Consider the following 44408-nt stretch of genomic DNA (forward strand, 5'->3'; position numbering starts at 1 on the left):
GCCGAAGTCCTTCAGCTCTGTTATGGTTTAAGACTTTGTTTAAATCAAAATCAAATGCTCCGGCTGTAAATTTTCCGAAATAAACATTTTGACCCAGGTTTAATGCTTTTTGAATGATTAGTGGATTTAATCCGTTTAAAAAATAATTGTAAGTATTTTTGTCTTCAATTGTTGCTGGTTCCATCCGAATTTGGTTCCAATAATTGGTATCCTTTTCTATGGATTTTTCTTGGTAGGATAGAATACGTTCGTCAAAATCTTCTTTTACAAAATGTTTATTTGTTTGATAATAATGATACCACGTATTTGATTGAATAATAGGGGACAAACCGCCAATTTTTTCAGTACCTCTTAAATAAATGGTTTGTCTTTCGGGAAACAATTCGTCTTCAATTGTTTTATATTGCACCGCAACTTCTGTAAGTCCTTTTCGAGCAAATGCAGGCGATACCAATACATAACGAACAGAAAAATCGTTGGCGTGTATGAGCATAATTCCTTTTAGCGCACTGAAATTTTTTCGCGCTTTTGGAACAAATGCGATGGAATAATATTTTCCATCAGACAAGTAAAGCGTGTCAATTATTTGATAGTTATAGCGGTTAATGCTATGGCTTTGCGCAAGTGGACTGATATATTTTTTGCTTGAAATATCAATAAAATTATCATAAATGTTAACATGCTGAAGATGTGTTCCTAGTAAAGCAACACCCGGGATACGCACACCAGAAGTCATTAACGCATCAATTTTTTCAAGTTGATTTTGTGTGTTTAAAATTTTTCGAGTGGCACTACTTTCTAAGATATATAAATGTTGTTCTCCGGAGATATTCTCATCTCTGAGCAATCCATTTTTGTCAATTTTTTTAAGAATTTCAGATACTTTGTTGTAGTTACCAACGTCAATAGTAAGTTTATTATAGGTTTGATATTGAATCTGATTTCGCTTATTGATATTATTTTCGCTAGCTAAATTTATAGTGTTTTTAATGATCGTTAATACGTCTGCGTCTGAATCCGGCAAATTCGGGAACAATAAATATCTATTTAGCTTCACTAAAAGAGAATCACCTGGTACTTTCAATTCTGTAATTTCAATTGAAACAGGGCGATGTAAAAACCGATTAAAAGTTATTATACTTCCAGCTGCAGGATAGGGTATACTAAATGATCCATCTATACCACTGATGAATTCACTCCCTGAAGGATGTATGGTAATATGTACAAATGGAAGCGATTGATTGCTAAATGTTTCACGGATTTTTCCGTGCAAGGTATCCATTTGCGCAAAACAAGTTGTATTACATACAAGGAGCATTATTAAAAATACTCCTATAGATTTGATATGTAATGAAACGATTCGATGCACAACCAAAAATACAAGAATTATTGGCTCAATAAAAATTGTAGTCGTTTAATTGACTTTTGATTGTTTGGTTCAAATATAGTACTATAAAGACTTTCCTTTTCTCTCAGTGTTAAGTGCCAACTTAATGCAGCCCGTTCACTAAAAGGTTTCTTATTTGATTTTTTTTCCTCATTCGATAAAAACGTATTCGATCTTGGAATATATTCAAACTCAACTACATCTAAAGGTGCATTTAACCAAGAGGAAGCATATTCTAGTAAGTTGTCGTTATTGAAATCTTGATATTCACTCCAGTTATTATATAAGCTTCCGATAGGGGAAACGATATTTTGAAATACGGATCCTGTGTTTCCTTTTTCGATTTCTTGATTTTTTTGAGAATCTCGAATGTTAACGAAAATTACTCCACTTGTATTCATGCTAATCCATTCCTTGAAAACGTATAAAAAAGTCGTAGCATCTTTCACTCCAAAATTATCAGACAAACCAGCATCCATTATTTCCATTGCAGGCTCACTTGGCAAATCAACATTGGGTGTAATATAAGGGAAGGTAGCACTCATTCTAAGTGCACTCATAAAGTGTAAATCATTCGCTTCTTGTGATTCAAAAAACTTTTTAAACTCAACACCTTTTATTTTTTCACTGAAAATGGAATCTGTTGAGCCTACACCTTTTGTAGTCATATAGGCTACATTTATTGGAGAAATATATAATTTTCGACCATCATTAATAATTGTTGGCGAAAGCATTAACATGGGTATTTTCGCATCTTCTTCCGGCTTTTTATAGTCAGAAATACGCTTATACATTACATATTCTGTATTTTCGTGCATTTTTTGTTCAAATGCATAGCCTCTGTCTTTATAATATTCATGGTTGCCGTCAGTAAATTTTTGAAACCTAAAAAATAGGTCATTTACCACCATACTAAATACAACAGGGTTTAGTACATCTTTAGATATATTATTTAAATATTTAAAGTTATTGGCACTTTTAATTTTGCCTTCGGATTCCATTAATTTTAATTCTCTAAAATAACTTGCACCAATAATACCACCCGATGCGCCTGTTATTAAACGCGTCTGTTTCATTAATGCTCCGTTTGTAACACTATCTGTATACTGTAAGGTACGTAGGGTCCATACTGCTGCACGCTGTCCGCCACCACTAGTACAAATAAAAATCATTTTTGGTTTTATACTATCTGGAAATTGGCTTCTCCAATTATCTAAAATTTTAAGTGTTTGTTTTTTGTCTGCTTTATAGGTTTGTGCATTACTCAATGCTTTCAAGCGTTCTAAGGAAAACACTGCTGATTTTTTATTATAATTAATTCCAAATACTTGATAGGTGGATTGTATAAATTCTTCCTTTATTAAGAAATTTAAAACGACCAAAATGATAACAATGGAAGTAATTGCCCAGCCTCTTAACCAATAAGAGAATGCTCCAGTAAACATAACGATGATTGAAAAAAACAAAATTCCACTTGCTGCTGCGGGTATTTGAAATAAAGGGTTGTCTCTAAATAAACCTAGACTGATGATAACAGTTATAAGACAAATTTCAACAATAACAGCATTTAAATGGTTTTGATCAAAAATCATCATCATCATGGATCTATCTAAATGATCATGATCTGGCGTTTTGGCCACTTTTAGCCCCATTGTAAAAAAAGAGGTGATGTGATATTTATTTTTAAGTTTTTTTGAGTGGAAATCCTTTAACACATTTACACGATTGATGGGATTTCTCTTCAATGTTTTATCTACCGATTGAGCAAGTTCTTTGAATATATCTTTGTTGGTTCTGCTGAAATACAAAAACATAATCAATATAGTAGTAAGTTGTCCTGTAAGTAATCCTGCAACTTGACAAAAGACCTCCCAAATGGTTTTTATATTGTAATTATTTTGAAAGTAAATAATGTTAATTACATATACACCCGTAAATAAAATAGGGATGATGCTATTATTTAAACAAAAAGTTGAAAAAGGTTTTGGGGTAGCTCCTAAAAAAGGGAATTTATAACTATCCAATATGTAAATTGTTATATGGAATGACGTGATAAATATCCCTAAAGCAATTCCAATAATGAAAAAGCTCTTGAAATTTGTTACATAAAGATATTCAGGGTCTAAAAATAAATAAGGTATGCCTATTAAATCTCCAAATGTTCGAGTGACACAACCTAGTAGTATCAACCAAATTAAAAGAAGAATTTGATTTTTTTTAATATTATTTAAAACAAGCTGAACCGCAAAAGAGTAGTACACTTTTTGTATCCAATCCCCAGATGGGTTCTTAGGCAAATTCATTTACGAATATAGGTTTTATCGTTGGTAAGATATTATTTCAATATTACGGATTTGTTTTAATCTATTCTAACGTCATTTAGCTTGGATAAGATACACGGTTTTCTCCGTTTAAATGATTAAATTTGTAAAAGAAGAAATTAGTAGATGGAAAACATTCGGAATTTTTGCATCATTGCACATATTGACCATGGTAAAAGTACCTTGGCAGACAGATTATTAGAGTTTACAAGTACGGTTGGTAACCGCAAAATGCAAGCTCAGGTTTTGGATGATATGGACTTAGAACGTGAACGCGGTATCACGATTAAAAGTCATGCCATTCAAATGAATTATACTTTTGAAGGTCAAAAATATATATTAAATTTAATTGATACACCTGGTCACGTAGATTTTTCTTACGAAGTTTCTAGATCCATTGCTGCTTGTGAAGGAGCATTATTGATTGTTGATGCTGCACAAGGTATTGAAGCGCAAACTATTTCAAATCTGTATTTAGCATTAGAGAATGATCTTACAATCATTCCGGTAATGAATAAGATTGATTTGCCAGGTGCTATGCCTGAGGAAGTTAAAGATCAGGTTGTAGAATTATTAGGATGCGATCGCGACGAAATTATTCCTGCAAGTGGTAAAGAAGGTATCGGTATATTTGAAATTCTTGCGGCTATTATTCAGCGCATTCCGCCACCAAAAGGTGATCCTAAAGCTCCATTACAAGCATTAATATTTGACTCTCAATTCAATTCGTTTAGAGGAATTGAAGTTATGTTCCGTATTTTCAACGGTACAATTAAAAAAGGTGATAAAGTTAAATTTATAAATATTGGCAAAGAATATCATGCCGATGAAATTGGTGTATTAAAACTTCAGCAAGAACCGCAGCTAGAATTAGGTGCAGGGAATGTTGGTTACATCATCTCTGGTATTAAAGAAGCCAAAGATGTTAAAGTAGGCGATACCATTACACATGTTGTAAATCCAGGTAAAGCAATTCAAGGCTTTGCAGAGGTAAAACCAATGGTTTTTGCTGGTATTTATCCAGTTGAGACAAGTGAGTTTGAAGAGTTGCGTGCAGCCATGGAAAAGCTTCAGTTAAACGATGCATCTTTGGTTTGGGAACCAGAAACTTCAGTGGCTCTTGGTTTTGGATTTCGCTGCGGTTTCTTAGGCATGCTCCACATGGAAATTGTGCAAGAGCGATTGGAACGCGAATTTGATATGACTGTTATTACAACGGTACCTTCTGTTCAGTTTAAAGCATACTTAACAAAAGATCAGGAGATGGTTGTTGTGAATGCACCTTCTGACATGCCAGAACCAACTACTTTAGATTATATTGAAGAGCCATTTATAAAAGCACAAATTATTACGAAGGCCGATTATGTTGGTCCAGTTATTTCTTTGTGTATGGATAAACGTGGACTGATTACCAATCAAACATATTTAACATCCGACCGTGTTGAATTGACATTTGAATTGCCCTTGGCGGAGATTGTATTTGATTTCTTTGATAAATTGAAAACAATTTCCAAAGGATATGCATCTTTGGACTATGAATTGATTGGTTTTAGAGAATCCAATGTTATAAAATTAGATATCATGTTGAATGGAGAGAAGGTTGATGCCTTGTCTGCTATTGTTCACCGTGATAAAGCATATGATTGGGGCAAACGTTTGTGTGAGAAATTAAAAGAACTCATACCCATGCAAATGTTTGAGATTGCGGTACAAGCGGCAATCGGACAGAAAATTATTGCTCGTGAGACTGTGAAAGCAATGCGTAAAAACGTATTGGCGAAATGTTATGGTGGTGATATCTCCCGTAAAAGAAAGTTATTAGATAAACAGAAAAAAGGTAAGAAACGCATGCGCCAAGTAGGTAATGTGGAGATTCCTCAGTCTGCATTTATGGCGATTTTGAAATTAGATCAATAGAGAAAAGACGAAGGCTTAACGCGAAAAGCTTAATGCTTTTTCGCTGTTACGTTTCTTTTTAAAACGCTGATTTGAATAAAAAAATAATTAAAAATATGAGCTATTCGCCTTAGGCCTTTAGCTTTAAGCCTTAAGCTTTAAATATGCAATTATTAGACGGTAAAATTACTTCAGATCAGATAAAAAATGAGCTGAAGAACAAAGTTGAAACAATAAAAAACAAAGGTGGTAAAATCCCTCATTTAGCGGCTGTATTAGTAGGTGATAGCGGTGCTGCTGTTACGTATGTAAATGCAAAAGTAAAGGCATGCGAGTTTGTCGGTTTTAAATCTACCTTGGTCAAACTTCCTGAAACAATAAGTGAAGCGGACTTGCTAGCTAAAGTTGCTGAACTAAATGCAGATAAAGACATCGATGGTTATATTGTTCAATTACCATTACCAAAGCATATCGATGAACAAAAAGTTACTGAAGCTATTTCTCCAGATAAAGATGTAGATGGTTTTCATCCAACAAGTTTGGGTAAAATGGTATTAAATTTACCAACATATTTGCCCGCAACACCTTACGGTATTATGCAATTATTAGAACGTAATGGCATTGAAACAGCTGGCAAGCATTGTGTGGTAATGGGTAGAAGTCATATTGTTGGTTCACCAATGAGTATTTTAATGGCGCGCAATACCAACCCGGGCAATGCAACCGTTACGATGGTACATTCGCGTACAAAGAATTTAAAAGAATTAACGCTTCAAGCGGATATATTAATTGTTGCTATCGGTAAACCAGAGTTTGTGACTGCAGATATGGTAAAAGAAGGAGCAGTAGTTGTAGATGTTGGGATACACCGTATTGAGGATGCAACTAAAAAATCGGGTTATCGATTGTTGGGTGATGTAAAATTTGATGAGGTTGCACCCAAAACTTCTTATATCTCTCCGGTTCCAGGTGGCGTGGGTCCAATGACGATCGCATCCTTATTAATGAATACATTACAAGCAGCAGCTTTAAAATAATACCTTGCAAACTTCTACAAACATAGTATCGTTGCCAGTCATGGAGTCTTTCTATACCATTCAAGGGGAAGGACATTATCAGGGTAGGGCGGCCTATTTCATCAGACTTGCTGGCTGTGACGTTGGTTGTCATTGGTGTGACGTGAAAGAATCATGGGATGCAACGTTACATCCTTTACAAACGATTGAACATATTGTTGCAGAGGCGGCAGTATTTGTTGCACGTATTGCTGTAGTTACGGGTGGCGAGCCCTTGATGCACGATTTGACCAACCTTACGGCTCAATTAAAACAAGAAGGTTTTAGAAATCATATTGAAACCAGTGGCGCGCATCCCTTATCTGGAGATTGGGATTGGATTTGTTTGTCACCTAAAAAGTTTAAAGCACCCTTAGATTCTGTGATTGAGGTATGTGATGAGTTGAAAATTATTGTTTTTCATCCAAGCGATTTCGCATTTGCAAAAACATTTTTATCTAAGGTAAAAAAAGAATGTAAGTTGTTTTTGCAACCCGAATGGTCGCGACAAGAAGAAATGTTGCCACAGATTATATCTTTTGTGAAGGAAAATCCTGAATGGGAAATTTCCTTACAGATACATAAGTTTATGAATATACCTTAGAGGTTAGATTCTATTTTTAGATTTATTTTTACACTTTTAGTTATGGCATACGTTGTCCATATAAGTATTAGGGGTACCATAACATTAAATTGTCTTGGGTAGGCACTTACCAAAGAGCTCAGGCCTAAATATATCATTGAAAAAGCTACCAGCAACGTAATTTCAAACGGTAGTTTTCTCCAATTCCAAACCATAACAAATAAGGAATATACCATTGCTAATAAAAGTATTGAGTTTACATAGATTCTTACTAAGGTTGTAGGTGCCTGAAAATAGTAAGAAGCAGGGAATCCAAATAACAATCGACCAATGTTCGAAAACCAATTTTTGGCATATTTTACAGGGCTCCGTTTAATGTTTGCTATTGCCATTGCTTTAAATAACGAATCTGCTTCAATAACCGTTTTCGTTTTATTGATTTTGTCAAAGTCATCTTGGTGATTTTTAGCAATAAACGAAGCATTGCAGAAAGACTTATTGTAGCAATTCGCATCAAAATTATTGTTGTTCCAATCACCAAATTCATCTTCACTTAAAGAAGTCATCCAATACAAAACTTTGCCACCCTCAGTACTTAAATAGAATACTTTGCCCGTTATCGAATAGGTATAAAGTAGATAAGGAGTGATGGTAGAAAACGAAATTAATAAAACGAATAACGTTTTTAAAATAATAGGTTTACGCTTGTTTAAAAAATAATAGATGGTACAAATGACTAATAATAGAACTAATACATATGCAAATATTACTTTTGTTAAAATCAGCAAACCAAAACTTAAGCCTGCAGCTACTATAAATCTATTTGAGACACCTCTTTTATGTTGAATATGTATAATCAGATAACTAAAAATAGATATTAAAAATAGCGTAAGACTCTCCGTTAATATGCAAGGCATCTCTTGAAACGCTAAAAAGTATGCACCCCAACAAATCCCAATTAATAAACTCGTTTTAAATGATTCTGTTATTAGCTGAATGGATTTAAAAACAAATATGATAGATAGATAATGCAATAAAGCATTTAAAAGGGTTATTGAAATTAGAGGTAATTTTAATAAGACAAATGGCATTAAAATTATTGGATATCCTGGTCCATTTATTAGATCAATTTTAGGATAGGCTGGAGAATAAAATCCATTTAATAGATTCTGTGCAAAATTTAAATAACGGGCTTCATCACCAAACATTTCATCTGTATGGAAGTGAATGACAAAAATTATATATAAAAAAAGAAAGGGTATGAAAAGTAAAAAAGGAGACGTTGACTTTAATGTTTGAATACGCATGCTTCAATAAAATTTAACTTATTGACCAATATAGCTACTATTTTCAATATTTTGAAATACTTAAATTTAGCGAGAAGTCAATTTCAATAAGTTTAACTATATTAGATATTCGTTTTAGAAACCTACATATGAATAACTTTAAAATAGTAGCAATCTTATTTTTTATGTATTCAGGAGCGTATTCCTATTCACAAACGCCAACTGCAAACCTGCATACAAAAAATAAAAAATCCATTTCTTCCTTTCACGAAGCTGAGTTATTGCAACAACAACGTAAATGGAATGAAGCCATTTCACTATTGGATGCAGTTATTCAAAAGGATACAGCATTTGTAGAGGCATATTTGAAAGTGGGTACCTTGTACATGACAATGGGAAATAAGACTGCAGCAAGAAGATATTTTAGTAAGGCTTCCGATTTATACCCATCTGTTAAGTCATTTGCAGGAGCTTATTATACAGCGGGTGAACTTAATTATAACGAAGGAGCATATGAAAAAGCAAAACGTTATTTTCAACTTGCAATAAACGTACAATCAACCGATAAAAAAATTGTTGAATTCGCACCACGCTTTATCGAACGTTGTGATTTTGCAATTAATTTAATAAATCATCCTGTTGATTTTAAACCAGTGTTGTTAGGGCCTCCAATTAATACACTATTTTCTCAATCGCATCCGGTACTAACTGCAGATCGTAAAACGATGTATTTTACAACACTTACGGGAATGGCACGTCAAGATAACGAAGATATTGTGATGACAACCAATGTAAATGGTGTTTGGTCTGAACCTAAATCCATTTCTTCCAATATCAATACAACAGCAAATGAAGGTACTTGTTCGATCTCTATGGATGGAAACTCCTTGGTATTTGTTGGATGTGGTAAACCAGATGGTTTAGGTTCTTGCGATATTTATATCTCTAATAAATTAAATGGAGTGTGGTCTACACCTGTTAATCTCGGGCCTGCAATTAATAGTTCTACTTGGGATTCTCACCCAAGTCTTTCAGCCGATGGCAGAACATTGTATTTTGTTTCCGCACGTAAAGGAGGCTTTGGTAAAGAAGATATTTATATTTCACATCTAAATGACAAAGACGAATGGATGCCTGCATTCAATGCTGGTCCATCTATAAATACTCCGGGTACGGAATTTTCCCCCTTTATTCATGCTGATGGAACTACGCTTTATTTTTCATCTAATGGATGGATGGGCTTAGGCGGTTTGGATATTTTTTATACTTCAGGAGCTGATACGAGTTGGGCTATCCCCAAAAATTTAGGGTATCCCTTAAATACGAATTTAAACGATGAGACATTATTTATCACAGTAGACGGCAAGAAAGGGTATTATTCAAGATTTAAAGGGGAATCAATTAATTACAACAGCGGAATATTGATGTATGAATTCGATGTGCCTGATTCTTTCAAACCAGAAAAGACAAGTACGTTTGCACAAGGGCATATCTATGATAAGGTTACTAAAAAAGCGTTGGGAGCTCGTGTAGAGTTGATTGATATTTCCTCTGGCGTTGTAAGTCAATCCATTTTATCTGATAGCATTACAGGTGAGTATACGATTGTAATTACCGAAGGCAAAGAGTATGCTTTATATGTAAACAGAAAACAATACTTATTTGAATCGCTAAATTTTGATTATAAAAAGGAGAAGAGTTTTAATCCGCTAACATTAGATGTTTATCTAACACCAATAAAAGCGGGCTCTCGAGTAACATTAAATAATATTTTCTTTGCGACCAACTCCTACGAATTAGAAGAAAAATCACTCGTTGAATTGAATAAATTAATCAATTTTATAAATATTAATCCCAAGCAACCCATTGAATTATCCGGATATACGGACAATATTGGCTCTACGGAATCTAATATGAAATTATCGATGATGCGAGCAAAAGCAGTGTATGATTATTTAATATCTAAAGGTGTAAAATCAACTTTCATATCTTACAAAGGATATGGCGCAACAAATCCTGTTGCAGATAATACTTCGGAAGAGGGTAGACAAAAAAATAGAAGATTGGAGATTAAAGTTTTATAATAAATAAATTTTCTATAAGATATAAACTATATCGTTTTAAATTATTGACATGTAAAGTCGGTTATAAGGTATTTTTAATATTAGCTGATATAAAACAAAAAAAACAGGACACTTTCACATCCTGTTTTTTTGTTTTATATCTATATAAATATTAATGTTGGAAATCGTACATGTATTTTGATTTCTTTTTCTTTGTTGATTTGCTACTCTTATGTTTTCCAGCAGGCTTACCTGGTGCTGCAGAAGCTGCAATTGCAGACATTGCAAAAACAATAGTTACTATAAATACAATCTTTTTCATAGTTCAATAGGGTTAAGTATTATAAAAATAGAAATATTTTATTATTAAACATAATTTAACCTATTTTATATGTATAATTTATTATAAAATCATCTAATAATGCTATTTATATGTGATTTGTACTATATGTTCAATCACATTATAAGCTATTTTTATATAAAAATATATTTTATAAAACGAACAAGTGGCTTTATATATAATCAATTTTTTGTATTGTTATCCTATATAATGTATATACTCAATTGTACTATCTATGAGCATTTTAATAAGGGGGAACATTATTAATGGGTGCTTTTTTTTTGTGTGTTTTTTATATTAACTTGGACTTATATTAGTGAATAAGATGAAAAAATATTTAATAATCGCCTTACTTTCTGTTTTTATTGGAAACCTATCGGCTCAAGTAATACCAGATAATTACGATAAAAATATAAAAAAAGGGAAAGAACACGTCTCTTTAGAGGAGTATAGACAAGCACTTCCGTATTTTTTAGAAGCATGGAAAGTAGATACAACCGATTATAAATTGGCTTTTAATATTGTTACCTGCTACTTCAATATTAAAAATGAATTAGCTGCATTCCCATACATGGACAATGCAAAGGTGGGCATCAAAGATCCAATTATGCTTTTTTATTATGCACGAATTTTTCACTTACAACATAAATTTGAACTAGCAATTACACTCTATATAGAATACCAACAAACCTTAGATCCTGCAGAACCTGAATACTTTGAAATGCATCAATACATTGCAAATTGTAAAACAGGGATGACCTTAATAAAAAATCCTGTAAAGGTTAAAATCACAAATCTTGGCCCAAAAATAAATTCCGTTTATCCAGATTATGCACCCGTTATTTCAGCAGATGAAACAGAATTGTTTTTTACTTCTCGCAGACCAAATACTACGGGTGGAGGTAAGGATTTAGAAGATGGTATGTATTTCGAAGATATTTATCATTCAGAAAAAATTAAATCAGATGAATGGTCTCAAGCTACAGACATCGGAAATGGCATCAATACAGATTCTCACGATGCCTGTGTTGCATTAGCACCAGATGGTATGGAATTGATATTGTATCGACATTCGGGTACAGATGGAGGCGATTTATATTCAAGTAAACAAAAAGGTGAAACTTGGGAAAAGCCAAAAAGGTTAGGTAGTACTATAAATACCCCTTATTGGGAACCAAGCGCTTCAATTTCTGCGGATGAGCAATCCATCTTTTTTACCAGTAACCGCAAAGGTGGTATCGGTGGAACGGATATTTATATGGTTCGCAGAAAAGATAATGGAGATTATGGTTCTGCTATTTTATTAGGCCCGACCATTAATACTACTAAAGATGAAGATGCACCTTTCATACATGCGGATGGTAAAACGCTCTATTTTAGTTCTAAGGGATTGAAATCTATGGGTGGATATGATATATTTTATTGTACCATTGATTTAGAAACAGGAGAGGTGTTGACTCCACCACAAAATATTGGCTATCCGATTAACACTGCAGATGATGATGTATTCTTTGTATGGTCTGCAGATGGAACTAGAGCCTATTTCTCTTCTATTAGAGAGGGCGGGTATGGTGATAAAGATATTTACATGCTTGAAAGGGATGCTGTGAAAAAAGCACCTACTGTATTGTTTAAAGGACAAATTGTTGCTTGTGAAGATAAACATCCTGTTACTGCTACAATATTTGTTACAGACCTATCTACTCAAAAAATTGTTGGTGTATTTAACTCCAATAGCTTTACCGGAAAATATACGGTTTCTTTGCCTGCAGGTAAAAATTATGGAATTTCAGTAGAAGCTTCTGGATATTTGTTCGAATCTAAAAACATTAATTTTCCACTAGATAATGGGTATATAGAATTGGTAGATACCATTTGTATGAATAAATTAAAAATTAATACTTCTATAATCCTTAGAAACGTATTTTTTGATGTAGATAAAGCGACTTTAAGACCCGAATCTGTTCAAGAATTAGATAAGCTATTTGATATTATGCGTAATAACCCGAATCTGAAGATTGAACTTTCAGGACATACAGATTCAGATGGCAACGATGACCATAACATGACCTTATCTGACAATAGAGCAAAAGCTGTAGTTGATTATTTAATCAATAAAAGCATTAATCCTAAGAGACTTACTTGGAAAGGATATGGTGAAACAAAGCCTGTAGAGCTAAACGATACGCCAGAACATAAGCAAATGAATCGTAGAACGGAAGTAAAGATATTAAGTAACGAATAGGCAATAAGGTGGTCAGTGGAAAGTGAATACTGATTAGTGATATAAAAAAAGGATAGAGTTAATCTCTATCCTTTTTTTATATGTCTTTTACTATTTTCTACCAGACTGGTGTCCACTATTAATAATATGTTTTTGGAGGTTTTACTTTCTTATTCTTCCTTTCAAATTCCAAATTACTGTTTCTTCTTGAAGGTTGAAATTTCTCTAACTCCTCACGTTTGCTTTTATTGGTTTTGAATTGCTCTTTCAACGCTTCATCGCTGTCTGCATTATAAAATATATCACTGTTTTCGAGTGTTGTATTTTGGTTCTTATGTTTTATAACCTTTAGTTTCTTTTCTGATTGTGATGACATCAGTTTTTCCCTACGAGATTTACAAGAAGGAGCTAAAAGAAGTATTATAAAAATCAAACTGCTGAATCTTAACATTTTACTAGTTTTTTGAAAATGGGCTAAGAATATTTAATTTGGATTAAATGTCTCAAATGTATTATCAGAATAAAAGAAGACAATTTTAAGCACTTTTTTATCATTTTGAGCAGATTTTTCTTGTTTTTTTGTGGTATCCGACGATTTTTCAATCTTTTCTTGCTCCATACTTTGTTCCATGTGCGCTGCGGGGATTTTTTCAGTATCTATGGTTGCCACCTTTTTGGCTATTGGAGATATTTCACTTTCAGGTACTTGCACATTAGATTGTTTATAGGGCACTTTTAAGGGATCATCTGCAATTGAATCTGTAACAATGGGTGTTTCCTTTAGCACTGTATTAACCCTCTGAGGAATAATTATAGCGGGTATTTCAGCTGTTATAGGCTTTTGATTCAATTCTTCTATTGAATCAATCGTAGTCGACTGATTACGAGTACTGTATTGTTCTGATGTGAAAGGTTGAATAGGAGCTACATCTCCTTTTATATCGAAAAGATCTAATTGCTTCATTGGTCCAGTTCCCATAATAAGCCAAGTAGGGTTGATGTCTGAAAAATTATTTAATATTTTTTGTATAAAGTCTAGGCTGGGTTTATTCCTGCCAGAAACCAAATGCGACATACTGGAGCGCTGTACGTCTATTTTATCCGCAAATTCTGATGCTGTGAGCTCAAATTCCTTCATAAGGATGAGGACGCGCTCTACTATTGATTCTTCCATATGTAAACTGTAGTTACAAATGTAATACTTTTATTGATGACTTATGTAACTTAATGTGAAATTATTTAATAGTCTGAATATGAAATATTTGTATATGCAGTTTACAATTGTAATTACATATGTAAACTGCATATACAATTGTAAATTACATGTGTAAATAGTTGTTTAATTAACAATAGATAGACTTTATTGAAAGTGTGCTTATAAGGTTTAACTTTAAGGTGTATATATATATTAATTAAAAATCAGTTATTTACGTATAATAACGTTATAATTTAAAAATAAATGGTTTTAAAAAAGGAGTTTACAGAACGCAATCAATATTTAAAGCTAAATTTTTGAAGTATTTACAATTGTTGGATTTAAAATTTGTTAGCCTTTTGCCATCTGAGCCTAAAATGTAGTTTTGGATTCATTGTGTTACTTATATTTCAAACGAATAAGATTTAGACTAAAGGTGTGCAGTTACTCTACATTATTATTTATAATTAACTGTTGCTAAGCTATTTAATTAATTTCTAAAGATTGCATACTTATAATTTGAATATAATTTGTCTTATAATCTCGGTTTAATTAAAGTATAATTGTTTTTATATTTTAAAATCAATCAATTGAAGGTTTATTACTTAAATAGAGCTGCTTTTAAGCAATAATCATTTATGTTTGTCTAATATTTCCTTGATTTATGGCTATAGATAGAGAAAACAACTTTGATTTTTTGAGATTAGTATTTTCATGTGCAGTAATTGTCTCACATTCATTCCCTTTAACGAATAATAATGAGATCTTGTCAGTACTTTCAAATAATCAAATTGACTTTGGTGCACTAGCGGTTGATATTTTTTTTATTATAAGTGGTTATCTGATTTTCAATAGCTTAAAATACAGTCATTCATATGTAAATTATATTTGGAAACGATGTTTACGTATTTTTCCAGCCTTATTTGTGATGCTTATTATTTCATTAGGTATTATACTGATTGTAAGTACAAACCAAAAAACATTTATGCAACGGGATTTTCTTACCTATCTTCCTAATAATTTATCTCTTTACAGAGCTCAATTTGTTGTTAATGGTGTATTTAAAAATAATCCATATCCCAATGCTATAAATGGGAGTTTATGGACCTTATGTTATGAATTTAGTATGTATATTTTCTTGTTATTCTTTTTCCCAATTCGGAATAGAAAAAAGGTATGTTTGATATTGTTAACTGTTTTTTTTATCCTTTTTTACACAGGTAATTTTGTTCATATGAAACTATTGAATCGATGGATTTCTATGCTTGGCCTTGGATCGACAGATATGTATAAATTAGCGCCGTTTTTTATTGCGGGTTCTATATTAAGTTTATTCAATTTGAAAGTGATTAATACTCAATTAGTAAAAATAGTATTGTTTTGTTTATTGATTTTGGCCTTGATTTTTAATGTATATGTTTATGTGGCACACCTGTTAATGCCGCTCTTGATCGTTTTAATCGGGATTTCTTTTGATAAATACACAAACTCTGTAACTCATACACTTGGAGATTTATCGTATGGTATTTACATCTATGGATTTATTATTCAACAAACGTTAATGAATTATTTTATTCTGAATACTTATGAATTAATGCTTTATAGCTTAATTAGCACCTTGATTATTGCCTATTTTTCATGGCATTATGTTGAAAAAACAAGCTTGAAATTTAAAAATCAATTCTAACTGAATCGAAATACTTTCAAATTCCATACGCAGTTCATAATAGAGGCAAATGATACTTACCATAAAAACCGGTATAGAGTTGAATATTGTTGTTTGAAAAAATGCTGATGTTAGGTTGTGAGCGATTACGTTCAGAGTAGAAAAGGAGTAAAAGCATAAAAAAAGTCGTTTAGGATTTTCCCAAACGACTTTTTTATTTCTTTTAAAACCTATTTATCGAACAAGATTTATATATCCTTCTTCTTTTATTTCAATATTTTTCCATGTTAAGGCTTTTACCTTGTAGACATAAATATCGGAACTTTGTAAAGCGCCATTAAAAGTGCCATCCCAGCCTTCGTGCATATTTGAGGTAGTAAATATTAACTGGCCCCAACGATTGAATATCTGGTATTCTAACAGCGTTTTAACACCCCAGCCATTTACGAACACTACATCATTATTCCCATCACCATTAGGTGTAAACATGGTTGGCATTTTTATAAATGTTTCCGGTTTTATTTTAATGTTATATTGATAATTTTGGTCATAACATCCACGTACATCTGTAACATTCAGATTATATTTTATATCATCTAATGGTTGCACAGTAGGATTATTACACGTTAAGCAACTCAAGCCAGTAGGAGGAGTCCAAGTATATTTATAATACGATTGTCCATTAACGGGTAGCGTTATGATATCACCAATCACAATACTTGTATCCAAACCTCTAAGTCCAATGGATTCAATTATAATCGCAGGAACGGTTGTTTTATCAGTACAGCCATTTTTATCCGTTTCTATTACTTGATATTGAACACTGTGCTGTATAGTTGCGATTGGGTTGGTTGATGTCGTACTTGACAATCCGATTGGAGGAGCCCATTTATAGGTACTTGTCGGATCGGGATTCAACACATTTAACGCTACCGTACCTTGACCTTGACAAACCGTGTCGCCAATTGCTTTGGTTTCTGGATTTTTGTAAATAATAATTTTCTTAGCTATTGTATCAACACATCCCAAACTTTGACTTTTTATGGCTAAAGTAACATTGTACGTTCCAGGCTCAGAATAGGCATGATTTGACAGATTTGCTTGCGTCGATGTTTTTCCATCTCCAAAATCCCAATTTGATAAATCCGCACCCATAGACTTATTTGTCAATGCATAAGGACCATCATTAAAACACGTCGTTGTGTCAACTCCATCTAATCTGTTAAAGTCTGCAATAACTTGATAGATTTGAATTGGGATTTGAATTTGAACATCACAACCTTGTGAACTTGTTAAACTTAATTTTGCTATTGTAGCTCCGCTTGGTGGGTGGAAATTATATTGATGATCAACAGGTGCTATATTATCAACTACAATTCCATCTCCAAATGCCCATGTATAAAATACAACATCAATGGTATCTTTTATTTCAAAGTGAATAAATTCTCCTTTACAAATTGCGTGTTTATCAGCAACAAAATTTCCTTCCGGACCATAAATTTTAAAATTTCTGGAAGTTGTATCGGCACATCCATTAGAGGTAGTGACGATATGTTGAACCAAGTAATTGCCTTTTCCATAAGCAAGTACATAGTTTGGTTGAGTTGAAACTTCACCGTTTCCAAAGTTCCAAGAATTGGTGATCGGGTATTTTGAGGTTGATTTATCAGTAAATGTAATACCTCTAGGCGCACACAGAAATTTAACGGTATCAACGTTGGTCGTAAATACAGCTGTTGGGTAGGTCTGTACACTGATTTGTTTTGACGTTTGACCTTTACAACCCGTACTTATTTCTTCATAATTTAAGACTACATTGTACACCTGATCTGTTGTATATAAGACAATATTGTTCGATTGCTGCGTACTTGTAGTAGAATTTCCAAAATCCCAATTATACTTTAAAGAAGAACCACCAATCGTATAATCCGTTGCGCTTAATGATAGGGGTTCGCCCACACAAATTCCAGATTTCGCAATGATCGTGCTTGTTGGTTGATATTGCTTAATGATCATGGAGATTGTATCTCTACAACCAATTTTATCTTGAACAGTCAAAAATATATTATATTCAGAATTTGACTGTGGAGGTGTTGTAAATGTATGTGTTGGGTTTTGAAGCGGGGAAGATGTACCATCTCCAAAATTCCAATTCCAGGCAGTCAACGTAGTATCACCTATAGATAGATCGGTAAACGTAACCTTGCTTGGATTGCAAATGAAAACATCATCTGCTGTGATAGCTGGTTTAATATCAAATACTTTGATTTTGCGAGATACCGTATCTGTACATCCATTTACGTCTGTTACGATGAGTTGTGCTGTGAACACTCCCGCTTTTTTGAACTCAAATTCAGCGATTGGCGAACTTGATTTTACCTCGCGGATTTCACTGTTGGGTATTTTCCAATCATACCCTTTTCGACATTCTGCAAATACATCTACAGACTTGTTTGCATTAAATGTGTATTTGCCATTTAAACAGAATAATGAATCGCTATTGATGTCTGCTTTTAACTTTCTTGCTTTTATAATTACCGTATCTTTTGTAGAGGGGCAACCACTAGACGTTTCTGTTGCTGTTAAAATTACTCTATAATCTCCAGATGTAGTGTAGGTTTTTGTTTCATTTATTGTTGAACCAACGGTTGCATCTCCAAAATCCCAAGTTAAACTGGTTGCGTTGGTATTTACATCTTTAAAATGATAAGTATATGGATTGTTACAAGCTGCGCTATAATCAATCTTTGCAATGGTTCCTTTAACATTTATAAAAGCAGGTTTTTTTATGGTAGTTAAGCATCCATTTGTTTCAACTGTTAAAGAAACATCTTGAGGGCCATATAAATCTGTATACTTCCATGTGAGTTGATCTTCATTATTACAATGGAAAGACCTATTACCTTCAGTAGTAAAATGATAACTTTCAATTACCCCAGCAGAATTGCCTAGGTTTGTAGGCAATACGGTATTAAATGTAACGGGCTCTCCCGGACAAACTTCTGTTTTGCTTGATACAAAATCAAGACCAGTTATTTTATCTCCTACTTCAATGGTTATTGCATAAGATGTGTCTATACAACCTTTCTTAGTAGTTACTATAATTCTATTATCGTAAGTGCCTACTTGGTTAAAAATAACGGTTTCAGAATTATTGTTTGTATTGTTTTTGATGGTGCCATCTCCCAACAACCATTTCCATTTTACTATTGGGTCAAAGGATGTACTTACATCTCTGAATGTTACGCTTAATGGTAGACAACCTCTTGAAACATCTGGCATAATGCGTCCATTTGGTAACCACAGAGTATCATTCGTTGATGTATTTGCTTTACACCCCGTTTTTTTAGATGTTACAATTAGCGCTGTAACTTGGGATTCATGAACATTGATACCATAATATGTTTGGTTTGTAGCACTTTTATAGGTCTTAGAAGGAGTGGCGGCTGTACTTAAAGAACCATCATTAAATGTCCATAAATAATTAACATTTGATTGATTTAATTCCGCTTTGTATTGAACTGTAAGTGGGCTTGAACAAGAATTTTGTGGTGTATGAAGAATGGAAACTGTCACTTCATCTACATAAACTAGTGCTGTTGTTTTATCAGAACATAGTCCATCTGGAGTTGTTACTTGAAGCGTAACGGTGTGCTTGCCTGCTTTTGAAAAAATTACATAAACAGTATCTCTATTTTTATAACCTCTAATTATTGAATTGGCATCAACGGTCCATAATTTATTTCCTATGGAGCTTGTTATAAAACGTGCTGAATCATAAATACAGATTGTATCTTTTGACTTTTTAATGATAGGTATTGGTCTGCCAACGCTTGCTGAACTGCTTGCTGTCGATTGGCAACCCGTTAAATTTGCTGCAAACTTAACGCTAAGTTTAGGTATATATGAACCCACTGTGTAAACTTGGTTCGAAGGAGTTGCCAACGTAGATGTTTTTCCATTGCCCAAATCCCATAAATAACTTAATGGTAGAGTACCAGTTGATGTATTGTTAAACCCAACGTTCAGTGTGGAATTACAGGTAACGGCAATGGCAGGTGTTGTTGTGAAAGATGCGACAGGAGCATCGTATACTTGAACCACATCTTTAAAAAGTCCTCCGCGATCACAGGTTGGGTAATTTGTTTCGATACCAACAGAAATTGAAAAAAGTCCTTTTTGGGTGTATAAATGGGGAACCGTTGCTAAGTTAGGTCCTTGTTCACTTGTACCATCACCATATACCCAGGTGTATTTATTGATGGTTACTTTAGGATCTGTCGTTATATTGCTTTTAATAAGACTATTAAGTGGAAAACATCCTGCATCAACTTGTAAAATATTAATTTCTGCTTTTTTTAATACTTCAATTTTAATGGTTTTTATAACCGGACCATTCACGGATTCTTGAAAAGTTACATTATAAATACCCGGTTTATTAAATAGGTTAGAAGGGTTTTGGTGGTCTGATGTTACGCCATCTTTAAAATCCCAAAAATAAGTAGTAGCCGTTGCTGGAGAGGTAAATGTAACGGTAAGTGGAACACATCCTATCAGAATATCTGCACTTTGACCATAAGCAACCCCTGAAATAAATAATAGGTATAGAAATATTATTTTAAAATATTTTGTCATTTTTATAAAAAGTAATACTAACTTGCACAATAATTTTTATGCAAAACTACTCAATAAAATACATTTAACAATTATAAAAAATATATTTTGATAAAAAATACACTTCTAAATATAGGTTTAATACTATTATTGATATTGAATCATATCAATAGTTCATACGCTTCCACTCAGGCAGATTCCATTAAACCTTTGGTAAAAATCAACAAAGAATTTTTAATTGTTGCACATATCGTTTTGGATTCCAATAAAAATAAAAATATAAGTGAAGCAGCTATTAAATCGGTTATCGAACAACTAAATTCGATCTTTTACCCGATTGGTGCTTCATTTAAGATTTGTGAATTTAAATATATCGAAAACTATAATTACAACGAACTTGTTTCTGGTAAAGTTAGCAAAGAGGAATTAGATCCATTATACAAACTGAGTCATCGGATTAATATGTATTTTGTTGAAATTCCAGATCTTACAGCTTGTGGTTTTGCAAGTGTAGGCGGTATCGCCGACTTTGGGAATATTATAGTTGCAAAAAAATGTTTAGATATTAGGCCAATCTCTCAGCTTTATGGATCTTTTTTTGGATTAAAGAATACATTTGATAAAACAATTCCTGAATTAGTAGATGGAAGCAATTGTGCAACAGCAGGTGATGGTTTTTGTGACACTCCAGCAGACCCCTATGTACGAGGTGATTTTATGAGTAACTATATAAACTTAATTAATTGTAACTTTATCAGTGAAAAAAAAGATGCAAATGGTGAATATTACTATCCCGATTTGGCAAATATCATGAGCGATTATCCGTGTGGATGTTTAACCTTTACGGTACAACAATATAACTCCATGGCAAATTATTACAATTCACATTTAGGTACCTGGTAATTTCTTTTTAATGAAACTTTTATATACACTTTTATTTCTTTCCCTTTTCTATAGTTCTAGTATTGCTCAGGATATACATCTTTCTCAATATTATACTTCAAATCTTTCGTTAAACCCTGCTTACACAGGTAATTTTGATGGAGATGTAAAAGTGGGGTTAAACTCTCGAACGCAATGGGCGCAAATATCTCCAGCAATGAAGACCAACATGATTTCCATAGAAAAGAAAATCTTAACAAAACAGAATGAGTTTGGAGTTGGTATGATTTTAATAAATGATCAGGTGAGTTCATTTTTTTTGAATACCAATAAAATAATGCTTTCCGGAAGTTATCAGAAAAATTATAATGGGCATTTAATTCGATTTGGAATTCAATCGGGTATCGTGATGCGCAATATCAATACCAATGATCAAACATTTCCTAGTCAATGGAATTATCAATTAGGGAGTTACGATCCAACTTCAAATAACAATGAAGGGAGTGTTAAAAATACTTGGCATTATATTGATATCAATGCAGGGCTTGGCTGGTCTCATTTATATGGTAAAGTAAAATTATCTGCAGGCTACGCATTATTTAATGTAAATAGACCAATTGAAGGTTATGGAAGTGCAAACAAAGCAATTCCTTTTAGACATGTTTTTAATACTTCTGCTGTTTATTATATGAATCCCAAGCTTTCTTTGGTTCCGCATATTTTATATATGAATTCTGCAACCGCAACCGATTTTCTTGCAGGAGTAAATGCATATAGAAAGTTTACAGAACGATTAGGCCTTATGGCAGGTGCTGGCTATAGAGGAAGTACGGCAAATTCAGATGCTGCAATTGCTTATGGAGGTATTAGTTACGATCGTTTTGTATTTGGCTTGAGTTGGGATTTCAATGTTTCATCCTTAAGTAAGAATTCACGTTATAAGACAGCTTGGGAAGTATCGCTTACTTATACCACTCCATCAAGAAAGTCGAACAAGGTAACCTTACCTTGTGATCGATATTAATATTTCTTCAATCAAAAAATATTCTTTATATACCTTATGAAATATGTATCATTAAGCATCGTATTCATTCTCTCCATTTTTACTATTTCACTTTTTGCGCAAAACCGAGAAGGCATTGATAAAAATTTGAGTCTCTCCAAAATGAAAGCTCGAGCAAAAATTGCGTATCAAACAGGGGATGTTTATTCCGCACTATTTTATTACGAAGAGGTTGTTAAATTAGATACAACCGATATAAAAACATTATACCTCGTTGCGGATATGTATCGTTTTACACGAAACTATACATTAGGAGCAGTTACCTATGAAAAAGTATTTTTAACATCTCCCACAGAATATCCTTTAGCATTGTACTATCAAGCATTAATGTTGAAAATGTGCGGTAAATACGAAGAGGCGAAAACACACTTTATAGAATTTAAAAAAATATCTACAGACATGGACGATAAAGTTTTAAAAGCAAAACTGAATCGTGAACTAACTGGTTGTGATAGTGGTATGGTGTATCGGGATTTTCCAGAAAATGTAAAAATTAAAAACGTAGGGAACTCTGTTAACTATCCGCATATAGAATTTTCACCCGTTATAATGGATAGTACGCGTCTTGCGTTTGGATCTTTACGAATGGATTCCGTTGAATATTATGATACTAGGGGTGAGCATTATCAAAAACCACCCGTTAGACAATTGTATGAAGCGAAAAAAATAAACGGAGAATGGGTTGAGCAAGGGATGTTAGAAAGCATTAATGATACAACCGTTGACATGGGGAATTTTGTATATTCTCCTTATTCAAAACGTTTTTATTTCACTAAGTGCACGAAGAGCACACAAGGTAAAGTTTCCTGTGAAATTTATTATACAGAAAAAGTCTCTGGTTCGTGGTCTAAACCAAGCAAATTACCTGCTCCTATAAATATCCCAGGATATACAAGTACGCAACCTACCATTGTAATTGATACAGCTTCAACATCTCAAGTTAATGCTACTGCACCAACTTCTAAAAATATGCCTCCTCGTAAAACAGGAAGTACAAGACCTGTTCCAAAACCCAAAGTGAACCAAACAGAATATTTGTATTTTGTTTCGGATAGACCTGAGGGTAAAGGTGGATTAGATATTTGGTATACATCCTATAATGAAACAAAGAACGTATGGAATAAAGCGGTTAATTTTACTGTAGCGAATACTTCAGAAACAGATTGTACGCCATTTTTTCACGTTCCTTCTCAAACATTTTATTATAGTACAGACGGCTTAATAAATGCAGGCGGCTTAGATATTTATAAAATCCAAAAAGACGGAAGAAGATTTTTACGTCCAGAAAATCTATCCTTTCCGATTAATTCTCCTCAAGATGAATTAAGTTTTGTGTTAGCAGACGATGGTAAAAATGGATTTCTTGTATCCAATAGACCAGGAGGAACTCCATTTTTTCATGAAACATGTTGCGATGATATTTATTCACTTGAAATTATTCCAGCTCCGCCATTTGTTTGTGAATTAGACTTGAGCGTACTTACTAAAGATAATAATTGCGTAGGTGAATTGTTAACGATTCAACAAAAGGACACAAAAACAAGTTTGAATAAATCGGATACAATTCGTCTGGCAGATTGTGCGTATAATTTAGCACTTAGTCCCAATACAAATTATGCCATATTTATTCATAAAAAAGGCTTTGTGAATGATACGTTATTTGTAGAAACAAAAGAAATGTGTTCGAGTCCAATCCTAAAAAGAAAACTTGAAGTTATTGCAATTGACACAATTAAAGTAGTTCCATTCATGGATGAAAAACCCGTTATTGGTAAGCCATTTGTTTTAAAGGATATACAATATGCGAGTGATGTATCAGACTTAAATGAAGTATCACAAAAAGTTATAAACGATTTATTGATTCCGTTTTTAATGGAAAATCCTGATGTGAACATAAATGTAAGTTCCCATACAGATGACCTTGGTAGTAATAAGTACAATGAAGATTTATCGGAGCGAAGAGCTTCTAAAGTTAAAAAGTATTTGATTTCAAAAGGGATAGCCGCAAATAGAATTCAAGCGAAAGGCTATGGCGAATATAAACCGCTGGCTTCTAATACAAATCCGGATGGTTCTGTTAATGAAGATGGAAGAAGTATAAATAGAAGAACAGAGTTCTTTATTAGTAAATAATTAGTGGTAAGTGATCAGTAAAAAGTGGTCAGGCATAAAAAAAGTCTATTTTGAGAAACTCAAAATAGACTTTTTTTATGCCTGACCAGAAATTTGTCGTAACAATTGCCACCATCGAAGTGGTAAATTTCTGTAATCAAATTTCATAATGCATACAATAACGACATTGGATTTCGGGTTGATATAAATTTGTTGACGGTACATTCCCAGTGCCATATAATCCCCAAACTCTTTTTCTCCAATATACCAACCGCTGTTGTACCCAATATTCTCACCAAGTGGATTGATGCATGCTGTTGTTGATTTTACCCAGTTGCTATCAATAATTTGTTTCCCATTCCACATACCGTTTTGCATGTATAGTTTTCCGAATTTTGCATAATCTCGTGTGGAACCTCCAAAAAAGCTGAATGCACGGGTATGATGTGTTTGGTAGTCATATCCCCAAACAGAAGAGTCGCAGGTACCGATTTTTGACCAAATTTTTTCTGAAAAATATTGATACAAATCTTTTTTTGTGGCACGTTCAATTAAAATCCCTAATAGCGTGAAATTTGTATTTACATATTCTAGTTTTTCTCCAGGTTTATAATCGAATTCAATTTTAGGTAAGATCTTTTCTATTTTACCATAATTGGTATGTGACAAATGGTTTACATTTTCATGTATACCAGATTTTTGGTTTAACAACTCATTTATTGTTAAGAGGTCGAAATTTTTATGGTAATTTAATTCAGGAATGTAATTTTTTACTAAATCATTTACCGAACCTACATAACCTTCTTCAATAGCTTTACCCAAACAAGCAGAAACAAATGTCTTTGCCACTGAAAAAGTAGGCGAGGGTTGATAGCTTTTTAATTTTTTGTCATTGTATTCAAACACAATGCTGTCATTTTTAATAACCATAAAATGGTAGCATTGTTGTTGTTCCAGAAATTGCTCTAAACGCATTTTAGACAAGGGGGTTTTATATGTCCAGTTGCTTACAAAAATGGTTTTATTTTTTTCAATTTTAGGGAATTCAAAACACGTATCTGCATGTTTTACTACTGCATGTTTAAACCGTTTTATATCTTTTTGATCGGGTACGATATATAAGAAAGCATGAAACGGCAAGCAACTGCTAAAACAAAATACTATAAATATGAAATATTTGAGTAGTCGATTCAAAGGCATTAAGAGATTTAATTCTGTAATTAATTATTTCACTCAAGGAGACAGAGGAAATATATATTCAGAACAGCTTAGGTATATCTATTTGTTCAAAAGACAAGTTACAAGAGTTTTAATAAATATTCATTATGCTTTTTAAGAAAGAATTAATTCGATTCTTATAATTCGCTTTTGATTTTCTTCCTTGAACATTGTGATTTGGAAGTAAATCTGTTGGAACGTGTATATAGTTTATGGAATGTACCTTTTGTTTTTTTTGATTATGAAGTGATTGGAACAATTGGTGGCGCTTAAGGAAATATTAGCCGTAAATAAACAAGAAAATTACTTGTGTTTATATCAGTTAAAATACCTAAATTATATGTGTTCTAAAAATTCAACGAATCTCTGGACACATTATTCATACAGAATTTATTAATATATTCATTGAATAAAAAAAAGATCTCAAATCAACTATGGAAAATAAAAAATTAAATGGTCAAACTGCTATCATTACAGGCAGTGATTCAGGTATAGGAAAAGGAATTGCACTTGCAATGGGAGCAAGCGGTGCAAACGTAGTCGTAAATTATCATTCTAATGAGGCTGCAGCAACAGATGTAGTAAATCAGATTATTCAATTTGGGGCACAAGCAATCGCAATAAAAGCAGATGTAGCTAAAGAAGCAGATGTACAGGAAATGTTTCGTGCAGCTGTAGCGCATTTTGGTACAGTAGATATTTTAGTAAATAATGCTGGCTTGCAACAGGATTCTCCCTTTCAAGATATGACCTTGGATCAATGGAATAGAGTTATTGGCGTCAATCTTACCGGTCAGTTTTTGTGTGCACGTGAAGCTATTCGCGAATTTATCAAAAGAGGGCCAAAGCCAGAAGTTTCTGTAGCCTTAGGTAAAATTATTTGCATCAGTTCTGTTCATGAAGTGATACCTTGGGCTGGCCATGCAAATTATGCTGCATCTAAAGGTGGTATCATGCAATTAATGAAATCGATGGCTCAAGAAGTTGGGAAATTGAAAATTAGAGTAAACAGCATTGGACCAGGTGCAATTAAAACACCCATCAATACAAGCGCATGGGATACACCAGAAGCTGCTGAAAAACTTTTAAAGTTAATTCCTTATGATCGGATTGGCGAACCATCGGATATTGGTAAAGCTGCTGTATGGCTTGCATCCGATGATTCAGATTATGTTCACGGAATTACCTTGTTTGTAGATGGCGGTATGACTTTGTATCCTGGCTTCACAACGAATGGTTGAGTTTTGTAAATTAATGCTTAAATGTTAATGCTATGTAGCTTTCTTGGCGAATTTTGTATTTTTACATAAACATTTGGCTAAAGCAAACTGCAATAAATGCTGTATAGCAAATTATAAAAATATCTATAAGCTTTCATTGTCGTCCAATTTATGGGACGGTTTTAAGATTTAATACGTGTTTTATAAATCCAATCCTTAATTAAACGGCATGACATGCTACGGTGAAAAAAATGACAACAAATAGGTTAGAGGCATTTAGTGATGGGGTAATGGCAATTATTATCACCATTATGGTTTTGGAAATGAAAATCCCTGATTTTGGGGGAATAGAAAGTTTAATACCCATTATTCCCACATTTATTTCGTATGTACTTAGTTTTTTGTACGTCGGTATTTACTGGAATAATCACCATCATTTATGGCAAGCGGTTGAACATGTAAATGGTAAAATATTATGGGCCAATTTACATTTACTCTTTTGGTTGTCTCTTTTTCCAGTAACTACAGCTTGGTTGGGGCACAATCCAGTATCTGAAGTACCAGTAGCATTGTATGGTGTTGTTTTATTTATGGCAAGTGTAGCTTGGTATATTATGGCAAAACTAGTAATTCAAGAAGAAGGTACCGAATCAAAAGTTGCAACTGCTTATAAAAATGATATAAAAACCCGCATATCAATGGGGATTTATGCCTTCGCGATTATATGCGCATTCATATTCCCATTGGCAAGTTGCATAATTTATGCTGTTTTGGCTTTTTTATGGCTCATTCCTGATACCCGAATAGAAAAAACATTACTAACTAAAAAATAATTTTTTATAAGGTACTATAATTTGAAATGTATAATATGACTTAAGATATACCCAGTATCGCTGGCTTAAAGTCATATTAATCTTCTATGCTTTAGTAAATACTAAACTCTCCAGAAAATTGGTTTTTCTTAGTAGCCTTGCTTGCTTTGGCATTAGCTGCATTCAATTCTTTTTGTTTCTTGTTATTTTCTTTTGTTGCTTTTTTTACATTTTTATCGCGATTTTCAATATTTTCACTAGTCAATTCATGTGCTTGTAATTCTAAAAAATTCAGTGATTTTTTTGTTTTTTTAGTGAGTTGATTCGTCTTATCGCTGCGATACGTTTCTTTCGTACACGAGAAGAAAATCAAAATAGAAATTACAAGTATTTGTTTCATGATTACTTAATTAATGTAATACTTCCTTCAATTATATAAGGACCTTTATATGAATCTGTATCTCCTTCATATTTTAATATAAAAGGATAAACACCTACATCCATTTGTTTTCCATTGTAGTATCCATCCCAAAATACTGATTTATCTGTAGATTGAAAAATAATTTCTCCCCACCGACTAAATATGGTCATAGAATAACTACCGATATGATTGTCAAATGTTTGGAAAATATCGTTTATTTGGTCCCCATTAGGCGAAAATGCATTCGAAACAAACAATGTTGGCTTACATTCTTCTATAACATTTGTTTGGGCTTTAATTTTACACATAAATGTATTATATATAAGCACATCGTATGTTCCAGCTTTGGAAATCGAAATGGATTGAGTTGTTTCATTGCTTTGAATCCAATGATACATATATCCAGTACCAGCATTTAAATAAATACTATTTCCATTATCTGAACAAAAGGTATATCGAAGGGGTAATTCTGATGTAGGCAAATCGTGTACGATAATGTTCCCATCTTTGCTTGCAGCACAGCCTTTTAATGTAACTGTTCCGGTATACGTACCTGGTACGTTTGATTGTAAGATCTTATTGGTAGAAATGATTTTTGAATTATACTTCCATGCATAGTTTAATTCTGAAAGTGCATGTGTTGGTATATTATTCGTCATTATATCAAGTGTTGCAAATGAGTCTTTACATATTTCTACATTTTCAATACTGAAATTTGGTACAATCGTACTGACAGTTACAATGCTATCATTATTGGAACAACCTGTTGCAGCTTCTGCTTCAATATAATAGAGTTGAGCAATGGGAGATGCTATTACAAATATGCTGCTACCACTTTGAATGAAACTTTTATTCGAATCGAACCATTTTATTGTTGATGGAATACTGCTGTTTGTAAATAGTTCAATACTATTTCCTTCGCAAGCGGATAATGTATCTGGGCTTACCAATACTGGTTTCGGGTTTACAATTACTTGCACATCTTTACTGCATCCATCTGTTTTATAGGTTAAGGTATATTTACCGGCATCTGTTATTGCAAGATTACTAACAATGGGATCAGATTGAAGGAGGGTATTTTCTTTTTTCCAAATATATAAACTGGTTACATTCGGAACATTCGTAGCATTTGCAACTAAGATCAATTCTTTTTGTAGACAGTAAGGACCACCAGGATTTAAACTCGGCAAGTCATATACATCAACTAAAATCGTATCTGAATTTTTACATTGATATGTATTTATACCTTCAAAAACATAGGTACTATTTGTTGAGACATTTTGTAACGAATTCGTTTTTGAATTTGATGTAATCGTATGAGATGGAAGTAGATACCAACTCGTAGTATTTGCATTACTTGTTCCTGTTATCGTAAGATTTCCACCTTTGCAAATTAGGGTATCTGATCCCGCATGGATATCAGGTAATGCATGAATATTGATTTTCAACATGTCTGTTGAATCTGGACAAACACCTTTTGATGCAGTTAATTTTAGAATAATTTCACTCCTGAGATTTTCATTATTTCCTAATGTGTATTCAGTAGTTAAGGAATTTGTTGAACTAAAAGAACCTGTACCACCTGTCCACAAAAGTTGCGCAGTTTGGTCACCCATTGCCTGTATCGATACTGTTTTAATATCTTCACATATTTGTATTGGATCACCTACTTCAATTTCAACAGGTTTGTTAAATGAAATTGTTAAGGTATCGTCTTCTTGTGCACATACGCGTGAGCCTGTAGATGTAAATATGAGCTGGACGAACTCATTTGAAATATCTGAGGAAGCAGGAGTGTAGTTCGTGTTTGAATTTGTTACCTCCCCAAACAAACCTGAACCTCCGCTCCAAATACCTGTACTCGCATGTGTTAAGAATGCGGAAATGTTAATCGGATTATTTTTTGAACAGATAATTTTGTCTAAGCCCACATCAATAATCGGGGCCATTTCAAAATTTATACGGATGGAATCAATTGCATCTGTGCAAGCTCCCTGAACAATAGAAGCGTTGAGAAATAATTTTACAAATCCTGTTTTTCTTTCTGCAGCAGTGGGTGTATATATAGGATTGAATACATTTCTTGAAGGTGAAAATGAACCCAAACCACCTGTCCAACTACCTTGTACGTTGTTTGCTATTTCTCCTTGTAATTGAAAAAAAGGTATAGTCTCACAAACTAAACTATCATTTAATTGTCCAATAGGATTGCGAATATCTGCATCCATTTGCACATCAATAAGGTCAAAGGTTAAGTTATCGGTTACGATATTTGGGTACCACCATGTATTTATCGTTTCAGATGCAGCGTTATTTCCTCTGTTTTTCCATTTGTGGCAACCAGACATATTTGAACAGCCTGTTAAATTTACTTTTGCATCTATAGCTGTTCCGGCTGTTATGTTGGTATCGTCCCAATACAAACTGGGTTGTGTACCAGCTGGCCGAATGAGTTCAACGATATACCCATCTGGATTTGCTTCTACATCGTAGAGCGGCAAATGGGTTACCCCATTTAAATAATTCACTTGTAAGGGAATGTTTGTAATACTTATAATAACGTTACCTTCTCCGTCTTTGCTATTCCAAGGAATGCAATTGATACCAGCAACAACGGGCGTAATGATTAAAAGATCGGTAGAATTTGGTTGGTAACCCAGCGTTCCGTTTAAATCCAAGACCATTTCAATTTGTCCAGGTTTATTTACGGTAATATTGATACATCTATTTGCAGGGTCGCATCCTGTAACTTTAGTAGGTGCTGTAATTGTACCAAAACTACCAGTAGGATAACACGTTGGATCGGGGTCGTTCAAGAAAATTTTATATTCAGGTAGGGTGAAATCACCCACTTGGCTTGCACGATCTGCTATTACATTTCCAGTATTAGAAAGTCCTGTTGAATTCGCTGTGATGACAGCACCAAAAGGCTGCATTCCATTAAAATCGATAGAAGTTACAATGCTGTCTTTGGAAAAAATATACATTTTGGCTGTGAATGGATTTGTTGTTGCTTTGGTGTTAATATCCCATGAGTACGACCAAATTCGCCCACTTTGTGCTGTATTGGCATTAGCTACTGTTATATCAAAAAAATCAAATATCCGTTGTGCATTTCCAGAATTGTTGAATTCTATGTAATAATCACCTGATAATAAAGAAGTATAGCTTATTGCATTATAGCCAGAAGCACCAACTAATTGTTGAGGACCTGCAACAGCCTGATTATACGTTGAAATAAATCCTTGACCGGAAGTAGATAATGTTTGTGCGGCTACAACAATATTACCACTGGGATCTTTTATTCGAAATGAAACATCATTATCGGATTGTTTAAATCCAACATAGATGATTTCACCCGGATTGCATACGTGTATGTATAATCGATTTAGATTGGGAGCATTATAGGTAGCAAATTTTCTACCCCGATCATTTATTTGTATAAACCCAAAGTCAGTAGATGTGGGCATTAATTGTTTTGTACCCTCTGCTGAACAATATAAGGGGGAAAATGAAATCGTTATTATGGAAATAGATTGCACACATAAAATAACCATCCATTTTATAGAATTGGAGATTATTGAGGACGTGTTGATTTTAAAATGAGTTCCAAATATCATAAAGTACAGGTTATTTTTACCCTTACTTACAATACATGTGGTTTTATAAAAAGTAACGTATTCAATTAAATGCCACAATGTATCTAGTGAACTTCGTTAAAAAAATGTTTTATAAATTTAAAAGGAGTCCAAAAAATTGGACTCCTTTTAAATAATTTATTTTAAACGTATAATTAGTTAATAGAAAGTAATTCTACATCAAATATTAAAGTGGTATTTGGTCCAATTAATTCAGATGCGCCACGTTCGCCATAAGCTAAGTTTGAAGGAACATATAATTGCCATTTTGAACCTGTAGGCATTAATTGTAATGCTTCAATCCAACCTGCAATTACACCATTCACTGGGAATGTAGCAGGCTGTCCGCGTTCTACAGAACTATCAAATACGGTTCCGTTTATTAATGTACCATGATAATGTGTAGTAACTTTGTCGGAAGCACTTGGTTTAGCACCTGAACCTTCAACCAAGACTTTATATTGTAAGCCACTTGGAAGCGTTATTACATCTGGTTTTGTAGCATTCGCTTTTAAAAATGCCGCACCTTCTTCAATGTTTTTAGAATGTTTTTTTGTTTGCATTGCTTGGAAGTAGGTATTCAAAATTTGACCGCCTGCTTCTTCATTAATTTGTAACGTCTTATTGTTGAATACATCTGACAAAGCAGTTGTAATTGCTTCTAAATTTAAATCCTCAAACCCTTGATTCTTAAGGCTTGTTGCAATGTTAACCCCAAGGCTATAACTAACTTGATCTTTTTCTGTTGTATATGTTCCCATGCTATTTTAATAATGTTAGCCTGCAAGTTCCGATTAATAAAGACAAATCCCAAATAGCTAAAGCTCAAATTCCAAAAATCAAATTCCAAACGGCTCAAGACCACAAGCAGCCTATAAATAACACTTCGCAAATAGCTAAAGCTCAAATTAAGAACTTTAAACGAATACCTCGAAAAATAAAATTTAAAAATCCAAAGCCTAAAATCAAAAAAACGATTGATTGTTTAATAAAGTAGCCATAAAATATTCTTTTGAATTTTTAAAGGCTTAAACGGTTGCAGCAATGCAACCATTTAAGCCTTTGTAATTTGTGTTTTGTTATTTTGAATTTCACAAGTGAATTAAACGAAACGTATGAAATATGTTTCGTTTAATTCACTTGTATTGATTTGAGTTTAATGATGCGGATTTTATTCAGAAAACGCATCATTTGATATCCAGCATCCACTTCAAACCAGCGCAAAGAGTTGTTCGGGTTTGTTGGGTTTGCATGATGGTTGTTGTGAAAGGATTCTCCCCAAAAGACAAAATCAATAGGAAGGATATTTTTTGAAGTATTATTCATTTTACAATTTACATAACCAAAACGGTGTGCCCACCAATTCACAGCAGCTCCTTGAAAAGAGCCCATTAAGATTGTGAATGGTAGAAATAAGAACTGCCACCAAGCAGTTGCAAATTCATCATAAATTAAAATATAGATAAATATCCAGATAAAGCGAGCATAGAAGGTGTGGGCATACTTTTCAAAACTTGGCCAGTCAGGTAAGTTTTTAGTAAACGTATCTTTTACTTTTGTTTTACCCGTATATACATTGATATAATTATTTCGGGTATCCCACATCATTAATAGCATGTTAGATGAGTTTGTAGGAGAGTGGGGATCCTCTGGTGTATCCGTATGGGCATGATGCATGCGGTGCATTTTACCGTATGCATTCGCACTTATGTACGAAGAACCTTGGGAAATAAAGCAACCTACATAAAAAACACGTTCCCAAAATTTAGACATGGTGAAAAAACCATGAGCGGCATATCTATGGTGAAATATGGATTGGAAAAATAAGGAAACATACCAATGTATTATAAGGAAGGCGAAGATAATCATACTCTACATCTAAAGGGTGAAATTGATTAAAAGAGTAGAGACTACGTGCCAATTCCCAGGTTGTGAGGATAATCTTTATAAATAAATATAACTGAACGTAAATGGGCTATATTAAAGAAAAATCTTCAAGTAATTTGAATGAATGAATTACTTTCATCTTATAACGTTTAATGAAACAAATAGTTGTGTAATAAAAAAACATGTTTGAATAATTACATTTATATTTGAATAATGACAACGTACAATTTATGAGCAATAAATTAGAACCAATTCAATCAAAAGACTTTTCCAATCAACGTTTGGACGAAACAGAGTATGAAGGTCAACAATTTTCAAATTGCAATTTTACCAATTCTCGCTTAAATGGTGTCGAATTTATTGATTGCAGTTTTGAGAATTGCAACTTCAGTAATGCAACGTTCGATGCAGCATCATTGAAAAACTGTATGTTTCATGAATGCAAACTTTTGGGTGTTTCATTTTCTGCAATACGCGATTTCGGATTTGAAATTCATATGAAGCAATGCAATCTATCCTTTGCTTCTTTTGATAAGAAGAAAGTATATAAAAGTACCTTTCAACATTGTAACATGGAGGGTGTAAATTTCACCCAAGCAGATCTTTCAAAATGTAAACTAGTTCATTGCAACATGTTGGATGCATTGTTTAACAATACCAATTTAAGCGGTGTTGATTTTAGAACAAATACAAATTTTGTCATACATCCAGCTGCAAACAATGTAAAAAAAGCTCATTTTCAATCCCATGATTTATATCGCTTGTTAACAGCATATAATATTTTGATTGATTGATTCAAGTTTAGATAGAACTGATTTTATCTCTTATTATTAAATAAATTAACAAACGTACTTTTTGAAAATCAGTACGTACATACATTTTAATATGGCAACTAAAGCTCCTGCACTTCATAAAATTCTTGTTATACAAACGGCATTTATTGGGGATGCGATTTTAGCAACGGCCTTATTAGAAACCCTTCATGCATCTTTACCTCATGCATCTATTGATTTGTTGGTACGTAAAGGAAATGAATCGCTGTTTTCAAATCATCCATTTTTACATGAAGTATTGATTTGGGATAAGAAGGGAAGTAAGTACAAAAACTTAATGTCATTACTTTCAACCATTCGCACTTCAAAATATGATCTTGTTATAAACTTACAGCGCTTTGGCGCAACAGGTTTACTCACTGCTTTTTCTGGCGCCAAAATGACTGTGGGCTATGATAAGAATCCATTTTCTTTTTTGTTTACGAAAAAGTTTCCGCATCAGTTAGATAAAGGCTTACATGAAGTTGATCGCAACAATACCTTGGTAGATTGGTTTGCATCAAGTATAAAACGTCAACCAAAACTTTATCCATCCGCAGAACAGTACAAAAAAATAGAAGCGTTTGCAGCCCAGCCGTATATATGTGTTGCACCTAATTCGGTGTGGTTTACCAAACAATATCCCGAACATAAATGGATCGAATTTTTGCAAGCAGTACCGAAACACCTGGTCGTTTATTTATTGGGTGCACCTGGCGATGCAGCGAGTTGCGCTCGAATACAAGCGGCTGTACAAACCAATTCACATATTGAAGTGCTTGCAGGAAAATTATCGTTTTTAGAATCGGCTGCTTTAATGGAAAATGCTACGATGAATTATGTAAATGATTCGGCACCGATGCACATCGCATCGTCCATGAATGCGCCGGTAGCTGCAATCTTTTGTTCCACTGTACCGAGCTTTGGCTTTGGTCCACTGTCGGATCAATCATTCAATATTGAGACAACTGAAAAACTAAGTTGCAGACCGTGTGGATTGCATGGTTACAAAGCCTGTCCGGAAGGGCATTTTAAATGCGCCGAAGGGATTGAGAAGGAGCAGCTGTTGAGCTTAGTTGCGAGGCTCTAGTTACTAGGTACTAGACGAGGAAAGGTGTAGCGTTAACGGTCGAAGTGTAAAGTGTAGTGGCAGCTGCTGTATCAAGTTTGGCGTATAACGGTTGATGGTTTGTAGGATATGGTGAAATGTTTTAATCCTCAATGAATAGGAAAGAGTAAAGTGAGTGTAAGGTGTAGTTGGTAGATTAACGTCGTCGAGGTTTAAAACCTCGACGACGTTTGTTATTTAGTCTGAATCAGAATTTTAGAATCGTTAAGATCATTTCTTTCCTACAATTCAAAAAAAAACAAAAGGTCAAACCAATATTTTATCAATCTCGGTTAAACGAGATCTTGACTAATCCTTAAATCCATTAATCCTAATTCAGACAAAAAAAATGGTAAACACATTTCTGTATTTACCATTTTAAGAGCCTCTTGTCGGGATCGAACCAACGACCTACTGATTACAAGTCAGTTGCTCTACCAGCTGAGCTAAAGAGGCCTTTACCCGTTAGGGAGTGCAAATATAAGAACGTTTTTTATAAAATCAATGGCTGAATAAAAAAGAAGGCATGTTTTTATTCACATCTAATTTTTTGTGTATTTGATTAAGTATGTAGGATTACACCATGTTGTTGACATGCAGAATAAAGCATACAATATTTTAATCCGTTTGTTCTAGTAAACAGCAGTATTAATATTCTTATTTACAATAATATCGCCCCACTGAGGTTTAAAATATATCATCAAAGATCAGTGGGGTGTTGGCTGAAAAAGCCGAACCTTTGCGAAAAGTTATTTGTTGGCCAATAGATTTTCTACCCGCTCATTATAGGTTTTTAAAGATATATTATGTGAACGCCTTTGGCGTTGCGCCTATATTATGGTTTGGATTATATTCTTTCTACAATAATATCACCCCGTTGGGGTTGAAACTGTATCATCAAATAGCAGTTGGTTGTTGGCCAGAAAAGGCGCAACAACGGGTTGATCAGTGGTTGAGATATAAAGCCTAAGTGAATCTTGCGCTAGCTAAAGTAACATAGATAGAGCGGCGGGAAAAAGCCGAACCTCGTGCAGTTTTGGTGTTAGCTTTGAGGGTATTCAGAATGTGTTCGCACTTAAACGTGCTAACCACGGGATGAAAATTTAAACAATTAACCCCATCGGGGTGGCATTTTTATAGAATGATGTTTCATTACAAAATAAAACGCACGGAGCTCCGTATAGGAGCGACCATCTTGCTCTAGCCAAAGTATCATCATAGAATAGCGGGTGGTTTTTGTGTCACAAACCATGGTGAGGGCGGTTACACTCTAAACTCTACACTTTACATTAAATAAAACAAGTACAAAAAAAAATGATAAACACATTTCTATGTTTATCATTTTAAGAGCCTCTTGTCGGGATCGAACCAACGACCTACTGATTACAAGTCAGTTGCTCTACCAGCTGAGCTAAAGAGGCTTCTTTCCCTAAGGGAGTGCAAATATAAGAACGTTTTTTTTCTTTGCAATAGCTTCATCAAAAAAAAGCAATAAATATTTATCAACCTGTTGAAAACTTTAGGTTTTTACTATGTCCTTAAACTCGCTAAACAGGCAGATTTTCACTATCTTGTATCGTTAATTTAAAGAATAAATATCTACAATAGAATTATGTCGGATCAACCTATTTCGGGCGGAACAAATATCATCCCAATTAACATTGAGGATGAAATGAGAGGTGCTTACATCGATTATTCCATGTCTGTTATTGTTTCAAGAGCATTACCAGATGTACGGGATGGTTTGAAGCCTGTTCACCGCCGAGTGTTGTATGGTATGGAAGATTTGGGTGTGCATTATAACAAAGCCCATAAAAAATCTGCCAGAATTGTTGGGGAAGTATTGGGTAAGTATCACCCACATGGTGACTCCTCTGTATACGATACCATGGTTCGTATGGCTCAACCTTGGTCCTTGCGCTATCCAATGGTAGACGGACAAGGAAACTTTGGTTCTGTCGATGGAGATTCACCTGCTGCGATGCGTTATACCGAAGCTCGTTTGAAGCGAATTGCGGAAGAAATGCTAGGCGATATCAATAAAGATACCGTTGATTTCCAATCTAACTTTGATGATTCCCTTCAAGAACCAACGGTATTACCCGCTAAAGTTCCCAACTTATTAATAAATGGTTCTTCTGGTATTGCCGTAGGTATGGCAACCAACATGGCGCCACACAATATTACAGAAGTGATCGATGGTATTATTGCTTACATCGAAAACAATGAAATTACCATTCCTGAATTGATGGTGCATATAAAAGGCCCAGATTTTCCTACTGGAGCAACTATTTATGGCTACCAAGGTATTCGTTCAGCTTTTGAAACGGGTAGAGGACGTATTGTACTTCGTTCGCGTTCAACCATTGAGACGACACCAACAGGAAAAGAACAAATCATTGTATCAGAAATTCCATATCAGGTGAATAAAGCCGCCATGATTGAGAAAATCGCTGCAATGGTAAATGAAAAGAAAATTGAAGGCATTAGTGATATCCGCGATGAATCGGATAGAGACGGGATGCGTATCGTTTTCGATTTAAAAAGAGATGCAATCGCAAACGTTGTATTAAACAACTTATTTAAATATTCTCAGTTACAATCTTCTTTCAGTGTAAACAACGTGTGTTTGGTTAAAGGTCGCCCGATGACCTTGAACTTGAAAGAAATGATTGAGTACTTTGTAGAACACCGTCATGATGTTGTTACTCGTCGTACTGAATATGAATTAAAAGAAGCCGAGAAAAGAGCCCATATTTTACAAGGGTATTTAATTGCCTTAGATCACTTAGATGAAGTCATTAAATTAATTCGTGAATCCCGTGATCCAGAAGCTGCTCGTATTGGCTTGATGACAAGTTTTGGCATGTCTGAAATTCAAGCAAAAGCTGTATTGGATTTAAGATTACAACGTCTTACGGGGATGGAGCGTGATAAAATCATCAAAGAATACGATGAAATCATGGCATTAATTGGTCGTTTGAAAGACATTCTTGCAAGTGTAGAATTAAGAATGCAAATTATCAAAGATGAATTGAATGAAATGAAAGAACGTTACGGCGATGCACGTAGATCTGACATTGTTCACGCATCGGATGATATCAATATTGAAGATATGATTCCGGAAGAGCAAATGGTAATTACCATTTCGCATGAAGGATATTTGAAACGTACCGCTTTAACAGAATACAGAACACAAGGCAGAGGTGGCGTTGGATCAAAAGGTGCAGGTTCGAAAGAATCGGATTATACCGAACACTTATTTGTTGCATCAACCCATAATTACTTGTTGTTCTTTACAGAATTTGGTAAAGTATTTTGGTTGAAAGTATATGAAATCCCTGAAGGAGGTAAGACTACCAAAGGTCGTGCGATTCAGAATGTTATACAAATTGAACCAGGTGATAAAGTACGTACCGTTATCAATGTGAAAACATTGACAGACGACGATTACATCAATAACAATTTCTTAGTAATGTGTACTGAAAAAGGTACCATTAAGAAAACAACGCTTGAAGCATATTCAAGACCACGTACAGGCGGTATCAATGCAATTACTATTCATGAAGGCGATCGTTTGTTGGATGTGAAAATGACATCTGGTAGCGATGAGTTGGTTATTGCCTTACGTTCGGGTAGAGCCATTCGTTTCAACGAAAGCAAAGTTCGTCCAATGGGTAGAACTGCATCGGGAGTGAAAGGTGTTTCATTGGCGAATGATCAAGATGTGGTTGTTGGTTTGGTTGCGATTAGTTCTCCAGATACAACCTTATTGGTAGTATCTGAAAAAGGATACGGAAAGCGTTCAGACATAGAAGATTATCGTGTTACAAACAGAGGCGGTAAAGGTGTTAAAACCTTAAATATCTCTGAAAAAACAGGTAATTTGGTAAGTATCTTGGGCGTAAACGATCAATATCAAATCATGATCATCAATAAATCAGGTATAACCATTCGTATGGCGGTTTCTGATTTACGTGTCATGGGTAGAGCAACGCAAGGTGTTCGCTTGATAAAGATCCAAGAAGGAGATGCGATTGCTTCGGTAGCGAAGTTTGAATTTACAGATATTATCGACGAAGAAGGTGAATTAGCAAAACCAGATGAAGCAGATGTTATTCTTGCTGAAGATGGAGAGACTGAAGAAGCGGAAGACGAAACAGAGGATGAAAGTCCGGAAGATTCGACGGAAGAAACACCAGAATAGTCAAAATAAAATACTTTAAATAAATACGTTAAGCGCAAAGCCATAAACCATAACTATAGGTTTGTGGCTTTGTTGTAAATAAGAAGATTTTATCATTCGGTTTACGTGATTTTCTAGTGTTACCACTAAAAAAACAAGATCAAAATCTCGAAATAGGTAAATCTTTACAGCATTGATTCTATTTACCCAAAAACGCATTCAATATATGAGCCGCTTTCTTACATTCATTCTTATCGTTATTTCTACCATTTCTGTTCACGCGCAAAATGCTTCATTGACCAATGCCATTTTGTATTATAATGATGGTAATTTGGTAAAAGCAAAGGAAGAAATTGACAAAGCAGCTGTCAATGAAAAAACGATTTCGATACCTAAAACGTGGTTTTACAAGGGTGTTATTTATAAAGATGTATATGAAATATCTGCAGCTGAAGGACAAACGGAGAATGTTTCAGCCTTAAATAAATCTACGGAAGCTTTTCAAAAGGTGTTTACGTTCGAAAAAGTATCGTCTGAGTTTACTGAAAAATCTACGGACGAATTAGATGAAATCTGGAGAATATCCATAAACAGGGGAGTGAAATTGTATCAAACAGAAAAGTATATTGAATCTATCACTGATTTTGAACGTGCACAACGCATTAAGTCTGCAGACACAACAGCTTATGTATATGCCTTGTATGCAGCCAATGAATTGGACAGTACAACCTTATTACAAAAATATGCATCCAAATTACTAGACTTAAATTATACCAGTGAAAGCGTATATTATATCGAAATTGGGGATTTAATGAACCGAAGTTTATTGGATAGTGCACTTGTTACCTCCAATACAGCATTAGGCAAATACCCACAAGATGTAGCATTAAAGACCCAACAAACGGAGCTTTTAGTAAAGTTGAATAAAGGGCAAGAAGCAATTGAAAATTTAAAAGCACTATCAGCCAAAAATCCCAAAGATGTTCAGTTGTTGTTGAATATTGGTTCCCAGTATAGCAATTTGAATGATGAAGTACATGCTGAGACCTATTATAAAAAAGTAATCGCATTGGATTCTACCAACTACATTGCAAATTTTAATATGTCTGCTTATAGTGTAAACCGTGCCTTAGTTACAGTAGATAAAATTCTTGCCTTCGATAACGAAAAGCATAAAACAAATAGATCGTATTTTCCCAACCCAGAAACTGATCCATTACGCATCGCATTGCGAAAAGAACTTGAAACGGCAAAAAAGTTTGCGAATAAAGCGAAAGTCAGCAATGCGTCAGAACAGAAAAATGTGACTGCTGTCCTGGAGAATGTTACGTCGATGGAAGAACGATTTTTGAAGTAGGGGATTGGGCTAAAGAATTGTATTATTTATACTCTCAAGGTTTTGAAAACCTTGAAGGTATTTTCAAAGTGATTAGCCAACACATTAATCTATAAAATACCGCACGGTTTCGGGATCATTCAAGGACAGTCGGATGTGAACGGTACCAAAATGTTGCAGTACAATTTTATTCTTTAATGCTTTAGTTAAAGAACGATACAAAACTGATCCCGATATTTTTTCTGGGAAAATCAATCGAATATTCCAAAGACCTAAACAATCAAGTAAAGCAAGATTAACCCCCATCATTTGTGACTCATTTAATAGATGGGCAGGCGGGAAACATTCTTCAGCTATACCAATAATGGCATGCACCGTTTCTGCAGCATCTACATTCACATATGGAACTCCATCAATCATGAAGCCCTCAATATCATCTTCCCATTGATTTACGGTTTGTTCGGCCTTATCCATAGAGTCAAAAAGGTCTTCCATTAATTGATTGATATACGTTTCCATTCTAGCTGGTTTGAATTCGTTTTTAAAAATCAAATGTATTCATTCTTTAGTTTAAACGGTAGGGATGAACGTTAACATATGTTACTATTTTTCAATTATTTATCGGAAAAAAGGTTTATGTGCTTGAATAATCTTTAAGCGTGGGTTAAGGTTGATGGATTGAATACCTATGAAAAATGATGATTGTCCGGAAACGGAATTTTTTTTTTTGATGAAAGGAAAATTGTACGTGGATGGAAGAGTGACTCAAAAGTAGGGAAGAAGTTAATAAAAAATTAATCTGTAACGTCGGAGTCCATCGACAGATCAGGCCGCTTCCATGTATTACCACAGATTAATTTTTGTAAAGTTAAAGGATTTTTTTGAAAACTACTTGGTGGCATTATTAGTATTCAAATAGAATATGACTATTGGACATTTCAATTCCGCGATGGTGCGATTAAGAGTCACTGAATTCATGTTGAATGTACTTGCGTGTTTTAATTTCAATTCCGCGGTGGTGCGATTAAGAGATGAATAATCAGGGAAATACTTCGCATACTCCCAAGCATTTCAATTCCGACATGGTGCGATTAAGAGCGTATTATTTCGCATTTAACACAAAAGTACGACGTATTTCAATTCCGACATGGTGCGATTAAGAGTTAAAATCACCTCCATTATAACATACGTATACCTGATTTCAATTCCGACATGGTGCGATTAAGAGCTCAACTACTTATGTAGAAGGCACTGATTATACAATATTTCAATTCCGACATGGTGCGATTAAGAGGTAAGCTCTGCAACTAGTTCCTCTATAACATTGTCATTTCAATTCCGACATGGTGCGATTAAGAGTTTCTTTTGTTTCAATAGCCTGTACTGTTAAGTCATATTTCAATTCCGACATGGTGCGATTAAGAGGCGAAGACTTAGTAGAATCAATCGAATCTGTAACGTATTTCAATTCCGACATGGTGCGATTAAGAGATGGCAACAGAAGTAGAGGTAATTAAGTTTGAAGGATTTCAATTCCGACATGGTGCGATTAAGAGTTACATAACCACCATTACTTACTGTACCAATATCCGATTTCAATTCCGACATGGTGCGATTAAGAGCTTCGTTAGTAATATCATTTAATGTTTTTTCTGAATATTTCAATTCCGACATGGTGCGATTAAGAGAACAGACGAAGGGGGCACGAAATTAGACGCTACAAATTTCAATTCCGACATGGTGCGATTAAGAGTCCTTATTCGTAGCAGGTCTGAACCGGTACGTATTGTATTTCAATTCCGACATGGTGCGATTAAGAGGTTTGAAACAGTTAAGACTCAAACCGTGCTACGCTGATTTCAATTCCGACATGGTGCGATTAAGAGATTATCAAAAATGGCGAACTGGTGCAGACGTTGGAAATTTCAATTCCGACATGGTGCGATTAAGAGACCCAACGCGTGCGCCATATATTGCCCTTTGCAAATTTCAATTCCGACATGGTGCGATTAAGAGCTTAATTTGCCCCCTGCAAGGCGCATAAGTTCTTCTATTTCAATTCCGACATGGTGCGATTAAGAGCATAGTTGAAATGATGTACGAAGAAGCTGGGTATTATTTCAATTCCGACATGGTGCGATTAAGAGATACTGAAGTAAACGAACGCTGCGACTGCCAATGCATTTCAATTCCGACATGGTGCGATTAAGAGAAGAATGCCGAACCCTATCCTATCTGATTTTTCTTTGTATTTCAATTCCGACATGGTGCGATTAAGAGGAGACAGTATCGTTTGCAAGTTCTTAACTAAATTATTTCAATTCCGACATGGTGCGATTAAGAGACTCAAACCCAAATACATTAGCTGTTAATGCCAAATTTCAATTCCGACATGGTGCGATTAAGAGTGAAATTCCAATTAAAGAAATATTTTCCTTTTTATATTTCAATTCCGACATGGTGCGATTAAGAGACTTTAAAAGAATTGTCTTTTCAATTGTATGCACTATTTCAATTCCGACATGGTGCGATTAAGAGGTGCTGAAAATCTGACTAACGGCGAAAAGTTAGGCATATTTCAATTCCGACATGGTGCGATTAAGAGCAGAGCCATGATACATGCTGTCTTACCCATGCGAAATTTCAATTCCGACATGGTGCGATTAAGAGTATGATTGATAACCCGTAGCCAGCCAAATATGCAAAATTTCAATTCCGACATGGTGCGATTAAGAGGTTTGTGCCATCTATTTTAAGCGATAGAGGTAAAATATTTCAATTCCGACATGGTGCGATTAAGAGAGATGTACCGACAGCAGTAAGCAATAGGGCAATTTTATTTCAATTCCGACATGGTGCGATTAAGAGTTATAATGCTTTTGCGATTGTAGAAGATGCAAGCGAATTTCAATTCCGACATGGTGCGATTAAGAGTCTTATTTAATGGTGCAGTGAAAAAGTCTTTTAATGATTTCAATTCCGACATGGTGCGATTAAGAGTGCGTCTAGCTTTTGGGTACTATTATCTATATTTGATATTGCAGTTTTGATATGGTACGAATAAGAGCGTGACTGTTAGCGTG

The 44408-nt window shown here is 34.1% G+C and carries 29 protein-coding genes, 2 tRNA genes and 1 CRISPR repeat array; of the genes, 16 read left to right on the forward strand and 15 right to left on the reverse strand.

Translation table 11 applies throughout. From position 1 onward, the window contains the following. Window positions 1-1282, reverse strand: a 1282-nt coding sequence (locus Q0543_RS14565) for a DUF5686 family protein (protein ID WP_299254681.1), incomplete at its 3' end; no start/stop codon positions are given. A 104-nt stretch (window positions 1283-1386) separates the two neighbouring features. Beyond that, complete coding sequence (locus Q0543_RS14570; RefSeq protein WP_299254683.1) at window positions 1387-3690, reverse strand: patatin-like phospholipase family protein; 2304 nt, start codon at window positions 3688-3690, stop codon at window positions 1387-1389. Between the two features lie 144 nt (window positions 3691-3834). Between Q0543_RS14570 and lepA the strand changes: the two genes are divergently transcribed. From lepA to Q0543_RS14585, 3 genes are all read left to right on the forward strand, one after another. Continuing rightward, window positions 3835-5625, forward strand: coding sequence for a translation elongation factor 4 (gene lepA, locus Q0543_RS14575; protein WP_299254684.1), 1791 nt, complete (start codon window positions 3835-3837; stop codon window positions 5623-5625). A 143-nt stretch (window positions 5626-5768) separates the two neighbouring features. After that, window positions 5769-6641 carry a bifunctional methylenetetrahydrofolate dehydrogenase/methenyltetrahydrofolate cyclohydrolase FolD gene (folD, locus tag Q0543_RS14580; protein WP_299254686.1) on the forward strand — a complete coding sequence of 291 codons (873 nt, stop codon included), beginning with the start codon at window positions 5769-5771 and terminating at the stop codon, window positions 6639-6641. Window positions 6642-6681: 40 nt separating this feature from the next. Beyond that, complete coding sequence (locus Q0543_RS14585; RefSeq protein ID WP_299254687.1) at window positions 6682-7263, forward strand: 7-carboxy-7-deazaguanine synthase QueE; 582 nt, start codon at window positions 6682-6684, stop codon at window positions 7261-7263. Here Q0543_RS14585 and Q0543_RS14590 read toward each other — a convergent pair. Then, on the reverse strand, window positions 7260-8549 hold the full coding sequence (locus Q0543_RS14590) for a hypothetical protein (protein ID WP_299254689.1): 1290 nt from the start codon (window positions 8547-8549) through the stop codon (window positions 7260-7262). The two genes, Q0543_RS14585 and Q0543_RS14590, sit on opposite strands and share 4 nt — an antisense overlap. Before the next feature lie 128 nt (window positions 8550-8677). Here Q0543_RS14590 and Q0543_RS14595 point away from each other — a divergent pair, with 128 nt between their 5' ends. After that, window positions 8678-10612: an OmpA family protein gene (locus Q0543_RS14595; protein WP_299254691.1), complete on the forward strand. Its 1935-nt coding sequence runs from the start codon at window positions 8678-8680 to the stop codon at window positions 10610-10612. Between the two features lie 151 nt (window positions 10613-10763). Here Q0543_RS14595 and Q0543_RS14600 read toward each other — a convergent pair whose 3' ends face one another. Next, window positions 10764-10913 carry a hypothetical protein gene (locus tag Q0543_RS14600; RefSeq protein WP_299254693.1) on the reverse strand — a complete coding sequence of 50 codons (150 nt, stop codon included), beginning with the start codon at window positions 10911-10913 and terminating at the stop codon, window positions 10764-10766. Window positions 10914-11256: 343 nt separating this feature from the next. Between Q0543_RS14600 and Q0543_RS14605 the strand changes: the two genes are divergently transcribed. Beyond that, entirely contained in the window at window positions 11257-13176 is a 1920-nt protein-coding gene (locus tag Q0543_RS14605) for an OmpA family protein (RefSeq protein WP_299254695.1), read from the forward strand. A 118-nt stretch (window positions 13177-13294) separates the two neighbouring features. On the opposite strand, the gene Q0543_RS14610 is transcribed toward Q0543_RS14605, so the two are convergent. Both Q0543_RS14610 and Q0543_RS14615 read right to left on the reverse strand, forming a co-directional pair. Beyond that, a complete protein-coding gene (locus Q0543_RS14610) occupies window positions 13295-13531 on the reverse strand; it encodes a hypothetical protein (RefSeq protein WP_299254697.1) in 237 nt (78 codons plus the stop codon). A gap of 108 nt (window positions 13532-13639) precedes the next feature. Then, window positions 13640-14329 carry a helix-turn-helix transcriptional regulator gene (locus tag Q0543_RS14615; RefSeq protein WP_299254698.1) on the reverse strand — a complete coding sequence of 230 codons (690 nt, stop codon included), beginning with the start codon at window positions 14327-14329 and terminating at the stop codon, window positions 13640-13642. A 685-nt stretch (window positions 14330-15014) separates the two neighbouring features. On the opposite strand from Q0543_RS14615, the gene Q0543_RS14620 reads away from it, so the two are divergent. Then, entirely contained in the window at window positions 15015-16037 is a 1023-nt protein-coding gene (locus Q0543_RS14620) for an acyltransferase (protein WP_299254700.1), read from the forward strand. Between the two features lie 213 nt (window positions 16038-16250). On the opposite strand, the gene Q0543_RS14625 is transcribed toward Q0543_RS14620, so the two are convergent. Then, window positions 16251-20651 carry a PKD domain-containing protein gene (locus Q0543_RS14625; RefSeq protein WP_299254701.1) on the reverse strand — a complete coding sequence of 1467 codons (4401 nt, stop codon included), beginning with the start codon at window positions 20649-20651 and terminating at the stop codon, window positions 16251-16253. Window positions 20652-20786: 135 nt separating this feature from the next. Between Q0543_RS14625 and Q0543_RS14630 the strand changes: the two genes are divergently transcribed. Genes Q0543_RS14630 through Q0543_RS14640 form a run of 3 tightly spaced genes read left to right on the forward strand, consistent with a single transcriptional unit; the run spans window position 20787 to window position 24708 of the window. Next, the gene (locus Q0543_RS14630) at window positions 20787-21533 is read left to right on the forward strand and encodes a hypothetical protein (protein ID WP_299254703.1); all 747 of its coding nucleotides are present in this window, start codon (window positions 20787-20789) and stop codon (window positions 21531-21533) included. 10 nt (window positions 21534-21543) lie between these two features. Continuing rightward, entirely contained in the window at window positions 21544-22536 is a 993-nt protein-coding gene (locus tag Q0543_RS14635; RefSeq protein WP_299254705.1) for a PorP/SprF family type IX secretion system membrane protein, read from the forward strand. A 36-nt stretch (window positions 22537-22572) separates the two neighbouring features. Next, entirely contained in the window at window positions 22573-24708 is a 2136-nt protein-coding gene (locus Q0543_RS14640) for an OmpA family protein (RefSeq protein ID WP_299254707.1), read from the forward strand. Window positions 24709-24783: 75 nt separating this feature from the next. On the opposite strand, the gene Q0543_RS14645 is transcribed toward Q0543_RS14640, so the two are convergent. Beyond that, a complete protein-coding gene (locus Q0543_RS14645) occupies window positions 24784-25881 on the reverse strand; it encodes a serine hydrolase (protein ID WP_299254709.1) in 1098 nt (365 codons plus the stop codon). A gap of 174 nt (window positions 25882-26055) precedes the next feature. Between Q0543_RS14645 and Q0543_RS14650 the strand changes: the two genes are divergently transcribed. The 3 genes from Q0543_RS14650 to Q0543_RS14660 all read left to right on the forward strand — a co-directional run bounded on the left by Q0543_RS14650 (window position 26056) and on the right by Q0543_RS14660 (window position 27958). Beyond that, a complete protein-coding gene (locus Q0543_RS14650) occupies window positions 26056-26178 on the forward strand; it encodes a hypothetical protein (protein ID WP_299254711.1) in 123 nt (40 codons plus the stop codon). Between the two features lie 161 nt (window positions 26179-26339). After that, window positions 26340-27146, forward strand: a complete 807-nt coding sequence (locus Q0543_RS14655) for an SDR family oxidoreductase (RefSeq protein WP_299254713.1) — start codon at window positions 26340-26342, stop codon at window positions 27144-27146. 230 nt (window positions 27147-27376) lie between these two features. After that, window positions 27377-27958, forward strand: coding sequence for a TMEM175 family protein (locus Q0543_RS14660; RefSeq protein WP_299254715.1), 582 nt, complete (start codon window positions 27377-27379; stop codon window positions 27956-27958). 91 nt (window positions 27959-28049) lie between these two features. On the opposite strand, the gene Q0543_RS14665 is transcribed toward Q0543_RS14660, so the two are convergent. The 4 genes from Q0543_RS14665 to Q0543_RS14680 form a co-directional block, all read right to left on the reverse strand. Then, window positions 28050-28337, reverse strand: a complete 288-nt coding sequence (locus Q0543_RS14665; RefSeq protein ID WP_299254717.1) for a hypothetical protein — start codon at window positions 28335-28337, stop codon at window positions 28050-28052. A gap of 2 nt (window positions 28338-28339) precedes the next feature. Further along, window positions 28340-31978 (reverse strand): gliding motility-associated C-terminal domain-containing protein, encoded by a 3639-nt coding sequence (locus tag Q0543_RS14670; protein ID WP_299254719.1) that lies wholly within the window; start codon window positions 31976-31978, stop codon window positions 28340-28342. Window positions 31979-32151: 173 nt separating this feature from the next. Next, entirely contained in the window at window positions 32152-32757 is a 606-nt protein-coding gene (locus Q0543_RS14675) for an FKBP-type peptidyl-prolyl cis-trans isomerase (RefSeq protein WP_299254722.1), read from the reverse strand. A 370-nt stretch (window positions 32758-33127) separates the two neighbouring features. Further along, the gene (locus Q0543_RS14680; protein ID WP_299254725.1) at window positions 33128-33865 is read right to left on the reverse strand and encodes a fatty acid desaturase; all 738 of its coding nucleotides are present in this window, start codon (window positions 33863-33865) and stop codon (window positions 33128-33130) included. A 248-nt stretch (window positions 33866-34113) separates the two neighbouring features. Between Q0543_RS14680 and Q0543_RS14685 the strand changes: the two genes are divergently transcribed. Continuing rightward, a complete protein-coding gene (locus Q0543_RS14685; RefSeq protein WP_299254728.1) occupies window positions 34114-34677 on the forward strand; it encodes a pentapeptide repeat-containing protein in 564 nt (187 codons plus the stop codon). A 91-nt stretch (window positions 34678-34768) separates the two neighbouring features. Continuing rightward, window positions 34769-35785, forward strand: coding sequence for a glycosyltransferase family 9 protein (locus tag Q0543_RS14690; protein ID WP_299254731.1), 1017 nt, complete (start codon window positions 34769-34771; stop codon window positions 35783-35785). 401 nt (window positions 35786-36186) lie between these two features. On the opposite strand, the gene Q0543_RS14695 is transcribed toward Q0543_RS14690, so the two are convergent. Together Q0543_RS14695 and Q0543_RS14700 are read right to left on the reverse strand one after the other, a co-directional pair. Next, window positions 36187-36259: transfer RNA gene (locus Q0543_RS14695), tRNA-Thr, on the reverse strand. 892 nt (window positions 36260-37151) lie between these two features. Beyond that, window positions 37152-37224 (reverse strand) — tRNA-Thr (locus tag Q0543_RS14700). Window positions 37225-37415: 191 nt separating this feature from the next. Between Q0543_RS14700 and gyrA the strand changes: the two genes are divergently transcribed. Both gyrA and Q0543_RS14710 read left to right on the forward strand, forming a co-directional pair. Next, a complete protein-coding gene (gene gyrA / locus Q0543_RS14705; RefSeq protein ID WP_299254734.1) occupies window positions 37416-40010 on the forward strand; it encodes a DNA gyrase subunit A in 2595 nt (864 codons plus the stop codon). A gap of 205 nt (window positions 40011-40215) precedes the next feature. Beyond that, the gene (locus tag Q0543_RS14710; RefSeq protein ID WP_299254737.1) at window positions 40216-41346 is read left to right on the forward strand and encodes a hypothetical protein; all 1131 of its coding nucleotides are present in this window, start codon (window positions 40216-40218) and stop codon (window positions 41344-41346) included. Between the two features lie 84 nt (window positions 41347-41430). Here Q0543_RS14710 and Q0543_RS14715 read toward each other — a convergent pair whose 3' ends face one another. Beyond that, window positions 41431-41844 carry a hypothetical protein gene (locus Q0543_RS14715; protein ID WP_299254740.1) on the reverse strand — a complete coding sequence of 138 codons (414 nt, stop codon included), beginning with the start codon at window positions 41842-41844 and terminating at the stop codon, window positions 41431-41433. A gap of 416 nt (window positions 41845-42260) precedes the next feature. Then, window positions 42261-44392: direct repeats of the CRISPR family, unit length 30 nt; unit sequence ATTTCAATTCCGACATGGTGCGATTAAGAG. Window positions 44393-44408 lie beyond the last annotated feature (16 nt).

The organism is uncultured Cytophaga sp., assembly GCF_937863595.1.
Classification (GTDB): domain Bacteria; phylum Bacteroidota; class Bacteroidia; order Cytophagales; family Cytophagaceae; genus Cytophaga.

Coding starts and splice junctions, on each gene's coding strand:
- Q0543_RS14675 (WP_299254722.1), bottom strand. CDS start 32,757: ATGGGAACATATACAACAGAAAAAGATCAAGTTAGTTATAGCCTTGGG.
- Q0543_RS14600 (WP_299254693.1), bottom strand. CDS start 10,913: ATGAAAAAGATTGTATTTATAGTAACTATTGTTTTTGCAATGTCTGCA.
- Q0543_RS14625 (WP_299254701.1), bottom strand. CDS start 20,651: ATGACAAAATATTTTAAAATAATATTTCTATACCTATTATTTATTTCA.
- Q0543_RS14590 (WP_299254689.1), bottom strand. CDS start 8,549: ATGCGTATTCAAACATTAAAGTCAACGTCTCCTTTTTTACTTTTCATA.
- Q0543_RS14655 (WP_299254713.1), top strand. CDS start 26,340: ATGGAAAATAAAAAATTAAATGGTCAAACTGCTATCATTACAGGCAGT.
- Q0543_RS14685 (WP_299254728.1), top strand. CDS start 34,114: ATGAGCAATAAATTAGAACCAATTCAATCAAAAGACTTTTCCAATCAA.
- lepA (WP_299254684.1), top strand. CDS start 3,835: ATGGAAAACATTCGGAATTTTTGCATCATTGCACATATTGACCATGGT.
- Q0543_RS14670 (WP_299254719.1), bottom strand. CDS start 31,978: ATGATATTTGGAACTCATTTTAAAATCAACACGTCCTCAATAATCTCC.
- Q0543_RS14570 (WP_299254683.1), bottom strand. CDS start 3,690: ATGAATTTGCCTAAGAACCCATCTGGGGATTGGATACAAAAAGTGTAC.
- gyrA (WP_299254734.1), top strand. CDS start 37,416: ATGTCGGATCAACCTATTTCGGGCGGAACAAATATCATCCCAATTAAC.
- Q0543_RS14585 (WP_299254687.1), top strand. CDS start 6,682: ATGGAGTCTTTCTATACCATTCAAGGGGAAGGACATTATCAGGGTAGG.
- Q0543_RS14710 (WP_299254737.1), top strand. CDS start 40,216: ATGAGCCGCTTTCTTACATTCATTCTTATCGTTATTTCTACCATTTCT.
- Q0543_RS14605 (WP_299254695.1), top strand. CDS start 11,257: ATGAAAAAATATTTAATAATCGCCTTACTTTCTGTTTTTATTGGAAAC.
- Q0543_RS14595 (WP_299254691.1), top strand. CDS start 8,678: ATGAATAACTTTAAAATAGTAGCAATCTTATTTTTTATGTATTCAGGA.
- Q0543_RS14690 (WP_299254731.1), top strand. CDS start 34,769: ATGGCAACTAAAGCTCCTGCACTTCATAAAATTCTTGTTATACAAACG.
- Q0543_RS14635 (WP_299254705.1), top strand. CDS start 21,544: ATGAAACTTTTATATACACTTTTATTTCTTTCCCTTTTCTATAGTTCT.
- folD (WP_299254686.1), top strand. CDS start 5,769: ATGCAATTATTAGACGGTAAAATTACTTCAGATCAGATAAAAAATGAG.
- Q0543_RS14620 (WP_299254700.1), top strand. CDS start 15,015: ATGGCTATAGATAGAGAAAACAACTTTGATTTTTTGAGATTAGTATTT.
- Q0543_RS14615 (WP_299254698.1), bottom strand. CDS start 14,329: ATGGAAGAATCAATAGTAGAGCGCGTCCTCATCCTTATGAAGGAATTT.
- Q0543_RS14715 (WP_299254740.1), bottom strand. CDS start 41,844: ATGGAAACGTATATCAATCAATTAATGGAAGACCTTTTTGACTCTATG.
- Q0543_RS14665 (WP_299254717.1), bottom strand. CDS start 28,337: ATGAAACAAATACTTGTAATTTCTATTTTGATTTTCTTCTCGTGTACG.
- Q0543_RS14610 (WP_299254697.1), bottom strand. CDS start 13,531: ATGTCATCACAATCAGAAAAGAAACTAAAGGTTATAAAACATAAGAAC.
- Q0543_RS14660 (WP_299254715.1), top strand. CDS start 27,377: ATGACAACAAATAGGTTAGAGGCATTTAGTGATGGGGTAATGGCAATT.
- Q0543_RS14640 (WP_299254707.1), top strand. CDS start 22,573: ATGAAATATGTATCATTAAGCATCGTATTCATTCTCTCCATTTTTACT.
- Q0543_RS14680 (WP_299254725.1), bottom strand. CDS start 33,865: ATGATTATCTTCGCCTTCCTTATAATACATTGGTATGTTTCCTTATTT.